Annotated in this window: 50 protein-coding genes (2 of these 50 running past the window's edge); 20 read left to right on the forward strand and 30 right to left on the reverse strand. The window is 61.0% G+C overall.

Annotation, left to right across the window (positions count from 1 at the left end):
* Window positions 1-262: the 5' portion of a type VI secretion system baseplate subunit TssE gene (tssE, locus tag FLP30_RS00745; RefSeq protein ID WP_149277905.1), read on the reverse strand. Its footprint begins 146 nt before the window's first position; 262 of the gene's 408 nt are visible here — the first part of the coding sequence; its start codon is at window positions 260-262; its stop codon lies beyond the left edge, outside the window.
* On the opposite strand from tssE, the gene FLP30_RS14210 reads away from it, so the two are divergent.
* Complete coding sequence (locus tag FLP30_RS14210; RefSeq protein ID WP_168200022.1) at window positions 261-1,022, forward strand: lytic transglycosylase domain-containing protein; 762 nt, start codon at window positions 261-263, stop codon at window positions 1,020-1,022. The genes tssE and FLP30_RS14210 overlap by 2 nt on opposite strands.
* 102 nt (window positions 1,023-1,124) lie before the next feature.
* Here the strand turns inward: FLP30_RS14210 and tssC are convergent, their stop codons facing one another.
* The 9 genes from tssC to tssH all read right to left on the reverse strand — a co-directional run bounded on the left by tssC (window position 1,125) and on the right by tssH (window position 16,011).
* A complete protein-coding gene (gene tssC, locus FLP30_RS00755; RefSeq protein ID WP_149277907.1) occupies window positions 1,125-2,606 on the reverse strand; it encodes a type VI secretion system contractile sheath large subunit in 1,482 nt (493 codons plus the stop codon).
* A gap of 61 nt (window positions 2,607-2,667) precedes the next feature.
* Entirely contained in the window at window positions 2,668-3,174 is a 507-nt protein-coding gene (tssB, locus tag FLP30_RS00760) for a type VI secretion system contractile sheath small subunit (RefSeq protein WP_149277908.1), read from the reverse strand.
* A 96-nt stretch (window positions 3,175-3,270) separates the two neighbouring features.
* Window positions 3,271-4,944 (reverse strand): type VI secretion system protein TssA, encoded by a 1,674-nt coding sequence (gene tssA / locus FLP30_RS00765; RefSeq protein WP_168200023.1) that lies wholly within the window; start codon window positions 4,942-4,944, stop codon window positions 3,271-3,273.
* Between the two features lie 2 nt (window positions 4,945-4,946).
* Window positions 4,947-5,741, reverse strand: coding sequence for a protein kinase domain-containing protein (locus tag FLP30_RS00770; RefSeq protein WP_168200024.1), 795 nt, complete (start codon window positions 5,739-5,741; stop codon window positions 4,947-4,949).
* The gene (gene tssM / locus FLP30_RS00775) at window positions 5,725-9,327 is read right to left on the reverse strand and encodes a type VI secretion system membrane subunit TssM (protein ID WP_149277911.1); all 3,603 of its coding nucleotides are present in this window, start codon (window positions 9,325-9,327) and stop codon (window positions 5,725-5,727) included. The genes FLP30_RS00770 and tssM overlap by 17 nt, the downstream gene beginning before the upstream one ends.
* The gene (icmH, locus tag FLP30_RS00780) at window positions 9,324-10,154 is read right to left on the reverse strand and encodes a type IVB secretion system protein IcmH/DotU (protein WP_149277912.1); all 831 of its coding nucleotides are present in this window, start codon (window positions 10,152-10,154) and stop codon (window positions 9,324-9,326) included. Before icmH ends, tssM begins: the two co-directional genes overlap by 4 nt.
* Window positions 10,155-10,158: 4 nt before the next feature.
* A complete protein-coding gene (gene tssK / locus FLP30_RS00785; protein ID WP_149277913.1) occupies window positions 10,159-11,481 on the reverse strand; it encodes a type VI secretion system baseplate subunit TssK in 1,323 nt (440 codons plus the stop codon).
* A gap of 22 nt (window positions 11,482-11,503) precedes the next feature.
* Window positions 11,504-13,330 (reverse strand): type VI secretion system lipoprotein TssJ, encoded by a 1,827-nt coding sequence (tssJ, locus tag FLP30_RS00790; protein ID WP_149277914.1) that lies wholly within the window; start codon window positions 13,328-13,330, stop codon window positions 11,504-11,506.
* A gap of 50 nt (window positions 13,331-13,380) precedes the next feature.
* Window positions 13,381-16,011 (reverse strand): type VI secretion system ATPase TssH, encoded by a 2,631-nt coding sequence (gene tssH / locus FLP30_RS00795; RefSeq protein ID WP_149277915.1) that lies wholly within the window; start codon window positions 16,009-16,011, stop codon window positions 13,381-13,383.
* 552 nt (window positions 16,012-16,563) lie between these two features.
* Between tssH and FLP30_RS00800 the strand changes: the two genes are divergently transcribed.
* From FLP30_RS00800 to FLP30_RS00810, 3 genes are all read left to right on the forward strand, one after another.
* On the forward strand, window positions 16,564-18,177 hold the full coding sequence (locus FLP30_RS00800) for an inorganic phosphate transporter (RefSeq protein WP_149277916.1): 1,614 nt from the start codon (window positions 16,564-16,566) through the stop codon (window positions 18,175-18,177).
* Window positions 18,178-18,215: 38 nt separating this feature from the next.
* Window positions 18,216-19,673: a carbohydrate porin gene (locus tag FLP30_RS00805; RefSeq protein ID WP_246856544.1), complete on the forward strand. Its 1,458-nt coding sequence runs from the start codon at window positions 18,216-18,218 to the stop codon at window positions 19,671-19,673.
* Between the two features lie 119 nt (window positions 19,674-19,792).
* On the forward strand, window positions 19,793-20,191 hold the full coding sequence (locus FLP30_RS00810) for a hypothetical protein (RefSeq protein WP_149277917.1): 399 nt from the start codon (window positions 19,793-19,795) through the stop codon (window positions 20,189-20,191).
* Between the two features lie 68 nt (window positions 20,192-20,259).
* On the opposite strand, the gene bcp is transcribed toward FLP30_RS00810, so the two are convergent.
* Window positions 20,260-20,745 (reverse strand): thioredoxin-dependent thiol peroxidase, encoded by a 486-nt coding sequence (bcp, locus tag FLP30_RS00815; RefSeq protein WP_408834549.1) that lies wholly within the window; start codon window positions 20,743-20,745, stop codon window positions 20,260-20,262.
* A 5-nt stretch (window positions 20,746-20,750) separates the two neighbouring features.
* The gene (locus FLP30_RS00820) at window positions 20,751-23,852 is read right to left on the reverse strand and encodes a bifunctional [glutamine synthetase] adenylyltransferase/[glutamine synthetase]-adenylyl-L-tyrosine phosphorylase (RefSeq protein ID WP_149277919.1); all 3,102 of its coding nucleotides are present in this window, start codon (window positions 23,850-23,852) and stop codon (window positions 20,751-20,753) included.
* Between the two features lie 38 nt (window positions 23,853-23,890).
* On the opposite strand from FLP30_RS00820, the gene FLP30_RS00825 reads away from it, so the two are divergent.
* Both FLP30_RS00825 and FLP30_RS00830 read left to right on the forward strand, forming a co-directional pair.
* Window positions 23,891-27,121: a DUF3971 domain-containing protein gene (locus tag FLP30_RS00825; protein WP_149277920.1), complete on the forward strand. Its 3,231-nt coding sequence runs from the start codon at window positions 23,891-23,893 to the stop codon at window positions 27,119-27,121.
* A 272-nt stretch (window positions 27,122-27,393) separates the two neighbouring features.
* A complete protein-coding gene (locus FLP30_RS00830) occupies window positions 27,394-27,927 on the forward strand; it encodes a DUF2501 domain-containing protein (RefSeq protein ID WP_149277921.1) in 534 nt (177 codons plus the stop codon).
* Window positions 27,928-27,957: 30 nt separating this feature from the next.
* Here FLP30_RS00830 and FLP30_RS00835 read toward each other — a convergent pair whose 3' ends face one another.
* The 4 genes from FLP30_RS00835 to aat form a co-directional block, all read right to left on the reverse strand.
* Window positions 27,958-28,560: a hypothetical protein gene (locus FLP30_RS00835; protein WP_149277922.1), complete on the reverse strand. Its 603-nt coding sequence runs from the start codon at window positions 28,558-28,560 to the stop codon at window positions 27,958-27,960.
* A gap of 45 nt (window positions 28,561-28,605) precedes the next feature.
* On the reverse strand, window positions 28,606-29,232 hold the full coding sequence (locus FLP30_RS00840) for a hypothetical protein (RefSeq protein ID WP_246856545.1): 627 nt from the start codon (window positions 29,230-29,232) through the stop codon (window positions 28,606-28,608).
* The gene (locus FLP30_RS00845) at window positions 29,229-29,933 is read right to left on the reverse strand and encodes a hypothetical protein (RefSeq protein WP_246856546.1); all 705 of its coding nucleotides are present in this window, start codon (window positions 29,931-29,933) and stop codon (window positions 29,229-29,231) included. The genes FLP30_RS00840 and FLP30_RS00845 overlap by 4 nt, the downstream gene beginning before the upstream one ends.
* A gap of 96 nt (window positions 29,934-30,029) precedes the next feature.
* On the reverse strand, window positions 30,030-30,671 hold the full coding sequence (gene aat / locus FLP30_RS00850; RefSeq protein ID WP_149277923.1) for a leucyl/phenylalanyl-tRNA--protein transferase: 642 nt from the start codon (window positions 30,669-30,671) through the stop codon (window positions 30,030-30,032).
* A 153-nt stretch (window positions 30,672-30,824) separates the two neighbouring features.
* Between aat and FLP30_RS00855 the strand changes: the two genes are divergently transcribed.
* On the forward strand, window positions 30,825-31,802 hold the full coding sequence (locus tag FLP30_RS00855) for a 2-hydroxyacid dehydrogenase (protein WP_149277924.1): 978 nt from the start codon (window positions 30,825-30,827) through the stop codon (window positions 31,800-31,802).
* Between the two features lie 12 nt (window positions 31,803-31,814).
* Window positions 31,815-32,009: a hypothetical protein gene (locus tag FLP30_RS00860; RefSeq protein WP_149277925.1), complete on the forward strand. Its 195-nt coding sequence runs from the start codon at window positions 31,815-31,817 to the stop codon at window positions 32,007-32,009.
* Window positions 32,010-32,098: 89 nt separating this feature from the next.
* Here the strand turns inward: FLP30_RS00860 and FLP30_RS00865 are convergent, their stop codons facing one another.
* Window positions 32,099-32,944, reverse strand: a complete 846-nt coding sequence (locus FLP30_RS00865) for an EcsC family protein (RefSeq protein WP_149277926.1) — start codon at window positions 32,942-32,944, stop codon at window positions 32,099-32,101.
* Window positions 32,945-33,193: 249 nt separating this feature from the next.
* Between FLP30_RS00865 and FLP30_RS00870 the strand changes: the two genes are divergently transcribed.
* Both FLP30_RS00870 and FLP30_RS00875 read left to right on the forward strand, forming a co-directional pair.
* A complete protein-coding gene (locus FLP30_RS00870; protein WP_149277927.1) occupies window positions 33,194-33,895 on the forward strand; it encodes a hypothetical protein in 702 nt (233 codons plus the stop codon).
* A gap of 99 nt (window positions 33,896-33,994) precedes the next feature.
* Window positions 33,995-34,330 carry a TIGR01244 family sulfur transferase gene (locus FLP30_RS00875; protein WP_149277928.1) on the forward strand — a complete coding sequence of 112 codons (336 nt, stop codon included), beginning with the start codon at window positions 33,995-33,997 and terminating at the stop codon, window positions 34,328-34,330.
* Between the two features lie 112 nt (window positions 34,331-34,442).
* Here FLP30_RS00875 and FLP30_RS00880 read toward each other — a convergent pair whose 3' ends face one another.
* Together FLP30_RS00880 and FLP30_RS00885 are read right to left on the reverse strand one after the other, a co-directional pair.
* The gene (locus FLP30_RS00880; RefSeq protein ID WP_149277929.1) at window positions 34,443-34,862 is read right to left on the reverse strand and encodes an EVE domain-containing protein; all 420 of its coding nucleotides are present in this window, start codon (window positions 34,860-34,862) and stop codon (window positions 34,443-34,445) included.
* A 2-nt stretch (window positions 34,863-34,864) separates the two neighbouring features.
* The gene (locus FLP30_RS00885) at window positions 34,865-35,158 is read right to left on the reverse strand and encodes a YciI family protein (RefSeq protein WP_149280136.1); all 294 of its coding nucleotides are present in this window, start codon (window positions 35,156-35,158) and stop codon (window positions 34,865-34,867) included.
* Between the two features lie 172 nt (window positions 35,159-35,330).
* Here FLP30_RS00885 and FLP30_RS00890 point away from each other — a divergent pair, with 172 nt between their 5' ends.
* From FLP30_RS00890 to ccmI, 7 genes are read left to right on the forward strand one after another with little or no spacing between them, the layout of a single operon-like run.
* Complete coding sequence (locus FLP30_RS00890) at window positions 35,331-36,104, forward strand: heme ABC transporter permease (RefSeq protein WP_149277930.1); 774 nt, start codon at window positions 35,331-35,333, stop codon at window positions 36,102-36,104.
* Window positions 36,101-36,265, forward strand: a complete 165-nt coding sequence (locus tag FLP30_RS00895; RefSeq protein ID WP_149277931.1) for a heme exporter protein CcmD — start codon at window positions 36,101-36,103, stop codon at window positions 36,263-36,265. The genes FLP30_RS00890 and FLP30_RS00895 overlap by 4 nt, the downstream gene beginning before the upstream one ends.
* A complete protein-coding gene (ccmE, locus tag FLP30_RS00900; protein WP_149277932.1) occupies window positions 36,262-36,792 on the forward strand; it encodes a cytochrome c maturation protein CcmE in 531 nt (176 codons plus the stop codon). The genes FLP30_RS00895 and ccmE overlap by 4 nt, the downstream gene beginning before the upstream one ends.
* A gap of 52 nt (window positions 36,793-36,844) precedes the next feature.
* Complete coding sequence (locus FLP30_RS00905; RefSeq protein ID WP_149277933.1) at window positions 36,845-38,830, forward strand: heme lyase CcmF/NrfE family subunit; 1,986 nt, start codon at window positions 36,845-36,847, stop codon at window positions 38,828-38,830.
* Window positions 38,827-39,402: a DsbE family thiol:disulfide interchange protein gene (locus FLP30_RS00910; protein ID WP_149277934.1), complete on the forward strand. Its 576-nt coding sequence runs from the start codon at window positions 38,827-38,829 to the stop codon at window positions 39,400-39,402. The genes FLP30_RS00905 and FLP30_RS00910 overlap by 4 nt, the downstream gene beginning before the upstream one ends.
* Entirely contained in the window at window positions 39,399-39,881 is a 483-nt protein-coding gene (locus FLP30_RS00915) for a cytochrome c-type biogenesis protein (RefSeq protein ID WP_149277935.1), read from the forward strand. Before FLP30_RS00910 ends, FLP30_RS00915 begins: the two co-directional genes overlap by 4 nt.
* A complete protein-coding gene (gene ccmI, locus FLP30_RS00920) occupies window positions 39,878-40,609 on the forward strand; it encodes a c-type cytochrome biogenesis protein CcmI (RefSeq protein WP_149277936.1) in 732 nt (243 codons plus the stop codon). Before FLP30_RS00915 ends, ccmI begins: the two co-directional genes overlap by 4 nt.
* A gap of 265 nt (window positions 40,610-40,874) precedes the next feature.
* On the opposite strand, the gene FLP30_RS00925 is transcribed toward ccmI, so the two are convergent.
* Both FLP30_RS00925 and FLP30_RS00930 read right to left on the reverse strand, forming a co-directional pair.
* Entirely contained in the window at window positions 40,875-41,402 is a 528-nt protein-coding gene (locus FLP30_RS00925) for a hypothetical protein (protein WP_149277937.1), read from the reverse strand.
* Window positions 41,403-41,501: 99 nt separating this feature from the next.
* Window positions 41,502-41,870 carry a YidB family protein gene (locus FLP30_RS00930; protein ID WP_149277938.1) on the reverse strand — a complete coding sequence of 123 codons (369 nt, stop codon included), beginning with the start codon at window positions 41,868-41,870 and terminating at the stop codon, window positions 41,502-41,504.
* A gap of 227 nt (window positions 41,871-42,097) precedes the next feature.
* Between FLP30_RS00930 and FLP30_RS00935 the strand changes: the two genes are divergently transcribed.
* Complete coding sequence (locus tag FLP30_RS00935) at window positions 42,098-44,281, forward strand: FUSC family protein (RefSeq protein WP_149277939.1); 2,184 nt, start codon at window positions 42,098-42,100, stop codon at window positions 44,279-44,281.
* A gap of 85 nt (window positions 44,282-44,366) precedes the next feature.
* Here FLP30_RS00935 and FLP30_RS00940 read toward each other — a convergent pair whose 3' ends face one another.
* The 9 genes from FLP30_RS00940 to FLP30_RS00980 form a co-directional block, all read right to left on the reverse strand.
* On the reverse strand, window positions 44,367-45,377 hold the full coding sequence (locus tag FLP30_RS00940; protein WP_246856547.1) for an ion channel: 1,011 nt from the start codon (window positions 45,375-45,377) through the stop codon (window positions 44,367-44,369).
* A gap of 74 nt (window positions 45,378-45,451) precedes the next feature.
* Window positions 45,452-46,390, reverse strand: coding sequence for a hypothetical protein (locus FLP30_RS00945; RefSeq protein ID WP_149277940.1), 939 nt, complete (start codon window positions 46,388-46,390; stop codon window positions 45,452-45,454).
* On the reverse strand, window positions 46,387-47,337 hold the full coding sequence (locus FLP30_RS00950; RefSeq protein ID WP_149277941.1) for an MlaD family protein: 951 nt from the start codon (window positions 47,335-47,337) through the stop codon (window positions 46,387-46,389). Before FLP30_RS00950 ends, FLP30_RS00945 begins: the two co-directional genes overlap by 4 nt.
* Window positions 47,337-48,038 (reverse strand): P-loop NTPase family protein, encoded by a 702-nt coding sequence (locus FLP30_RS00955; RefSeq protein ID WP_149277942.1) that lies wholly within the window; start codon window positions 48,036-48,038, stop codon window positions 47,337-47,339. Before FLP30_RS00955 ends, FLP30_RS00950 begins: the two co-directional genes overlap by 1 nt.
* A gap of 2 nt (window positions 48,039-48,040) precedes the next feature.
* On the reverse strand, window positions 48,041-48,937 hold the full coding sequence (locus FLP30_RS00960; RefSeq protein ID WP_149277943.1) for an MlaE family ABC transporter permease: 897 nt from the start codon (window positions 48,935-48,937) through the stop codon (window positions 48,041-48,043).
* A complete protein-coding gene (locus FLP30_RS00965) occupies window positions 48,934-51,246 on the reverse strand; it encodes an adenylate/guanylate cyclase domain-containing protein (RefSeq protein ID WP_149277944.1) in 2,313 nt (770 codons plus the stop codon). Before FLP30_RS00965 ends, FLP30_RS00960 begins: the two co-directional genes overlap by 4 nt.
* 162 nt (window positions 51,247-51,408) lie before the next feature.
* Entirely contained in the window at window positions 51,409-52,887 is a 1,479-nt protein-coding gene (locus FLP30_RS00970) for a Ppx/GppA family phosphatase (RefSeq protein ID WP_149277945.1), read from the reverse strand.
* A gap of 105 nt (window positions 52,888-52,992) precedes the next feature.
* Complete coding sequence (locus FLP30_RS00975; RefSeq protein WP_149277946.1) at window positions 52,993-55,269, reverse strand: RNA degradosome polyphosphate kinase; 2,277 nt, start codon at window positions 55,267-55,269, stop codon at window positions 52,993-52,995.
* Between the two features lie 134 nt (window positions 55,270-55,403).
* Complete coding sequence (locus tag FLP30_RS00980) at window positions 55,404-56,126, reverse strand: P-loop NTPase family protein (RefSeq protein ID WP_149277947.1); 723 nt, start codon at window positions 56,124-56,126, stop codon at window positions 55,404-55,406.
* Between the two features lie 176 nt (window positions 56,127-56,302).
* On the opposite strand from FLP30_RS00980, the gene purM reads away from it, so the two are divergent.
* Window positions 56,303-57,385 carry a phosphoribosylformylglycinamidine cyclo-ligase gene (gene purM / locus FLP30_RS00985; RefSeq protein ID WP_149277948.1) on the forward strand — a complete coding sequence of 361 codons (1,083 nt, stop codon included), beginning with the start codon at window positions 56,303-56,305 and terminating at the stop codon, window positions 57,383-57,385.
* On the forward strand, window positions 57,382-57,671 hold the start of the coding sequence (purN, locus tag FLP30_RS00990; protein ID WP_149277949.1) for a phosphoribosylglycinamide formyltransferase. 334 nt of this gene lie beyond the right edge of the window; 290 of the gene's 624 nt are visible here — the first part of the coding sequence; it begins with the start codon at window positions 57,382-57,384; its stop codon lies off the right edge, out of view. The genes purM and purN overlap by 4 nt, the downstream gene beginning before the upstream one ends.

Below are 57,671 nucleotides of genomic sequence, written 5' to 3' on the forward strand. Positions count from 1 at the left end.
CATGGCTCAGCCGGGGTTCGAATTTGGTGATCTGTGAGGCAATTTCTGCTTCCAGCAGCGGGATTGCATCCGTAAAACTGCCCAGCGCGCTGTTCAGATCGACCATGCCATAATCAGAGCGGATGGAAACACTACCCTTGCGGATGTTAAAAAGTTCACGAAGATGGCTGAGGACATCCGCCAGAATATCGTTCAGGTCCGGCTGGCGCTGCCGGGCCTCTTCACTATCGCTGATACGCGACAGCAACCGACGCTCAAACATGACACTGCCCCTTCGCTACTACGTTACCCTGCTGCTGGCCCTGTTTGTGACGTATCATGCTCCGGCCCATGCGCTGGCCCCACCGCAGGCGGGTGCGCGCCTTTACCAGGCGGCCATAACGCTGGAAATGCACGCCACCACACCAGACGATGCCACCCACGTCATGCGCCTGCTGTGCGATGCTGCGGGGGAAGGAGACGGACGGGCAACCCGGCTGATAGTCTCCTGGTTGCTGGACCCCAACGGCCCGGAATACCAGCCCGGCCTGGCGGCACAGTGGTTGCGGCGTAGTCAGGGCGCACATATTGGCCTGCCTGCCTGCCCGCTGGACCACGATACCGCGCTGATGAAAGACATGGCCACCCTGCCCCGGCTGATCAGCCTGACCGCACAGCAGGAAGGCGTGGACAGCAGGCTGGTGCGGGCTGTCATTCAGGTAGAAAGTGCATTCCGGCCCAAGGCCGTCTCGCAACGCGGGGCTGTGGGGCTGATGCAGCTGATGCCCGGCACCGCGCAGGATGTTGGCACGCAGGACCGTTTTGACATTGCCGACAATATCCGTGGTGGCACCCGTTACCTGGCCAGCCTGCTGCGCCGCTATAACAATGTTACGGGGCTGGCGCTGGCGGCCTATAATGCAGGCCCGGCCCCTGTGGACAAATGCCTGTGCATACCGCCTATTCTTGAAACCCGGCATTACGTGCAACAGGTTCTCTCCGCCTATGCCACCATGCCCCTGCACCCGCCAAGCTGGCAGTAGGCAACACCACCCAGGCAGTCAGACAGCCCGGCAACAGCCGTCACTATCCCAAGATGCCCCCTTGCAGACCACAACAGCCTGCAAGAGGGAAACACCAACGCGTTACGACTTGTCGAGCTTGCCGACCAGAGAGAGCGTGAAATCCGACCCCATGTATTTGAAGTGCGGCTGCACGGCCATGGACACCCTGTACCAGCCGGGTTCACCCTCAACATCCGACACCGTGATTTCTGCACGGCGCAGCGGACGCCTGCTCCGCACTTCGGATGACGGATTTTCCTGGTCCGACACATACTGACGCAGCCAGTTGCCCAGTTCGGTCTGGAGTTCGGCCGCACTCTTCCAGCTACCAATATTCTCACGCTGTAGAACTTTGATGTAGTGCGCCAGACGGTTGATGATGAACATATACGGAAGCTGCGTGCCCAGCTTATAGTTCAGCTCTGCTTCCTTGCCCTCCGACGTCGTGCCAAAAAATTTCGGCTTCTGGGCGGAATTGGCCGAGAAGAAGGCGGCATTATCGCTGCCCTTGCGCATGGTCAGCGCAATAAAGCCCTGCTCAGCAAATTCAAATTCCCGCCGGTCGGATACCAGTACTTCTGTCGGTATCTTGGTTTCTGACTGGCCCATCACCTCATAGGTGTGCAGGGGCAGGTCTTCCACCGCGCCACCGCTTTGCGGTCCAATGATGTTGGGGGCCCAACGATAATTGGCAAAGCTGTCGTTCAGGCGGGTTGCAAACGCAAACGCGGCGTTACACCAGACGTAATTTTCTGTTTTGCCATCTGTCTTTTCTTCAAAATTGAAGTTTTCGACAGGCACGGTCGCCGCGCCATAGGGCAGGCGCGCAAGAAAACGCGGCAGTGTCAGGCCAAAATAGCGGCTGTCCTCACTGGCGCGGAAGCTGTTCCATTTGGCGTATTTCGGACCTTCGAAGATTGCTTCAAGATCTTTCAGACGGGACACTTCCTCAAAGTTGGAAACGCCAAAGAACTCGGGCGCGGGCGATGCAATAACCGGCGCGTGCGCCATGGCCCCGACAGCCGAGCTATACTGCATCAGTTTGACGTCCTGACCGCCGGGCGTAAACTGATAGTTGGCAATGATTGCCGCAAATGGCTTACCACCAAACTGGCCAAATTCATCAACATAAACATGTTTGTACAGGCCGGACTGCACCACTTCCGGCGCATCTTCGAAATCCTGCAACAGATCGTTTTTCGAGACGTTGAGTACCTCGATCTTGATGTTCTGGCGGAAGTCTGTCCGATCCACCACAAACTTCAGCCCGCGCCATGCAGACTCAAGGGACTGAAAGTCCGGGTGGTGCATAATGGCGTTAACCTGATCCGACAGCTTGGCGTCGATCATGGCAATCATCTGATCAACCACAGCACCCTGCACGCGCTGGTCGGCATGGGAGGGTTTGACAATTTCAGCCAGGAACGCGGCAACGCCCTTGCGGGCCTCTTCATACCCATCCTCTGTCGGGGACAGGCGGGTTTCAGCCAGCACCTGCTCCAGCAGGGACAGTTCCTGCGTTTCTTCTGTGGCGGCGGCCCCTGACGAGACTGATTCAGACATAATGGTCTTCCCTTTTTAACTGGCCCTGCTGTGTTGCTTCAGCCCTGTTGGGCATCATCTCTCAGGCTTTGTCCTGCCCACCGATTTCATCAATCAGGCGTGCGCGCAGTGTTTCATCTGCCAGGATGGACTCAATGGCCTTGCGAAAAGCGGGCATGTTACCCAGCGGCCCCTTCAGGGCTGTCAGCGCCCGACGCAGGTCCAGCAACTGGCGCAGCTCTGGCACTTTTTCCACAATGGCTGCGGGTTCCATGTCCTTGAGCGTTGCAATATCCAGGCTGACAGTCATCTCCCCCGCAGGTTCGCCCTGCTCCTGGGCATCATCCAGACGGTTGGGCACTTTCAGGTCCAGGTGCAGCTTCTGGCTGCTCATGACATCCTTGAAATTGTCCTTGTTGACTTCCATCCGGTCCCGCTCTTCCAGCGGGGTTTCATCGGCACGCTGGGTATAGTCCCCGATCATCAGCAGCTTGTGGGGCAGTTCCACCTCTTCTGCGGCCGCACCTGTCGCAGGGCTGTATTTGATATTAACGCGTTCTTTGGGAGCGATGGACGATGACTGAGCCATGATGAAATCTCCACAGAATTTAAGCAAAAACAGGCAAAAAGGAAAACAGGGCAATCCGGCACACGCCCAGACAAGGACCGTGACGGTTCCGGATGATCATGCCCCATTCCTTCCCTGCAACAGACCCAGGGCTGCTGCCGGATCGGTCAAAACCAGCTCCGCCAATGCCTGGCGGGCGTTCTCGCCGGGCATGGTGGCAGGTTCTGCCGACATCGCGCAACGGTGCCGCAACAGTTGCAGGTCACTACTCAATGCGGGCTCCCATTCCACAAGCCCCAGCCCCCGGGCGTTGTCAACCAGATGATCCAGCAAAGCCTCGGCCAGAATACCCGCCTTGGCATCCAGCAAAAGCCCCGCAAGCCGGAGCCGTAAACGAAACCTGTCCCGCGCACTACCTGCCTGACCGATACTGCGCCCCAGGCTGGCCACGGCGGCTGCCACATCGCCCGACTGAAGGCACTCTGCCGCCGCAGCCCAGGCCGTACTCACCGGATCATCGCCCTGTACGGCCCCCGCTGGTGCGGATGTTACTGCCGGGCGCAGCCACTGGCGTGTTGCAGGGCTGGCAAACACCATGCCATTCTGAAAGCTCAACTGCTCCAGCCCACTCAGCCGCGCAACGCCAGCCTGCGCCGCCCCCTGCACACTCTGGGCACACGTGCGCCCTCGTTCTCCCCCCTGATCCAACCGGGTGAGAGCCTGAGCCATTCTGTAATGACCATCAAGCCAGAAAAGACCGGAGGCAGAACAGAAAGACGCCAGTTGCTGGATCAGTTCCGACCATTGCCCCGCCTGTTCCAGAGCCTGAAACTCATCAAGCCGGGTCGTGGCAGGTGGCATAATCTGGGTAACACCCGCAGCATCTGCAGGCGGCACAAATGTCAACGACGCCCACCCGCCCCCCAGCAACACAGTCCATGCCTGCCAGTTCAACGGGTCACGCTCCAGCAGGGACAGGGCAAAACTACGGTTTTGCGTCAGAAACACATGCAGTGCTGCCTCTGCATTCTCATCCAACACCACGGGCTCAGGGGCATGGACAGGAGCAAGCGGGGCTGCCGGGGTGGGCACCTGTGGTGCCACACTCACAGGCGGAGGCACCGCAACCGGTTCTGAATGAGGTGGCGGCGGCGGTGCCTCTACCGGCACATTGTCTTCCACCGCAGGAAGGGCGTCGGGGGCCGGTTCGCTCACAGCACTTGCGGCTGCGGCCTCCCGATCAGCGCGAATATCGCGGGCCAGAATTTTGAGTGGGCCCAGCACATCACGCAGGGAGGGCGCATCCGGCAGCACCTGATCAAGCTGCCGGTCCAAAGCGTTAAGCGCGTCATATGCACGCAGGACGGCCTCTTCATCACCCGGAGGGATCGGGGCTTCTGGCACCACGCGGGATAACTGAGTAACCAGCCAGCCAAGAATACCCCGGCGCTGGCGGATACGGGCAAGCGGAGGGTATGCGCTCTCCCACTCATGCTCGACCATATGCCCGACCGCCATGATCCCCAGAGCCAAACCAGCCGTGCCTTCGGCCCGCGCAAGGGCGCAGGCCAGCCAGCACGCCACCGTCATGTCGTGGGACTGGGTGGTCAGCAGCGTGAACGCATCGCGCACCACACCTGGCCAGTCCACGCTTTTTGGCCCCTCACGCTCTGCCTGTTTCAGCCTGTTATCAAGGCTATCAAACAGCTCGGACTCCCGCACATCCGCAGGGTCCGGGTGGCCGTCTGGCAGAGCGCAAACAAGAGCCTCAAACCGGGGATCTTCAGTCATACTCACGCAGCCCTTCGCAGCCAGAAGGTAAATCCAGAGGGTATGACCGCACGGACAAGGGCCATAACATCCCATGGTCTTTGTGTGCGGTCAGGAGAAAGCGCACGCCGCAGCACTGTCCAGCCCGTAGCCGACACGCCTGCCGGGCGTGGTGTAATGCACGCGGCCCCACTGCCCTCTGGCAGCTTGCCCACCAGCACATCATGCAACATGACCGCCATGCTGTACACATCATCACGAATATCCGCCCGTTCACGCGGGGGAGGTGCATAGGCTGGTGTTGTCCAGTACTGGCCGTCATTTACACAAAATGGCTCTGTCGCCTGGGCATCATCAAAACGGCGGCGAGCCGCGCCAAAGTCGATAATCCGCGCGCTCCCATCTGGCAGGCACAGGATATTGTCAGGCTTGAGGTCCCCATGGCACCACCCTGCGTCATGCAGCAGGGCTACCTCCTGCGCAGCATGGCGTAACCAGCCCAGCGCGCGCTTACGCCCTGCCCCCGTACGAGCCATGCCCCATGACTGGCCGGGAATGTAGTCCATAACCAGAGACCGTGGCCTGCTCTCGTACAGACGTGGCCCGCAGAGGCCGCCCAGCGCCGTCAGCACCTGCCCTTCGTGCCGCAGCGCATCCTGTGTGTCCGGGTCTGCTGCACAGACCTTGAGTGCCAGCCTATTTCCCACCCCGCCCCGTGTATCGCGCACCAGATAAACAGTGCCCTGCGCCCCCCCTCCCAAGCGTTGCAACACCGTATAGCGTGACGGAATAACCGCCGTGTCAGAGTTGGGGAACACAACGGAACTCCCTGAAGTCAGACCCCTTGAGAAAGGCGCTGAAGGAGTGATCCGCCAATATCCGCCAGCTTGCCTGCAAACCACCTGTGGTAAAGGCAAACACAGCCCCGCGCCCCTGCGGCAGAAGCTGCTGCTGGGCCATGTCAAACAGGCGGAATGCCGCCCACGGGCCACTGGCCGTCATGGTAGATGTCTGCCCGTCCAGCCCGACAACAGACAGACCGGCGGTGCCAATACCCCCCATGTCGCCCCCACCACCCGAGGACGGCCAGGAGAAAGACATGGTCTGCACAGGGTCATGCCGATACGTCAGTGAGCGGGAGTCAAACGTCAGCGTGGCTGACAGGGCTTTGGCATCCAGATAACTGGCCTGTACGGAAAACCGCAGTGTGGCAGGCCCGTTTGCCGAGAAGAACATGTTGCGGATGCTACGCGCACGGTTAACCTGCGCCAGAGCCGCAGGATACAGCCGCGGCTCCATAGCCGAAACACGCGGCACCAGAGTACCATCGGGTGAAACCTCTACAAACGGGGCCAGTGGACCGGTTTCAAAGCGGTCCATAACGCCACCCTGCCCGAAAAAGGAGGTAAAGTCGTCCAGCGTCATGTCTGGAGCCTGCTGGCCTTCACTCCCGCCCCGGACAAAGGGGTAATACTGCGCCACCGACTGCTCGCACTCCGCTTCCACCGACTGCGCCCACAGCACGCGCATACGCTGCAACGCCAGCGTCTGTACCACCTGGTACAGATCAGTGCGGAGCGACTGCAACACCCCATCCAGCGGTACCGGCAGGGAAACACTTTGCAGGCTGAGGGACTGGAACGGGTCAGCCATCTGCCCCGATGTAATCTGCCCCGCCAGACGCAGCGCCTCGGTCGAGGGGTCAGCCGCTGATACAATGCTAAAAACAGTGCCATACAGGCTGGTCAGCATGCTTTGCATCTGCGCCATCTGCCCGGCATTGGTACCGCCCGGTGCAAGCCCATGCAGCGGGGCAAATGCTGCCGATATGGTGTCACCCGGCCATGTCAGGCTGTCAAAAGGCGTCTGTTCCTTTTTCTGATGCGCTTTGACTGCAATCTTGACGGCCTTTTCAACGCCGGGTGGCAGAGCAGTCTTGTCCAGCCCCAGTGTTTCAAGATGCTCCTGCACGGTATCATGGTCAGCGGTATCAGGCGGGGGCAAGGTTGTCTGCGTATCAACCAGAGCCACCAGACGGGTCAGGGGAGAGTTTGCCCCTGCAAATATCTGCAACGCATCGGAGGCATTTTGCAGGTCTGGCAGCGCACGCAGGCTGATCTGTTCCAACACCATGCGCCACTGACGAATGTAATCGGCGCTGTAAAGCCCGATCAACTGCTCCAGCAACGCGCGGCTTTGAACAGAATCCGCCTGTGTCTGTTCGCCCATGACCCAGGAGTCCACACCAAGGTCGTTCACAAGCTGCGGGGCATAGTGCAGAAAGACCCGGTAAAACCCCTGCCGCGTGTAAAGAGCCGGGATCTGCATGGACAGATGCGCCTGTGCACGCAGCATCAGAAAACGCGCACCCTCCATGCCGATGTCGTTAATAACATCCAGGTCTGTCAGGCGGCTTTGCACCGCCAGCAGGCGGATCTGGTCATAAAGCTGCCCTGCCGTCAGATTGGCCCGCAACATGCTGCGGGCTTCCGCCACCAGCCCGTCATTCAGCGGCTGGGCAACAGGCAGGAGCGCCACCAGCGCGTTGACATGGCGCATGGCATCCTCATGCTGGACCGGCTGAAAACGGAACAGCCTGTCCACATGACCATGCATCCAACGCCGCACATCATCACGGTTAAAAAACTGCGGGTTGCCCAGTTCCAGATAGACCTTGAGGTCTGAGCGTACCCGATCAGGGTCCACCCCTTCCTGCACGGCATTGCGCAAATCGGCTTCCAGCCCCCGCATCAGCACAGGCATCAGCCGCGTCATCAAGGTGTTCTGGTAGTCGGTGCGGACTGCGGCCCCAATATGATACAGCCCCTGCACCATGCCAAAATAAGCCTCGCGCCAGATCACCGGTCTGTCTGGCCAGATTTCCCTCGCAGCCGCACCAAGGTTGAGGTCGGGCAGAAGGTCGGAAAAATCGGGGTTGGCAGGCAGGGCGGCCAGCAGGGTCAACTGCTGGTGGATATTGTCGCGCAGCCTGATGGCATTGCCATTGCGGTCGCTGACAAGAATGGACAGCCCTGCGGCCATGCCTGCCAGGCAGGCGGCATACCCGGCTGTGTGCCGCAGGACAAACTGGTATTCCGCCTTGCGGTTACGACCACTCAGCCCCGCTTCACCAAACACAAAATTTTCAAAAAAGCCGTTGCAGAAAAAGGAACCAGCCGGAACAGGCTGCACAACGGCAGTGGGTTTCATGCCTATCTCGTGGGCGAACCCATCCACCATGGCCTCTGCCCCCTGCTTGCTGTCCCCCCCGGCAGAGCAGAAGAAGACACCACGCAGCGCAATGACGTTGTCGCGCCTGCCCGAACGCATGATCTCGGCACAGACGAGGGAGACCCGCTCAGCCAGTTCCTGAAAGCGGAGTGTGAAGAGCTGCGCGGCAGCACGCTGCTGCACGTCACGCAGACCCACCATGCGCGCGGGCAGACCACGGGTAATGCGCCCGCAGAGCTGCATCAGCTCATGCTGCACGACCGCATCGGGCCGTTCAGGCAAGGGCCAGTTCAGGGTTATGCCCATGGCAGCCTGCCGTTCACGCTGGTCTGCCCGCGCAAAATAGGCGGCAAAGCCAGGAACAAGATCAAGCTTACTGACAAGCAGATAAACCTGAGGGCGGAAATTGAGCCTCTGCATGGCTTCACGCAGGCGCAGGCGTAGCTGCACAGCCTGTTCCAGCCCGCTGCGGGTCATCAACAGTTCTGCATCAAGTGTTAGCACAATGCCATCAAGTGGCCGCCGCAAACGCCGGTGGGCCAGATAGCGCAGCAGGTCCGACCACCCAGTATCCTGACTGGCCCCGCGTGACAGGGCCGCACCCGGCACGGTCAGCACCACACCATTGTCCGCAAGCAAAATACGCAACGCATTGGAGGACGCACCAAGCAGCCCTTCATCCTCCAGCGTTTCACTCAGGGACAGGGACAGCCCTGCCCGCTGCACCGTCTGGTTCTTGCCCACGCCAGGCGGTCCCATCACCAGCACCCAGGGCAATGTGTCGGTATAATCCCGCACAAGCTGGGTGCTGGAGCGCTTACGCAGGTTTGCAAACAGGCCATCAATCAGGCTGCCGACCTGCCCCGGCGCAAATGTAACCTCATCCTGCATGTCATCCTCAGCGGACTGACCACCAAGGCGGGTCATGCGGCGCAGGCGGAACAGCGTGAAGCGGCGCTTCAACCGGGGCCAGACAAGCACCAGCACACCCATCAGCAACCAGCCAAGAAACAGCGCCACAATAATGCCAACCCGCAACGGCACCGAAGCATGGGGCAACATGCTAAACCAGCCGGGAATACCCCGCAGCCCAACACAGCCGGACGCCACAATAACCAGCAGCAGAAGCAGCAGCATGAGCGGGCGCCGCAGCGCTATCAGAAACCAGATCATGGCTGCGCCTCGTTCAGAAGGACATGATTGAGGCTATCAAGGTCCCCGCGCATTTGCGCATCCCGCTGGGCCAGTTGCAGCCCCCGCCCGACCATGGCGACCAAAAGCAGCACGAGACAAATCAGACCAACGGTTTTGACCGCAGGCAGGCGCATCATGCGCTGCGGTTTACCCGCAGACAGGGCCTTAGGAGCAAAGCTTCTAGCCCCTTCGCCCCTGTCATCATAAAGGACATGAAACAGCTTTTCCGCCAACAGGTCTGCCTTTTCCGTACCGTCTTTCTCGGTCCTCAGGCGGCCCTGAAAGCCTAGAACCAGAATTTCAAACGCAATGGCCAACACATCCCGCAGCTTGTTGTCCTGCGCGTAGTCCACAATGCGGAAGCTGGCGTCCCCGCCCCATGTCTGATTATGGAAAAGGCTGAGCAGGCTGCGTTCGCTCCATACCCCACCCTGCCCCCATGCCGTCAGCACCACAGCCTCATCCAGCGCCGTGCACAGCAGGTAGCGGGCACAGGCAATACTTTCCGCCGGGCAGCCCGTGGCATCGGCCTGGCGTGAAAACTCCCGGATAATTTCCGTCAGCCGGTTCTTGAAAGCCGTAATATCATCTGGCACCCAGCCTGCCTTGATATGGGTCAGGATCAGCAGGGACGGCCAGGCCGCATGCATCAACGGCCCTTCCTGACGGGAAGGCAGAACATGCTCCCACGCATCGGAGGCATCGTCCCGCCCTGTCGTGCTGACCAGCACGGTGGCGTCGTCCTGCACTTCCCTGCGTCTTTTGGCGGTCTCGGTAAAACGGGGCAGGGAAGAGAAATCGCTCATGGTTTTACCGCTGCCTCAGGGCCCAGAACTCAAGTTTGAGATCCGGCACGATATTGCCGACATGAATGACAAATGCACTGGAATTGAGCAATTGCTGCCACAGGGACGACGTGCGATCGAGCTCAAAATACACCGTGCCGGAGCGATAAGGCAGTTCACGCGGGGCAACAGGCAGGGGCCGCAAAGGGATACCCGGCAACTGGAGGCTGACAATTTCCTGCACAGTCTCGGCCGCTGCCACTTTTGTGACGCCCGGCAGAATACGGCGCAACTGCTCGGACTCAAGCGAGGCCGAGGCCATAACCACAAAGCGTGCGTTTTCCAGCAGCACACGGTCACTGATCAACGACACCCACAGCCCGACGGCACGGTTTTCCAGCGGCAGGGCAATGGCGGTATCGACAGAAAGATCACTCAGGATAAACCGCAGCATGTCTGTCAGACGGACAAGGCTGCGGCCCGGATCAGCATGGTGCCAGGGCTCCACTGTCTCAGGCAGGCGGGTTTCCCGCCCGAAGGTGGAGACAGCCCCCAGCAGCCGCAGCAGTTCGGCATAATAGTCGCTGGGTCTGCGCTCCTCATCCGCGCCGAGCCAGGCAAAGATCAGCCCGGCAGAATTCAGCGTTTGTAGCAGCATGAAGTCGAGCATGCTGGCAAGGTCGGTGCCGCCCCGTGCGGGGTCAACACGGCGCGCCAGCATCATGGCACGCCCGGCAACAATGCCCTGCACCTCCCGCGCCATGACCTGAAACAGCGGATGCGCCCCAGACCGCAGGGATGGTGGTGCAAACTGCCGGTCGAGCTGCACCGCCCCGGTCGCATTCACCCGCAGGATGCGGCATAGCGGCACCCGCACAACGCCGCTGGCGTGTTCTGCGCTACAGGTCAGGGCTGTATTATAACCTGCCGTGACAACCTGCCGTTGGCCGCCCCCCTGCCCGGTGCTGTCGCGCAGGTCGGCGCTGGCGGCAAAAAGCCGCTGTTTTTCACCCACTTCCTGCCCGTCCCCATTCCGCAGGGGCAGGGTCAGCCAGACCAGCGCATCCGTTGTGTCGGGGTCTATCTGCAACGGGGCTGGTGTCTGGTCCCGGTCAGGAAAGTCAACAATCGTACCATCGGGGAAAATAATGCGCCCCTGCACAGGGGCCACCTTGCCAATAGCCAACTGGCTTTCATCAAACCGCAGGCTGTGCACCCCCCATGAACACTCGGCCACTGTGTTCTGGCGACGCATCAACTCGTCTTCCGTCCAGCGGTTAAGCTGCTGAAGATGCTGGGGAGAAACAAGCTGACCTTCGAACCAAAGCGGACGGGTGGTATAGGACATGATGGTCTGGGACACCTGGATATTAGGAAGGGGAGAACTGGCTGACAGAATTAGGCCCGATCAGAAGCTTGATCTTGTTTGTCCTGTGCTGGCGTATGGGCACGCTCAGCCTCCATGTTGCGCCAGGCAACACCCGAAAGGCCACTACTACACCCAGATATTGCGTTTCCGGCGGGGAGACACGTTCAGCCGACCACTGCCATGATGGGGGCAGTTCGTATTCATCCGACCCAAGGGATGACGCACCAAGAGTTTTGAGGCTGTCATGATACAGGCTGTCAAAACTGGAGGTCTGGAACGGCTCGCGCGTGCGCAGGTCAAAAACCCGCATGACAACGGGTGACGGCACACCTTCCGTATTCCGGTTGATCTGCGCTGTTGTTGTCACGGAGAGTTTGATCCGCGTGGGATCAGGCCCACCACACCCCGTCAGCGACACTGTCAGCCCAGCCAGCAGAATGGCAGAAAACAGCCGGGGATCCCGCCTGTTGCCCTTGGGTGGCACTGAGCCCGACGCTTGAGGCTCCGGCGGTACCAGGTCAACAGGCCGGTCCAACAAACGTTTATGAAAAACCACCTCTGCCTGCGCAAAGGTTTCCTCTTCCATTTTACTGTAAAGCGCCCAGAGCGAGGAATTGCGTGAGCGGAATAAAGACCGCCGTACATGTGACGCCCAGCGCTTGGCAAATGCCAGCGGGGATGTTGCCTCCAGCGCCGCGTGCAAAGCGCCTGTTACCGCTGCCTCATGCTCTGTCCGGACGTGGGATAGATATTCAAACGCGCTCCGCATGGCATCCGCCAGGACAATGCTGTCCACATCGTCCCCCCGCAGCACGGCGCGCAGGATACCAAGGCTGCGGTGCCCGCTGCCCGCCACCCCGAGTTCCCCAAACTGCGTGACCAGCCCCAGGCAGCTTTCCCGCACAGCGGCTCCGTAATCTCCACTGCCCGTTCCCTCACTGTCATGGTGGAAAGGGGCATCATCCTCTGGTCTGGACCGGACATGATCACTGTCCGTAGTTGTCAGGGCATCGCCAGCAACAGGCAGAAACACAAACGCATCCACCGGCGCGCGGCTTTCCTCCTGCGGGGGCAGCACATCCTCCACAGGAGGCTTTTCTGCCAGAAAGGGTGGCAAGCCTCCCTCAGCATCCTCCACCCCACCGCTCTCATGCGGTGGTGGAGCCGACGGGGCGTGAACAAACGGAGGGAGTGGGCCCTGCTGCGGCACAAAATCCTGAATATCAGGCATGGAGGGGGTCGAGGCAGGGGAGGCTTCAAACGCCGAAGGGGTTTGCCCTCTGGGGATAATCAGATCATCCAGCAGGGCTGCAAGATCAGTCCCGGCATCGGGGGCAGTTTCTGAGAAAACCGGGGGGCTGGATGTATTCAGGCTTGCTGGAGCAAAGCCGCGCCCGGCGCCCATGCTGGGCAAATCAAATTCCGCAGTCGGCGCGGGTATAGGCTGTGCCTGCGCGGGCTGCCCGTCCCTGCCCAGAACCAGACGATAGGACCCGATCTCAAACGCATCACCCGGCTTAAGGGTTCGCACCTGCCCTGAGCGCAGAATGGTACCATCATCAAACCGGGTACCATTGCGGCTGGTGTCAGCAAGCTGGACCCCGGCCTCCCCCCGGACAAGCGTGGCATGGCGCGCAGAAATGTAGCGCAAAGGGTCATCCAGCACGATCCCACAGTCCGGGTCACGCCCCAGCACAATGGGGCCGTCACCTTCCAGCGGGTAATCCCGCTCGACCCCAGCACCGGAACGCACACGCAGCAACAAAGGGGAAGCCTGTGGCACTTCGGCTTGCGGGACAGCACCCAAGGGGGTCTCTTCAGGCAACATCGTTACTGTCCCTCACGCGCTTGGAAGAAAGATTCAATACCTGAATACCCTCAGGAAATCGAATATTCAAACGCTCCAGCCTCATCCACACTCACACGCATCTCCTGCACGGTGCCACCTTCCATAACGCAGGCAAGCGCTTTGGCTGACAGTTCGGGCAGGACCGTGCGGGTCAGAATTGTTTCGACCACGCGCGCACCACTTTCGGTTTCGTGGCAGCGGGCGGCCAACGCCTCGGTCACCTCCGCCGAAGCCTCGAACACAGCCCCCCAGCTCTGGGCCACGCGCTGGGCCACGCGTTTGAGGTTAAGGTCCACAATGCGCCGGATCAGCGCATCCGACAGCGGATAGTAGGCGACAACATTGCACCGCCCCAGAAATGCCGGGCGGAACCAGTGCAGCAGTTCAGGCCGCAACAGCTCACCCAACTGCTCCTGCGAAGGCAGATTGTCAGGATCGGCACAGACACTGGCGATTGTGTCCGTACCGGCATTGGAAGTCATGATGATCACGGTATTGCGGAAGTCAATTTCCCGCCCTTCCCCGTCCTTCATCTGGCCTTTGTCAAAAACCTGATAAAACACATCCTGCACACCGGGATGGGCCTTTTCCATCTCGTCCAGAAGGACGACGGAATACGGCTTGCGGCGCACGGCCTCTGTCAGCACGCCGCCTTCTCCATACCCCACATAACCCGGAGGCGCGCCCATGAGCAGCGAGACTTTATGCTCCTCCTTGAACTCGCTCATGTTGATGACGGTCAGGCTGTCTTCCCCGCCGTACAACTGTTCAGCCAGCGCCAGAGCCGTTTCTGTCTTACCAACGCCGGATGTGCCGACCATAAGGAACACACCGGCTGGCTTGCGGGGGTCGGTCAGCCCTGCGCGCTGGGTAATCATGGCCTGGGCAATGGCCTTGAGCGCATGCGTCTGCCCCAGCACACGCTGGCCCAGTGTTTCCTCCAGCGACAGAAGGCGCTGGATTTCGCCCCCCACCATCCGCCCGACGGGAATACCCGTCCAGCTTTCCACCACAGCCGCAACGCTGGATGTATCCACCACCGCATGCACCAAAGGCTGATCGCCCTGCACGGCTGTCAGCTCCTGCCGGGCCTGCGCCAGTTCTGGCGCGACATCCTCGCCCTCACCCGCGCGGACACAGTCCTGCAAGGTCGTGATTTTTTCAACCAGAGCACATTCGTGCTGCCAACGTGCCTCCAGCGCCGCACACTCTGCCTGCAAGGCCGCCCGTTTCTGCTCCAGAGTCTCATAATCTGACGGCACAGCGAAGCCCAGCTTCTGGTCCGCCGCAACGTCCTTCAACTCCGTCTCAACCATCGCCAGCCGTTGCTGCACATCACTCAGCACACCGGGCTTTGCCGCCCGGCTCATGGCCACGCGTGAACATGCGGTATCCAACAGGCTGACGGCCTTGTCAGGCAACTGACGGCTGGGAATATAACGCACAGACAGGCTTACAGCCGCATGCACGGCATCTTCCGCAACATGCACGCCGTGGTGCTTTTCCAGCATTGGCAACAGCCCACGCAGCATACCGCGGGCGACATCCTCATCCGGCGGGTCAATTTGCACAGGTTGAAAACGCCGTGTCAGGGCTGGGTCTTTTTCAAAATACTTTTTATATTCCCCCCAGGTCGTGGCCGCCAGGCAGCGCAATTCCCCACGGGCCAGGGCGGGCTTGATCAGGTTGGCGGCATCATTCTGCCCCTGCTGACCACCTGCGCCTATGAGCATATGCGCTTCATCAATGAACAGAATAATGGGTGTGGCCGAGGCGTTGACTTCCTCAACCAACCCACGCAGGCGGTTTTCAAACTCACCCTTGACCCCGGCACCAGCCTGCAACAGACCAAGGTCGAGCGACCAGAGGGCCACGTGCTCCAGCATCTGCGGCACATCACCCGCAACAATGGCCTGGGCCAGCCCTTCGGCAATGGCTGTCTTGCCTACGCCGGGCTCCCCCACCAGCACCGGGTTGTTCTGCCGCCGACGGCACAAAATATCGACCACTTTACGAATATCGGGCGCCCGGCCGATAATGGGGTCCATTTTGCCATCTCTGGCCCGGGCGGTCAGATCGGTGCAGAAGCGGGCCAGCATGCTCCCCTGCCCACCTGCCGTTGCAGGCAGGACGCTGGCATCGGCCCCAGTACCCGGAGCATCAGCCTCTACCTGCCCTTCCTCACTCCCGCCTTCTGTCATGGCTTCAAAGCTGCGGCGCAGGACTTCAACCGACAGGGAGGACAAGGGCGCAAAAAGGTCCAGCATGCGGCGGCGCAGGGCATCATCCGCCAGGGCTGCCGCCAGCAGGTGGCCCGTACGCACCTGCCGCACCCCCTCCTGATCCAGCGAGGCGACAAGCCACGCCTGCTGCACCCAGGCCAGAATTTCGGGCGAGAGCCCCGGCGGGCGGGCACTGCCCGACTTCAACCGCCCCAGAGCACTATCGACTGCCACCTTCATGGCATCGGCATCAAGATTATGGGCCTTGAGGATCAGCACTATGTCGGAACGATCATCCCGCAGGGCCGCCCACAGAACGTGCTCAACCTCGACATTATACTGTGTCAGCATCAGCGCATGGGCTGCGGCGGCCTCGACCGTGCTGCGACACCCCGCTGCCAGCCGGGAAATGAGCACCTTCACATCAATGACCTGCATTCCACACCCCTTGTCTCGGCACCGTGATCCTAATGAAAAACGCAGGCAGCGCCTTTAATCACACCGGCACGATCATGCATTCAATAAAGACTGCTTGCGACACTCTGCATCTTGCAGGCCCCTCCCGCGCAGAGACAGAACCAGCAGCACAGCACGCGCGCTGCCTGATCCTGACGCGAAAAAACAGAACGGATTGAAAGCCCTGCAACAGTCCTGACTCCATCATGGGAGTCAGCGTTTAAACGAGAATCAAGTCTTAACTTCAGGACATGAAATGTCAATCATGGGCACTCACCCCAACGCAGGCAGAAACAATGCGCCCAGTGGCGAGGATGGCCAAGCATTCCCAAAGCAGTCAAACAGCTTCGAAACAGAAATGACACACTCTTATTATTTGAAATGAAAGCAATTTTGTTCAAGAAAACTCGATTTATACACGAAATGACAATAAAAAATGGGGAATGTTCATCAAAGTTTCACACTTAAAAAGAGATAACTAACTTTATAAGCCAGCCTGCAGTCCTCCCCTTGGCTATGCAGATAGGAATTTTCATGTCTGGCACGACATTAAACGCCAAAACCTATGCCCGACCGAACATGAACGGTGGCGAGCACCAGGCTTTTCGTATCTTCTTCCTTTCCATCATTCTCGGTGCGCTGGCGTTTGTCGGCTACAGCGTCGTGAAAGATCTGCATCAGGCAGGCGAAAGTACGCTGGCCATTGGTGCGTTTGTCCTGCTTGCCCTTGCGCTGCTGATCGCGCTGGGCTTTGAATTTGTTAACGGCTTCCACGACACCGCAAACGCTGTTGCCACGGTGATCTACACCAACAGCCTGCCGCCACTGGTTGCGGTTGTGTGGTCGGGCATGTGGAACCTGTTTGGGGTGCTGGTGTCCTCCGGCGCTGTGGCCTACAGCATCATCACCCTGCTACCGGTCGAACTGATCCTGCAGGTGGGCAGTGGCGCGGGCTATGCCATGATCTTCGCCCTGCTGATTTCCGCCATTGTGTGGAACCTGGCAACATGGGCGCTGGGTATTCCCAACAGTTCCTCCCACGCGCTGATCGGCTCCATCCTGGGCGTTGGTTTTGCCAACCAGATCCTCGCCCCCGCTGGTAACCCGCTGTACGGGGTTGAGTGGGGCCAGGTGACCAAGGTGTTCTCGTCCCTGCTGTTCAGCCCTATCTGCGGTTTTGTGCTGGCTGCCGGGCTGCTGATGGTCTTCAAGCTGCTGATCAAGAACCCCACGCTCTACAAAGCACCGGAAGGCGATGCCCCTCCCCCGCTGTGGATCCGCACCCTTTTGGTTGGCACCTGCACCGGCGTGTCCTTCTTCCACGGCAGCAACGACGGTCAGAAAGGCATGGGTCTGATCATGCTCATCCTGATCGGTGCCGCCCCCACAGCCTATGCGCTTAACCGCGCCATGCCCGAAAACGCTATGCCCGCCTTTATCCAGACCGCGGAAGAAGCGGCCTCTGTTTTCACACAGCATGGCTCAACAGACGGCAGCACCATCACCGCAGCGCAGGCCCGTAACACCGTAACCGACGCCCTGCGCCAGAAGGCGGTCAATACCCCCGCCGTTTACAGCGCTCTGGCTGTTCTGTCGCATGACATTGGTGGCGCAGTGCAGGACTATCACTCCCTGCATGCCATCCCTGCCACGGCAGTCCCCAACGTCCGTACGGACATGTATCTTGTTTCCGACGCCATCCGCACCCTGAGCTCGGTCAGCCACATTCCTGCGGCCGAAACCAAGACACTGACCACGTTCAAGAAGCAGCTTGATGCTGGCACCCGCTTTATTCCCACCTGGGTGAAAATTTCTGTCGCGCTGGCTCTTGGGCTTGGCACGATGGTAGGGTGGAAGCGTATCGTCGTCACCGTTGGTGAAAAGATTGGCAAAACCCATCTGACATACGCCCAGGGTGCTTCGGCTGAAATCGTGGCCATGGGCACCATCGGTCTGGCAGAAGGTTATGGCATGCCCGTTTCCACCACACACATCCTGTCCAGCGGCGTGGCTGGCACCATGGTTGCTGGTGGTGGTGGTCTGCAGTGGCGGACACTACGCGCCATGGCCATGGCCTGGATTGTCACCCTGCCTGCCGCCATGCTGATCAGCGGCGTGCTGTATGTGCTGTTCAGGCAGATTTTCTGACCCCTACCTGACCATAACGCTTGAGCAAACGGTTACTCATGGAAAAGCCTTCCATGCGCTGCACATACCGTGCTCTGGGTGCTGGCCTGATATCCTGCGTGGTATCAGGCCACAGCCTTGCCGCAACCTACCCGCTGGATACGGACGTACTGCCGTCGGGCGTGCCCCTCCAGTTTCCCTCCGCCACTGTTGAAACACCACCGCTGGACTGGAGCGACACCCTGTTGGGTGACGTCTGGGGTGTGCGTAAGTGGATGAACCATTATGGCCTGCGCCTGAACATTCAGGACGCGGAAGAACTCTGGGGCGTTGCCTCTGGCGGCCGCAAGCAGGGGGCCTCTTACGACGGGGCCACGGCCATAAGCCTGACATTTGACCCAACGCGGCTGACCGGCCTGAAATACGGCCTGTTCAATATCAGCGCCCTGCAACTGCGTGGCCGCTCTGCCACAACCGACAATATCGGGGCCATAAACCCTGTCAGCGGTTATGATTCCCCCCGCACAACCCGCCTGTTCGAGTTGTGGTACGGGCAGGGCTTTCTGGGCAACCGGCTGGATGTACGGGTCGGGGCGATGGACCTGGATACGGAATTTCTGGTCAGCCAGAATGCATCGCTCTTTCTTAACGGCAGCTTTGGGTGGCCGATTGCCCCCTCCAGCAACCTGTATTCCGGCGGGCCTTCCTGGCCTTATTCGACCCCTGGGGTGCGCTTTCGCTACAACCCGATCTACCCGCTTACCTTCATGGCGGCAGTCAGTGACGACAACCCCACAGGCGGCCCATTTTTCAAACCCGATGACAGCCCCCCCGGTGATCTGTCAGGGACACATTTCAACACCTCCAACGGGGCGTTGATCATTTTTGAAACACAGCTGCTTGTTGATGCAGGCATGCTGCTCAACCACTCGCACCACGCTCTACCCGGAACATGGAAAATCGGTGGATTTTATGACACAGCCTCATTCCCCGACCCGCGTTACGCCAGTAACCACCTGCCACTAACAGCGCCCGGTGCCTCGGCAAGCCCGCTGTACCATACCGGCAACTGGATGCTGTATGGGGTCTTTGATCAGACCTTCTGGCGTTTAGAGAAAGACTCTCCCAAGGCTGCCAGCTTTTTCATCCGCGTGACCGGTAATGACGATATCCGCAATACGCTGACCCTGGGCACTGAAGCTGGCCTGACATTCCACGGGCTTATTCCCGCCCGCCCGGATGACGTTCTGGGTCTGGCGTGGGGCACCGCTTTTTATGGCCACCGCGCCCGCATGGCGGAGCAGGATTCCCTACGCTACACCGGGCAGGCTGATAGCCGCACGCAGGCAGAGCAGCATCTGGAACTGACATGGCAGGCCCCTGTCACACCTTACATGATGGTGCAGCCTGATTTTCAGTATTTCTGGAACATCAATTCCGGCTCGCCCGACAGTGAAACAGGGCACCGTATTCCCAATGCCGCCATCCTTGGGCTGAATGTCACAACCACGTTCTAGACACTCCCAACCGTGACACAGACCCGCCTTCAATTTGCCATACGACCGGTGATACAAAGAACCCTGAGAGAGAACTGACAAAACGGCGACCCACTATTTATCAGGGAGACAAACGCCAGATGCGCCGTATGACACAGATTTTGATGGCCCTGCCGGTTATTGCCGGGCTGGGCCTGGCAACACTACCCAGTGCTCACGCCCAGCCCCGCTGGGGTGGGCCGGGTCCGGGCTGGGGTGGCCCCGGCGGCGGACCGGGCTGGGGTGGTCGCCCCGGTTGGGGTGGCCCCGGTTACGGGCACCGGCACCATGGTGATGGTGGTGCCATTGCTGGTGCCATTATTGGCGGTCTTGCCGTAGGCGCGCTGGCAGGTGCAGCCATGTCGGGCGGGGGTATAGCCGTACCTTACCGTCCGCCACCGCCGCCCCCTCCGCCGCCGCCTGCTTATGTGGTGCCTGCCGTACCTGTGGTCCCTGTACCGGGGTATTACCCTAACGGCTATTATTACGGCGGATACTGACAAACCAACCCGGCCGGGCCAACACCCGGCCGGTTTTGCTGACTGGCAATGCTACAGCGCAGCCCCGATCAGTCAGCAGTCGCCAGCTTTTCCACTTCGCCCAGCACTTCTTCAACATGACCTGGCACTTTAACCTTGCGCCAGATATGCGCGATTTTGCCTTGGGCATCGATGAGAAAAGTCGCGCGCTCGATACCCATATGAGTTTTGCCGTAAAGGGTCTTTTCCACCCATACGCCATAAGCCTCGGTCACACTGCCCTCTGCATCTGAGGCCAGAGGGAACGTCAGGTCGTATTTGCCCGCAAAAGCATCCAGCTTTTTGACCGGATCGCGGGAGACACCAATAACCCGCGCCCCGGCCTTTTCAAACGCGTTCAGCGCCTCACCAAAGCCGCAGGCCTCCTTGGTGCAGCCGGGTGTGTCGGCCTTTGGATAAAAATACAGCACAAACGGTGCGCCTTTCAGCTCCGCCAAGGCAACCGTACGGCCACCACTGGCCTCCATTGTAAAGTCCGGGGCCTGTGCGCCCACACTCAGTTCTGTTGCTGTCATTGTCATCACGCTCCCTGTTCTACACTACCGTCCGGTTCTGCCTGCCCGCTGCCATCATCGCTGTTCAGTGGGCCTACCAGACGTTCAAAACATGCCCTGACATCACGCCCCAGTCGTGCGGCCTGTTCAATCAGGGTTGGCAAATCCCGCACGCGCATGTTGCGGAGCAGCACACGCAGTGTTGTCGGCGCCATATCTTTTTCCAGCTCCACCGGCGGTACAGGACCGCACAGCAGCCGAAGCTGCGCCTGCAAACGCCGCCAGAATGTTTCAGCCTCCAGCAACACCGTCGCATCTGATTGGCTCAGAACACCGGCTGCCGCCAGCCGACGCAGGGCCTGGCGTGTCATTGTGCTGCGCGCGTCCACACTGGCGGCGCAAAGCTGGAAAATCTGGGCGATGAATTCAACTTCCATCAACCCACCGCTGCGCCGCTTGATATCCCATATCGATGTTGGCGGCAGGTCCCGCGCCAAGCGGGCCCGCATACGCCGGGCATCGTCCAGCAATGTGTCGCAGGACGGAGGGGTGGCCCGGATACGCCCTTCCAGAATACGCGCCAGATCCTGCTGCAAGGTTGTGCGTAGCGTGGCCGGGGCCACAACAACACGCGCTCTGGTGAGGGCCATGCACTCCCACGTCCAGGCGGAATCCGTATGGTAGCGCAGGAAAGCTGCGCGGGAGACAGCAACCGGCCCCGCCGCCCCCGAAGGCCGCAGCCGCATATCCACCGCATAGAGTGGCCCTTCCAACCCCGGCGCTGTCAGGGCCGCAATAAAGGCATGGGCCTGCCGGGTGTAATACGCCCCGACCGCCAGCGAACGTCCGGCCTCACCTGCACGGATAACGCTGGCCTGCTCTGCCTCGGGGTGGTCAAACACCATCAGCAAATCCAGATCGGAGCCGGGCATCATCTCCCGCGACCCGGCTTTACCCAGTGCAATCACCGCCATGCCACCACCGGGCACCCGGCCATAGCGGGCGATATGCTCACGCTCGACCGCTTTCCACAGCACTGTCATCACCGCTTCAGCCAAGGCCGTGCGCTCCCGCTCGGCCCGTTCCTCGCTGATGCGATTTTCCAGCATGGCTACGGAGAGTCTGAATTCCTCCCCCCTCAGCAGCGGGCGCAGGGTTGTAACAAGCCCTTCCACATCCTCAATGTCCTCCGCAACCTGATGCAGGCGGGTGACAACGGTGCGCACCTTGTCTGGCTCAGCCTCCAGCAACCCTTCCAGCGCCGAGGGCCGATCCGCCAGATGGTCAGCCAGAAAGGCTGAGGCATCGAATATACTCGCAATCCGGTCGATCAACTGCGGGTTTCGCTCAAACAGGGTCAAAAGCTGGACCCCGGCATGCTGGCGGGCCAGCAGGGCATCAAAACGCCTCAGGCAGGCCAGCGGGCTGTTACGCTGCCCAAAACTGGCCAGAAACAACGGTAACAAAGACCGCAACAGCGCATGCGCCCGCTCGGACCGCAGGGCGCGCAGGCCATTGCCCCGCCAGCGGGCCAGAACCTGCGCGGCCTCGGCCACCTGTTCGACTGGAAAACCATGCTTGAGCAGCAGATCGGCTGTCTGCCCTTCCTCCGGCCCCGGCACCAGCACGCTGCCTTCTGCCGTGGCACTCAGCGGCTGGATGACAAAATGCCGCTCAAAAATCCGCCGGGCCTCACGCATACGGGGCAGAATATCCAGCGCCAGCGCCTCTCCGTCAGCGTAATTCATGAACACGGCAAAGGCATCAAACGCAGCTTCACCATCAGGCAGGCTGTGGGTCTGGTGGTCAGCACGCATCTGCAACCGGTGCTCCGCATCGCGCAGCAGGCGGTAGGTACGGGCCAGCACCTCGGCCTCCTCACGCGGTAGATGGCCGGTGCTTGCCAGTTTTTTCAGCGCCCCACAGGTGGTTTTTTCGCGCAGGGCGGGCTCACGCCCACCCCAGACGAGTTGCTTGGCCTGCGCGATAAACTCGATCTCGCGGATACCGCCCTGCCCCAGTTTGAGATTATGCCCCAAAAGCCACGCACGGCTGGCCAGCGGGTCGGCCAGCACGGCATCGGGCAAATGGGCAAGGTCGGTACGACCAGCCTTACGATAGCGGTCGATCCGGGCCTTCATGTCGTGCAGGTCGTCAATCAGGGTGAAATCCAGGTGCCGACGCCAGACAAATGAGCGGATGGCTGTCAGAAACCGCCGCCCCGCTGTCAGGTCCCCCGCCACAGGCCGCGCCTTGATCATGGCGGCCCGCTCCCACGTCTGGCCCAGGCTTTCGTAGTACAATAACGCCGCCTGAACCGTTACCGCCGGAGGCGTGGAAGACGGGTCGGGCCGCAGCCGCAAGTCGGTACGGAAAACGTAGCCATTCGCATCGCGCGCTTCCATCAGGCTGACAAGGTCGCTAGTCATACGAACAAAGACGCGCCGCACCGCATCAGGCTGGTGGTACACGGAAGGGTCATACAGGATCACCAGGTCGATATCGGATGAGAAATTCAACTCCCGCGAACCCAGCTTGCCCATGGCCAGTACCGTCAGCCCGCACCCCTGTGCAGGCCGCTCCGGGCTGGGCAGATCAAGCTGACCGGCCTGAAAAGCACCCCACAGCAAATGCCTGATCGCCAGATCCAGCGCCGCCTCAGCCAGACGGCTGAGGGTGCCTGTTACCTCCTCCAGCGTCCAGAATCCGCCCAGATCCGCTACCGCACACAAAAAAGCGACCCGTTTTTTGATGTGGCGGAGAAATGCCGCGACATACTCTCGCCCAGATTTGGCATCAAATTCAGCACATGCCGCAAACGCATCCCGCGCGCAGTGCTCCGGCCCGGATTCCAGCAGGGCTGCAAAGCCCGCAATATCACCCCGCGCAAGATCGGACAGATAAGGGCTATTCCCCCCCAGGCAGGCCATCAGTGCCTCGGCTCCGGGCTGGCCCAGCACCTCTGGCGCAAGCCCGACCTCGTCCGCAAGTGCCTGCATATCCGCCCTGAAATGGGCCGCCGCGGCTGCATCCGCAGGCTGCGGCCAGTCAGCATCGGGCCATGCACGCAGGCCATGCTGGCGTGTCTGCCGGACATCACGGAAAAGAAAATGCTCAGCCTGTGTCATGAAAACGCCTATCCTGTAATCCATAAAGGCTTGCTGCGTTGACTTCCAACGGTCAAGACACGCCTGCCTCTACAGGCGCAAAAATCCGCCGCATCATGCTTGGCTGCGCCTGTGCGCTCGTGGGTGTACCCATGGTTGGCGCTGCATCGGTCATGGTGGGCATGGTGTTTGGGCCTGTGCCCATAACCCCGTTTGTGCGCCCCTTTCTACCCCTGACCGTCATCCCAGCCGAACCGGGCCGCCCGCCCCATGCCCGCCTGTGGCTAGGCCGTGCCACCTTGCGCTGGAATATCCTGCGTGATGGGCTGGACGCACCTGTTGCCCTGTCGCTCGGCAAGCTCAGGATTGCTGGCGCCACAGGCCAGACCAGCACCATTGGCCTGCTTGAGATCACGCTGGAGCCACATGCTCTCCTACAAGGTGTTTTTGCCCCCCGTGTGCTGAATATACACAACGCCCACCTGGCACTGCGCCGGGGACATGACGGCACCATAGGGCTGGATTTCGACCCCGCCCCCGACACGCTGCCACAGGGTGACAACACCCCTCTGACACTCAGCGCGCTTGAACACGCCTGTGTGGACGACACCACTGTGACCATGAACGACCAGTTGACCGGCACACACTGGACTGCGGCCCCCATGACCGCAGACCTGCACCTGCACACGGCTGGCGGGCACCAAGGGGTTGTTGGCACCGCCGCCATGGCCATTACCCCCGACAACCAGCCCGACCGCACCATGCGTCTTACGGCCTCGGGCACACCCACGGACAAGGGCATTGTCTGGCGGCTGACGACCAGCCCGCTGACACTGACAACATTTGCCAACATCCAGCCGGCCCTGGCCACCATGGATGTCCCCTTCAGCCTGTCGGCCGAAGCACAGCTTGTTGCCGCCCCTGCAACACCCTGGCTGTTACCGGGCAGCCTGACAGTGCGGGCAAAAATTGGTGCCGGGCACCTGGCCGCGGGCGGGAGCACCTACCAGACTGACCACGGCACACTGGGTATCCGCATGGTGCTGGACCACAGCGCGGCCAAAACCGTACCCATGCGGGCCCGGCTGCTGGATACGGAACTGGTGCTGCGCCACCCGCTGCACCCAACAGACCCCGACCATGAACTGACAGTGCGCCTTGGCGGATGGCTTGATGCCTCCGACCTGCTGCACCCAACCCATGTGACCGGCGCGCTGGATACCGACATCCCCCAGGTGGCCTTTACCGACCTGGACCAGTACTGGCCAAGCCACGCTGCCAAAGGTGGCAAGGCCTGGGTGAACGAAAATATTACCGCAGGCATGGCCTCAGGCCTGCATACGCAAGTTCGGCTTGCCAGTACCCATGGCTGGAACGCCCTGAAAATAGCGGGGCTGGATGGCAGCCTGGAGGGTAAAGGGCTGACAGTGTACTGGCTGCGCCCCATTACCCCACTACAGGGTATGAACGCCCGGCTGGAAATCCATGACCTGGATACGTTGACCATCGATTTTCAGGATGGTTACCAGCAGGTTGGCACCCATGGGCGTATTGCCGCAGGCCCAGGCCGCATGACCATTAGCGGCCTGAGCGAAAAAGACCAGACTGGCACAATTACCTCCGCGCTGGCGGGCAGGCTGGACACCATTCTGGCGTTGCTGGCCGAACCCCGGCTGCACCTGCTGTCGCGCCATCCGCTTGACGTTACCAACCCGCGTGGCAAGGCCGCCATTACCCTCAAGCTGACCCTGCCCCTGATCAGCCGGGTCAAAATTGATGATATGACCATCAACGCCCATGCCGACATTACCAATGCGGCACTCGGTAATGTTGTGGCTGGGCGGGGCATAACCAACGGCCGCTTTACACTGGACACCAGCACGGACGGGCTTTCCCTCTCCGGCACAGGGACAGTCAGCGGCCTGCCATCCACCCTGTCCTACAGCACGGATTTCCGCCATGTCGGCCCGCAGGAGACACTGGAGCAGGCGCATCTGACATCCCGGCTGACACCTGCAACGGTTGCTGCCGCAGGGTTTGACACCGGCGATCATTTTGATGGCAGCGCCAATCTGGATGTGGCCTACCTCCAGACCGGTGACCACCACGGCACGGTCAAGATTGGGCTCGATCTGGCACCGGCTCTTATCCGTATTCCACTCTGGCACAAGGCTGCGGGCAGGCCTGCAAAAGCCTCGGCCACACTGGGGCTGGACCATGGGCATATTGCTTCGGTCGAAAATATCAACGCCTCCGGCCCAGACCTGTCTATTCAGGGTCAGGCACAGATGCGGCCCAAGCAGCCACCTGAACTTATTATTTCGTCCTTTCGGGTCGCACGCTCCGTCGGGCGAGCACGCCTTGTGCTCCCTGCCCAGCCCCATGGCATGATCCATGTGGGTGTGCAGGCGGAAAGCCTTGACCTGTCCCCCTTTGTCAGCGGGGACCTGACAAACCCGAAGCCTGAAAAAAAGACCAAGCCTTCCCCCGGCTACCATGTGCCAGAAGCGGCAACAGGCAAGCTGCATGGGCCACCCGGACTGGCCTGGGCTATTGATGTCACAGCCAAAAACCTGTGGTACGCGCAGAACAAACCCCCGCTCCGCGGTATTAGCGCCTATTTTGAAGACAATGGCCTGCGTCTGGAAAGAATGCGTTTTTCCATGCGAGCGCCAACACCTGTCAGCATGACACTGGCCCCCAAGGGGCAAAAGCGGGCCCTCAACGCCACCATCCCCGACATGGGGGCTTTTCTGGCCGCTTTTAACATCCTGCCCGATGTGCGCGGTGGGCGGGCAAGTCTGGTCGGGACATTTGATGATTCACAGGCGTCTGCCCCTTTCAGCGGTCAGTTGAGCGTCTCACCCTTTGTGCTGACCAAAGCCCCCACGGCGCTGCGTGTGGCCCGCAATATCTCCTTTTATGGCTGGCTGGCATCGCAGGATACATCCACCTTTGAGATCACGCACCTGACCATGCCTGTCACGTTTGAAGATGGCACCTTGAACATTCACGATGCCAGAACAGGCAATACGGCTCTGGGGGCCACGCTGGAGGGTGCCGTCAACCTTGAGCGCAACAGCATTGACCTGCAGGGAACTGTTGTGCCGCTGTTTGCCATCAACAAACTACCTGGAAAACTGCCGGGCATTGGCCGTCTGTTCAGCCCTGAGACAGATGGTGGGCTTCTGGCCTTAACCTTTGGAATTAGTGGCAAACTGGAAGACCCGACCTTGCATATCAACCCCTACTCCATCCTGCTGCCGGGCATGTTGCGACGGATGTTTTGACGAAAGATTGGATTTTAATAATTCATTTCTAATTAAGGAGTTTTTATATATTTTCTCAAAATATAAATCAGAAAAATCCTACGAAAATTTAAAAGAAAAAAGAAACATCTAACATTTTATTGATGATTTTCAGAGCTAGATAAAAAACCCACAGGAAACCCCCAGCCTTTTCCGTGCGTTAACAATAGGCAGGGGCTGGAAATCATAGGCTGGCCCCATTGGCTACCGCCAGGACATGAATGAAAAACACCTGACCAGAAAGGATATTTTTCATGCGTTTCTTACAGCGTGTCACCACTACAGCTGCATGCCTGACAACAGCGCTGTATATTTCTACCGCCATGGCACAGGCGCAGACACAGACTGTGCAGGTTCCTGTAGGCACAACATTACCGAGCGCCCCATCAGGCGCAATCCCGGTGACCAACCCTGCCAATGCGGCATCGGCCCCCACCAAAGGGGCGCAGCTTGTGACAGGCGTAACAGGGGCAACCACAGCGGCCACACCCGGGGCGCTGGCAGAGGCTGGACTGCCCTCCATCGCCCAGGCCAGTCCGGGTAATGTCGCAGGGCTACTGTCCTACTGTGTCCGCAAGGATTATGTGTCGGGCACAACAGCCCGCAGCGTTGCCCGCACACTGGCCGAGCGGGCTGATGTGAAACATGATGAAAATTACTCGCTCGGTGGGCAGGGTCTTTTGCAGAATGCCACATCCAAGCCTTTTGACATCGCCAGTCTGGGCCAATCCGCGCGCGTCAAGCTCTGCAGCGATCTGGTCAAAAAAGGGCAATCCCTGAGCAACTAAAATCCGGGCGGCCCAGCTACAGGGCCGCCTTTACGGCCGGGAGGCATGGGGCAGATCGCTTGTCAGTTCACGTTCGATCTGACTTGTATTGCCCGTTGCCGTATCATCAGACTGCGGCAGGTCGGCATCGGTTTCCTGCAAGGCAATCACATCATCCAGCACACCACGCGGGCTGGCAGACAGCTTGCCTGCGCGCATCTGGGCGCGGAAATCATCGTCTTCATCACGCAAGGCTGTATCCAGCCCATTGCCACTCACGCGGCCTACGGCGTGGAAAATACTCCCCTGCACCGGCTTGACCGGCACGACCAGCCAATTCCGCGTATGCGACAGCACGCTTGAGGCATCGGCCTCCATACAGGGCTGGTCGGTTGTCAGTGTAACTGTCTCGGTCGTGACAAGTGCCTGCCCGGCCACAGCAGGGGCATGCCGCCCATGTCTGGGAGCAGGCAGCGCAAAGACCGTGCCGGAGGGCACGACCAGCAGGGTATGTGCCGCTTGCCCCGCCACAGACATACAAACCATAGCCCGCGCAGGGGTCTGCGCCCACCCGGTCACGGGGCAGGACAGCACCATACCCAGCACGGCACAGAGGGTTCCAATGTTCTGGCGTGTGGGCATCCGTCTCTTCATATCGGGTCAGTGTCCCTTCCGCCCCTGTCCGCCGCACAGCATAGGTTATGGGTGTGCCGGGTTTTCCTGCCGCAGACCTTCAGGCACGGCAAAAATACTATCCGGCTGCGGTGTGCGCTGGACTGACAGGGCACGCACCGTCACCTGTCCCTGCTGGGCAACCTGCAGCAGCAGGCCGTCATCGGTATAGCAGGCATCACTGGGTCTGCCTTCCGTATCGGAGGTGCGCCAGATGGTGCAAGCCTGCCCCGCTACAGTCGATGCGCCAAGCCGGGTATAGGACCCTGTGCCGGGGTGCTGGCCGGGCAGTGTCAGTTCCCGCCCACCGGGCACGGGCATGACACTTTCCCGATGGCGTGCCTCATCCACCACGGTCAGGGTTCTGTCTTTCCATGAGGTCAGCATAAATACGGGTGAATTTTCAGGGTCCAGCCTCTGCCGCAGCGTGGCCACCTGCCAGCGCATGCGCTGGTGGGCTGTGGCATCACCCGCAGGGGATGACAGTTCGTAATGGATATCCACATCGGTGGAAGGCGTGACGTAAGGGGCTGTCATCTGGGCGGTGTCCTCCGCCTGAGCCACCCCCTGCCCACCAAGCAGGCCCAGAACACCCAGCGCCACCCAGCGCCCCCGTGCAATTATCCGCAGCCCCAGCATTCCGTAATTCCTCATTGCGGTTTTTTCTCTTCCTGCCCTGCTGGCAGAGGCGCATGAGGCTTGACCTCCATGAACCCTTCTGGCGGCTGGAAGGCACTGGCAGGCACAGCCTCGTAAGATACCGAAACAGCCTTGAGTTGCCCGTTCAGCCCATCCACATCCACACCGTCCTGCTCAAGCACAAACCCATCCGCTGTGACACAGGCCTGAGCGGCCCCCAGAGCCGAATAGGCCTGCCATACCGTGCAGGGCTGACCGGCCACTGTATCCGTCCCCTTGCGGGTAAAATGCATCGACAGGTCCAGTAGGAAAGGATTACGCACACCGTCCTGCTGGACAAGGCGCGTGTAAACATGCCGGGTATTCAGCAACACCAGCACTTCCTGCGCGGCGCGGTTGATAATGACCGCCCCCCGGGTGGCACTACCTTGTGGGTCAGCCAGGTAATTCACCCGCAAAAGCCCGCCATCGCCCGAATATAACACCTGCACATACCGGGTCTGGACCGGCGTGTCGGGCTTTGCCCCTTCCTTCAGGTCACGTTCGGTCGGACGGGGCTGAAAGGTGTACACAATAACGGCATCACGCGCCGGGGCCAGCGGGGGGTGGTCCTCCTGCGAGGCTGCAAGGGCCGGGCCTGCAAACAGGCCCATGACCAGCACGCCACCACAAACAAACCGCGCCATACGGGCATTGAGAGGAAGAGAGAGTGTCACCTTGGGTATTTCTCCACTGTTCTGACCTGTCACAGGGTTAATGGCGTGCCGCAGCTTGTGCCACCAACCGCCCCAAGCTGGCCAGTATCAGACATTTTAAAGAGCGCGGATTTCAGCCTCCAGCAAGGCGGGGTCAAAACTGTCCCGCCAGCAGGGGCGCATGGCAACGGCCCGCGCCAGTTGGGCCTTGTAGTCCTGCACCGGAATTTCCACCCCGCCAAAACGGGCCAGATGCTCCGTGCCGAACTGGGTGTCCAGCAGGATAAAACCCCCAAGACGCAGGCGGGCGACCAGATGCACCAGAGCTACTTTGGAGGCATCTGTCACACGGCTGAACATGCTTTCACCAAAAAACACGCCGCCCATGGCCACACCATACAGCCCCCCGACGAGTTCACCCGCAACCCGACATTCCACACTGTGGCCGAAACCCATGTCATGCAGGGCGCAAAATAGCTCAAGAATGCGTGTGTTGATCCATGTTGTCTCCCGCCCTGGGGCTGACTCTGCACATGCCAGCATGACGGCACGAAAGTCCTGATCGGTGCTGACATCAAACTGCCCGGAAAGAACAGTCCGGCGCAGGCGGCGGGGTAAATGGAACCCGTCAAGCGGCAGAATACCGCGTGGATCGGGGTCGTACCACGACAGTTCCTGCCCCTGCGCGTCTTCCGCCATGGGGAAATACCCTGCCGCGTATGCGCCCAGCATCAATTCCGGTGTCAGCCCGTCCTGCATGGTGCTCCCTTTTTTCCGTGTGCCACCAGAGCCCTTGCAGGTACCCCTTTCGGCTATGGCGGCGCAAGCACACGCTTGCTAGGCTGCGCCCAGTCCTGACATGGGCAAGCACTCTGCCAGCCCCCGGCCACACCAACAGCCATGGAGCCCGCCATGACCGACGCTGCCCCCCGCCTGATCCGCTCCGTCCGCCTGCCGGACGCTGTGGAGGCCCGTATTCGCTCGGATTTTACCGCCCCACCCCCGCCAGAAAACCCGCTGAACACCCAAAGCCTGCTGGAATTAGCGCATAGCTACGCCCCGACCGCCATTATACTGACCCACACAGCCCCGCTGCGGCAGGCAGACATTGCCCGCCTGCCTGACAGCGTGCGACTGGTGGCCACCGTCAGTGTCGGGCTGGACCATCTGGATGTTCCCGCCCTGCTGGCGCGGGGGCTTGCCGTGTCCAATACGCCGGACGTGCTGACCGACTGCAATGCCGACATGGCCATGCTGCATATTCTGGCAGCCAGCCGCCGTGCTGCGGAATATTTCACACTGGTCAAAAGCGGCAACTGGACACGCCCGTTAGGCATGGATGAAATGCTGGGCCGCCGTGTTACAGGCAAGCGGCTGGGCATTGTTGGCATGGGCCGGATCGGACAGGCTGTGGCACACCGGGCCCGCGGGTTTGAGATGGAGGTGCTCTATCACAACCGCCGCCGCCTGACCCCGGAGGAGGAAGCCGGGGCCACCTATTACGACCGACTGGAAGATATGCTGCCCCAGTGTGACATTCTCTCCCTCCATATGCCCGGCTCGGCCGGGGCGGCCCCCATCATCAACGCCGACACGCTGGCCCTGCTGCCGCGCGGGAGCGTGCTGGTCAATGCCGCGCGCGGCTCCCTTGTGGATGAAAACGCCCTGATCGACGCCCTGCGCTCCGGCCACCTGGCAGGGGCCGGGCTGGATGTTTACAGCAAGGAACCCAACCCCAACCCGGAACTGACGGCTCTGCCCAACGTGTTCCTGACCCCTCATGCTGGCAGTGCTACGGTGGAAACCCGCACAGCCATGGGGATGCTGGCTCTGGATAATGTTGCCGCACTGGCTGCGGGCAAGCCCCTGCCCTCCGCCGTAACCGCGTAAGGAGCCACGACCGTGAACTTCCGCCTGTTCTGTCTGCTGGGTATTCTGGTCTGCCTGCTGGTGTCGTGGCTGGCCCCGCATTATCTGGGGGCCGCAAGGGTTGTCGGCTACAGCTTTCTGGGGTTTGCCACCCTTGCCACCTTGCTGGGCTACCGCACGCATGAGGCTGTTGCACCCGCACAGGCTACGACACTCAAGCAGGACTGACGTCAGGCTAAAAAGCCCAGCCACCTCCTGCACGCAAGCAGGGAAAGGCCGGGTGTGACAGGCGGGAATAGCCCCGCCTGTCACACCCGTTATTCGCGGAATGTGCTGTCCTCACCCCCCTGGGCGGACAGGTTGTCGCGCATGGCCAGAGCAGTATCGCGCACGACCGGGCCGTGCTCGCGCTCCAGCCGCCGGATGGTAAAGTGGGCTCGGGCCAAGGCGCGGTAATGGGCAAAAAACGCCGCATTCAGCGATGCCCCACACAGAGCCCCCGCTACGGGCATAAGTTGCAGGGACAGCTTCTGCCCCAGTGCCAAGCCGTAATGGGAGGCCACTTCGGCAATCAGCATCACCACCGGGCGACCACGCAACACCGCGCGGGCGGAGAAATAACCCAGTTCGCTTTCCTCCCCATTCCGGCGGTTGGGAAAGGCACGCAGGGCAAATACTTCCAGACAGGCCTGTCGGGCGTCCGGGGTGCTCAGGTCCTCGCCTTCCTCCCGCGCGATGCGGGCAATTTCACGCATGATGGTCAGGGTCGTAAAGCCGACATCCGGCCCCAGCCCGGCCAGACCACCAAACCCGCCCACAGCGCCAGACACCGCCACGGCGGCATGGGTAGCGCGCGAGCGCCAGCGGGCTTCGGGCACAGTGGTGGCAGGGCCATTCATGCCCAGCACTGCTACGTCAAACGCGCGGGTAATGGCGGTTTCGGCCAGGTTGCGCAGTTTTTCCTCAATCCCCGGCGCCATGCCAAGGCCACGCATGCCAATGCGTGCGGCGTGGCCTACAGCACCCCCCATAAGGTCGGCCAGGCGGACCAGAACACCACGCCCGGACTCCACTGCGGCCAAGGCGTTTTCCAGTTCGCCAAGGTCGTGAATGCTGAGTGCGAGCGGTTTCAGCGCGCTGCCTGCTGTTTCCTTCGTGGTCATCCGTCTTCTTTCCTGCCTGCTATCACCCCGCCGCGCACAGGTGCCACAGGGTGGGAACGCCGCCGCAGCAACGTTGCATGTCCTTTTGTCTGGCCGCAACCATAACAGGCACGCCCCACGAAAAACAGCGCAGCCAGTACCTCAGCCCCCCACCAGGAAGCAAACAGCGTTGTCTCACCTGCATGAAGCCCTTACACAACAGGGATGAGAATCTGGCGCACGCGCCCTGCCTTGCAAGGAGTTGCCACCATGGCTGGTCTTCCAAACCCTTCCTTCTCCAGCACGTTGGGGGCCGTTGCCCGCCGCCGTGTGGCGGCCGGTCTGACCCTGCTGGGCGGGCTGATGCTGAGCGCTTGCGCCATAACACCCCAGCAGGAAGCCTATGAGGCAGCTTTGGCCAAAGCGCGCACGGCGCCCAGCCTGTGTGTGCCGGACATCTATGCCCCGCTGGTGGCGGAAGCTTACCTGAAAGCTCATGAAAACGGGTCTGCCGATGTGCGCGACACCTCCAGCCTGCCCGATGCCCCCGCACCCAAGCTGGAAATTTCTAACGTTTCCACCCTACCGGACGTCAACTTCCCGCCCTATTCCCAGCGGGAATGCCGCATGACGGTCAAAGACGGTACCAACCCGCCCGAAACCGGGTTCCTGACCGTTGCCTACTTCATGCATGGGGGGCAGGTGGATTCCTCCCTCGCACGTTGGGATTCAGACGCCACAATTTCGCACTATTATGACGCGCTGAAGGAAAAGATCAGCAAAGGCGTGGACATGAACAACCCCACCCTTAAAGCCTGCATGGAACACTACCCAGCCCTGCACCCCGACAGCACGGACCCCATTGTGCAGCAGGCCGCAGTCAGCCTGCGCGCCCTGCTTGTGCGCCGCTGCCTGGCCGACCATGCCGCGTTGCAGAACCTCTATTCCGACATGTATTTCATCCACCGCTGACCCACCGCCCGGCAGAATGCCCTGGCACCCCCTTTGCGGGGCCGGGCCAGAAGCGCATGCTGCCCACCCCGGCCACACCGCACAGGATTAAACGCCACCATGCATTGCCATCATCTCAGCCCGGATTTTGCTGTTTCCCCGCAGATTTCTGTCAGTGACATTCCCACCATCCGCGCAGCAGGGTTCAAGACCGTGATCTGCAACCGCCCCGATGGTGAGGAAAAGAACCAGCCCGACACCGCCACGATCGCCAAGGCCGCGCAGGATGTCGGGCTTGTCTTTCTGGCGCTGCCCATCCAGGCCGGGCACCCGCCGTCATCCGATGTCGTGATTGAAACGCAGGAAGCCATCAACACCCTGCCCGGCCCCATCTTTGCCTATTGCCGCACGGGCAATCGCTCGTCCCAGGCATGGACTCTGGCGACCCAGAAATAACATCAGCCCCCACACATCCTGTCCGCAGGGGTATGGGGGGTGAGTTCACGTTTTTTTGATAATCCTGTCAGACGGAAATAATCCCGCCTGACAGGCGTGGACTGCGGTAGTTTCAGGCAGGTTCCTGCCACCCGCCCATGTCACACAATCGTGCCCAGTGCTCGTCCGAAACCGGACAGACAGAAAGCCGGGACTGCCTGACAAGCGCCAGCTCCGCCAATGCGGGCTCTTCCTTGATCCGGGCCAGGGTCACCGGGTAGGGCATGGGGCCGACAGCCCGGACATCCACACACACCCAGTTCCCGCTCTCGGCCGTTGGGTCGGGATAGGCATCACGCACAATGTCCACCACACCGACAATCGCCCGCTGGACGTTGGAGTGATAAAAAAATGCGCGGTCACCTACCTTCATGGCGGCAAGGTTTTTCTTGGCCTGATGGTTGCGCACCCCTGTCCATGGCTCCACGCCATTGGCCACCTGTTCCGCCCAGCTAAAGGCGTCAGGCTCACTTTTAACAAGCCAGTAGGCCATGGCTACGCCACCATCTGCCCGTCGCGGAAGACCGCACGCAGGGGGCGCACCACAACGCTTTCAAACAGGTTGACCCCGGCGTAGGGGTCAGCCGCGGCAAACCCTTCAGCACTTTCGCGGTCTGGAACATCCAGCACAATCAGGCTGCCGGACGGGTTGCCCTGAGCATCCAGCTGCGGGCCCGCGAACTGAATGGACGCCTTGTGGCTTTCCAGAAACGCCAGATGTTGCGCGCGGGTGGCTTTACGCAGTTCCAGCGCACCAGGGCGATCTGTGCAGATAATGGCAAACAGCACCGTATTTTTCCTTCCGCTTGTGTCGTCATGGCAGAACGCCCATGAAGAACTACGCCGTGTCAAGAGCCAGTTCGTCTTGTAAGGAAGGCGCGGGCAATCCCCTTCCATCGCGCGCATGAATATGGAAAGGAGAACTGCCGAACATGACCAACCAGATGGAGCGGACCCCCTTTTGAGCGCCTCACCGTCCCTTGTCGCGCGGACTGGCGGTTTTTTTCACCGCTACGCCAATCCCGGCCGGTTTCTGAAACTGGGCGCACATCTTCAACCATGGCTGACCTGGCCAGCACTGCTGCTGACACTGGGGGGGCTTGGCTGGGGGCTGTTTTTCTCCCCCGCGGACTGGCAGCAGGGCGATTCCGTGCGCATCATGTATGTGCATGTGCCTGCCGCCATGCTGGCCTCGGCCGGATATGCCGGGCTGGCGCTATGCGGCCTGCTGTCCCTGGTGTGGCGCCACCCGCTGGCTGACCTTGCTGCGGTCGAGATCGGGCCGGTCGGAGCCTGCATAACCGCGCTGTGCCTGGCCACCGGGTCGCTCTGGGGCAAACCGATGTGGGGCACGTGGTGGGTCTGGGACGCCCGGCTGACATCCGTGCTGGTACTGTTCTTCCTCTATCTGGGCCATATCGCCCTGATCCGCGCGTTTGATGACCCGCAACGCGGCTACCGGGCTGCTGCCATTCTGGCCCTGGCGGGCGCAGTGGACCTGCCGATCATCAAATTCAGCGTGCAGTGGTGGAACACCCTGCATCAGCCCGACAGCATTACCCTGACCGGGGCCCCCACCATGTCCAGCTCCATGCTGTGGCCGCTGGCTCTGTCCACACTTGGGTTCTCACTCGGTTTTGCAGCCATTGTCGTGGCCCGCACGCGCGCCGCCGTCATGGAAAGCCGTATTCGGGCGCTGCTGTCCTCCCCCCGCCGCAAGGGACAGGCCCAATGACCCATCTTCCCTATATTCTGGCCAGCTACGGGCTGGCTGCTGCCATGGCTATTGTGCTCTCCCTTGGGGCGGCTCTCCGCCTGCGCCGCGCCCGCGCCCGGCTGGCAGCCCTTGAGCAGACAGCAACCCCACGCCCCGTACAGGCTACCCCCGCATCATGACCCGCAAGACCCGTCGCCTCTGGCTTGTTATCGCCTGTGTCGCCTGCCTTGGTACTGCGGCAGGGCTTATCCTGCGGGCTTTTTCCTCCGATATCGTGTTTTTTGTCACGCCATCGCAGGTTGCCGCTGCCCCGCCGCCAGCTGACCGTGCTGTCAAGCTGGGGGGTATGGTTGTCGCAGGCTCTGTCCACCGCGAGCGTAAAGGTGAAACCCCAGTCGCCACCTTTGATGTCACAGACGGACAGGCTGCCGTAACCGTGCATTACGAAGGGATCCTGCCCGACCTGTTCCGCGAAGGGCAGAGTGTTGTTGCCATTGGCACGGCCACGTCGGGGCATGACTTCACGGCCTCCGAAGTACTTGCCAAGCATGACGAGACCTACATGCCCAAGGAAGTGGCAGAAGCCCTGAAAAAAGCAGGCAAATGGGACCCCCGCTTTGGCGCCCCCCCCAGTGCCGAAAGCTGGAACACCATGACCGTGCAGGACGCGCGCAAAAACATTGCCGCCCCCCCGGCTACCCCCTGATACAGACCAGAACCGCGAGAATTTTGTTTTCTGACATGCCAAGCGCCACACAATGCTGAGCCCTGAACTCGGACACTACGCCCTTGCCCTGGCCTGCGTGCTGGCTGCCGTGCAGGGTATCCTCCCCCTTATTGGTGCGCACCGGCGCGATGTGCGGCTGATGGGGCTGGCCCCTGGCCTGGCCTGTGGGCAGTTTATTGCCCTTGTGGCCTCCTTTGCCTGCCTGATCCATGCGGCTGTCACGGACGATTTTTCGGTCCAGAACGTGGCGGCCAACAGTGCTGTCTCCAAGCCGCTGCTGTATAAAATTACCGGCGTGTGGGGCAACCACGAAGGCTCCATTCTGCTCTGGGCGCTTATTCTTGGCCTGTGCGGTGCGGCTGTGGCGGCTTTTGGGCGGTCCCTGCCATCTGCCCTGCGGGCGCGGGTGATTGCCGTACTAGGGCTGGTGGCCACGGGGTTTGAGCTGTTCTGCCTGACAACATCAGACCCCTTTGCCCGCGTCTGGCCCGCCCCGCTGGATGGCCAGGGCATGAACCCCCTGTTGCAAGACCCCGGTCTGGCCTTCCACCCGCCTATTCTCTACACCGGCTATGTCGGCTTTGCCGTGCCGTTTGCCTTTGCCATCGCAGCCCTGATGGAAGGGCGTGTGGATGCCGCCTGGGGCCGCTGGGTACGCCCCTGGGCCGTGGCTGCCTGGTGCTTTCTGACATGCGGTATCGCCATGGGATCATGGTGGTCTTACTACGTGCTGGGCTGGGGCGGTTACTGGTTCTGGGACCCGGTGGAAAATGCCTCCCTCATCCCATGGCTGACAGGCACGGCACTGATCCATTCCGCCATTGTTGTGGAAAAACGCGAGGCACTGAAAATCTGGACCGTGCTGCTGGCCATTGGCACATTCTCCTTTTCGCTCTCTGGTACGTTTCTGGTCCGCTCAGGCATCCTCAACTCCGTGCATGCCTTTGCCAATGACCCCGCGCGGGGTGTGTTCATTCTGGGCCTGCTGGGACTGGTTATCGGTGGGTCGTTCCTGCTGTTTGCCTACCGCGCACCGTCGCTGACGGCGGGTGGTCTGTTTGCCCCCGTCTCGCGCGAGGGGGCTCTGGTGCTCAACAACATCCTGCTCTGCTCTCTCTGCGCTGTGGTGCTGACTGGCACGATGTACCCGCCGTTCATGGCGCTGCTGGCGGGACGCACGCTGTCCGTGGGCAAACCTTTCTTTGACGCCACGACCATCCCGCTGGCGCTGCCGCTATTCATTTTCATGGGGTTTGGCCCGATGCTGCCGTGGAAGCGGGCGCACCTGTGGCCGGTGCTGAACAAGCTCTGGCTGGCCACCGGGCTGACAGGTGTTGCCGCCCTGATTGCCGCACGGAACCTGTCTGGCGCGCTGCCGGTACTGTGTGCAGCAGCGGCTGTGTGGATTATCGCAGCAAGTGTGTCCGATATTGCAGGGCGGATTGCCCTGTTGCGTGCCCCCCTGCTGACAAGCCTTGCCCGCGCCCGCGCCCTGCCCCGCTCCATTATTGGCGCAGCCATAGCCCATGCCGGAGTTGGCATTACAGTGCTGGGGCTTGCCGCCATGTCGCAGGCACAGCACCTGATTGTCGAAGTGCCGGTTGGCACCACCGAACATCTGGCCGGGTATGACTGGACCCTGACAGATGTGCGGGAAGAACCCGGCCCCAACTACACTGCCCTGACTGCCACGCTGGAAGTCCGCCGTGGGGGGGCTGTCATCGCGCTGCTCCGCCCCTCCAAACGCAGCTTCAACAGCCAGAACCAGACCACCACCGACGTTGCTATCCACACCAATCTGCTGGCTGACCTTTATGGTGTGCTGGGTGACAAGCACGGAACAGATGCCAACCCAACCTACGTACTGCGGCTGCATTACAACCCGCTGGCCCCATGGATGTGGCTGGGGGCGTTGGTGATGGCATTTGGGGGCGCACTCTCCCTTTCCGACAGGCGTGTCCGTATAGGTGCTCCGCAACGGGCTCGGCTTTCCTCCACAAAGACAGGTGCGGCATGACAACACCCCCCAGCCCCCCGACACGCCGCCGCCTGCTCATGGCCCTGCCTCTGGTCGGGGTGGGAGCCGTAGGCGTTGGGTTTTGGAAAATGCTCTCGGGCATGCAAAACGGTGCCTTTAACCCGCACGACATTAACGCCCCCGTGCTGGACCGCCCTGTGCCCGACTGTACCCTGCCCGGCCTGCCCCCGCAGGACGGCTTTGGCACGGCAGAGCTGCGGGCTCTAACTGCGCCCGTGCTGGTCAATTTTTTTGCATCTTGGTGCATCCCCTGCCTTGCGGAAATGCCCACGCTGATGACCCTTAAAGACAGGCTCCCCCTGTGGGGCATTGCCTATAAGGACAAGCCGGATAACGCGGCTGGCTTCCTGCGACATTCGGGCAACCCCTTTACCCGGCTCGGACAGGATAGTGCAGGCCGCGTGGGCATAGACTGGGGTATTTCTGGCGTGCCAGAGTCCTTTCTGGTCGGCCCCGGTGGCATTATCCGCTGGCATAGTGCCGCCCCCCTGACGGAAGACACCATAACCAGCACCATCCTGCCTCTGGCCCAGAAGCTGCGGACACCATGACACCACGCCGCACACTAACAGCCCTGCTGGCAGCCATGGTCCTGGTCCTGACCCCAAGCTTTGGTCTGGCGGTGGATGACCCGGCGGAAATGCTACCCGACCCACAGGCGGAAAGCCGGGCCGAGGCCATAGGCGCACAGCTACGCTGTCTGGTCTGCCAGAACGAATCCATTGAGGACAGCAGTGCAGGACTAGCGCGTGACCTGCGCCGCGTTGTGCGCGAGCATGTCGCCAAAGGTGAAAGCAACCAGCAGATCATGGACTGGATGGTCAGCCGGTATGGTGCCTTCATCCGGCTACGCCCTGCTTTTTCCCTAGGCACGCTGCTGTTGTGGAGCATGCCCGCTCTGGCCTTGTTGATCGGGTGTGCTGCGGCCTTTGTGTTTTATCGCCGCCGGGCCACAGCCCCACCACCCCCGCCACTGACCGAGGATGAAAAAGCCCGCCTGGCCTCGCTGACAAAGGACGGACCCGCATGATCTGGCTTTCCATCGCCGCACTCAGCCTTCTGGCGCTGGCACCAGCCATATGGGCGCTCCTTCGTCGCCAGCATGTCCTGCATGACGAACGCACAGCCGCGCTGACCCTGCACGAAGCCCAGTTGGGCGAGGTCGAGCGTGACCTGACAATCGGCCTGATTGCCCCCGAGGAACACGCCGTGGCCCGGCTGGAAATCCAGCGCCGTATTCTGGCCGCCGACATGGCCCCCACAGGCGGCAGCACGGCCAGTTCAACCCGTCTGGCGTGGCTGGGTCTGACCCTGACACCCATTGCAGCAACCCTGCTGTACCTGACCAATGGCTACCCCACCCTGCCTGCCCAGCCCCTTGCCCCGCGCCTTGCCGCACAACAGGCGCAGGCTGGCCGGGAAGATGCCATTGTCGCACAGCTCAGACAGGCTCTAACCACCCTACCAGACACCGACCCCAACCGCAGGCAGGGGTATCTGCTTTTAGGGCAGGCAGAAGCCGCGCGTGATCATTACGAGGAAGCCGCACAGGCCTGGGGCCATGCGCTGGCTCTTGGGTTTGAACCGGAACTGGCTGCCCGCACGGCAGAAGCCATGACACGGGCCAGCCACCGCGTAACGCCCGAAGCTCTGGCCCTGTTCCGTAAGGCGCTGGATACCGCCCCAAAGACCGTACCATGGCGCGATGCGGCACAGGCCCGCATTGCTCAGGGCGAGCACGATCAGGATAACCCCTGATCCCTTTGCTTGCGTCTGAACCGTGCCTGCCCCTTCAGGCAGGCACGGTTTGGCGCTTGTATTTCTTGCAAATGACTAAACTCTAAAGGGCTTATTCCGTAGCGGTTTCACCGGGAGCGATAACGCTTGCCGGAACCCCGGCCGTGCATCCGGGATGCATCCGTAAGACCGGACACGCTATCCCCAACAGCAGCCCCATACAGCTGTGGGACTTTTGCGGGGCCTTGCCTTAGCAGTCCGCAAGCAGCACAGCCTCAAGCCTCGCTTAAAAGCCGCTTCCCTGCCGGGCTGTTGTACGGCTCCAGACATCGTCCTGCGCGCGCCTGTACGGTGGCCGGGGATGGCAAGAAATAAGATACAGACCCACAGCAAAAACAACGTTGGAAAACGCATTAAACCAGATGGCCATGCCAAAACTGGGGGGCGATGTCAGGGCCTGATAGAGCACATACAGCGTAAACGGAATGGACAGCACCCGCACGCTAAATAGCATGAGCCGCAGCGGGTTGGGCTTACCCGGCTTGACCAGCACCCGCAGCCGCCCCAGCCCGATAAAAAACGTCACGCACAGGCACCACACCAGCACGTTAAAAATCATATCGCCAAAGTCGCGCATGCCGGTCATGACAAAGACGGCAATGATCGACACTGCCGACAGCAGGACAGATCCAAGCTGACAGCTCATCCCTGCCTCAAACGCAGAAAACCGCTCAGGCAGCCTGTCAGCCAAGGGCTGGCAGAGTTCATCCAGCAGCCAGTTATCGGCCCGTGTAATGTATTGTCCCACTGTCATGCTGTAACTTGTAGCGGATTATCCCCTGACGTGCACGTCACCGCGCTGCAAGGCTGGATGAAAAAAAACGTGTTCCTGCACCCAGCCTGCACTGGGGGATCAGCCCGTATGGGCCTCGTCCGTGGGGACAACGCCCTGCGGGGTTTTGTCGTTGACGGCTTCGGGCAGGAAATGGGCCAGCGCAGTCAGCACGCTGTCGGCGGGCAGGCCGGTGCGGGACACCAGATCATGCACGACATCGCTGCCCAGTATGGAGCGGATTTCATCAGGTGTGGCGGGCAGGTTGTCGCTGTGGCCAACCCAGGACCGCACCTTGTCGCCCAGCCCGGCCTGATCGGCTTTTTCCAGCATGGACTGAATATTCTGCGGCTGAAGCAGGGTCTGTGCCTGCTGTTGCAGCAGGGCCTGCACATCCACACCCAGCAGGCTGCCTACCTTGCCCATCAGACCGTTCAAAAATTCCGACATATCAGCCTTCTCTTGCTTGCACATATCCGTGCATCGGGGTGACCATTGCGGGCTACAGGCGCGGTGCATGGGGGTTTATAAATTTTCCCTCCGCCTGCATGGCCTGCATTCTCCTGCAACAGGATAGCTGATATGCAGTGGAACCCATAAGGAAAAACCACACGATCACGCTACGGTGGGGATGAATTTTCCCCTTCTCCCGTCAGCCGCAACCTGAAGTAGCCGCCGTGTCTGCCCTCCCGTTTTCATTGCTTGCCCGGATCGGCTTATTCCGTAATTTCCGGCCGCTGGACCGACCCGGTAGCCAGCGGGTGCTGCCGCTCGCCTGGCTGCTGTCGCCCTCGCCTTCCGCCCTGCGCTTTGCCGTGTGCAGCACCATTGCCGCACTGCTCTCGCTCGTTATCGCCATGTGGATGGAACTGGACGACCCGCAATGGGCCCCCATGACTGTCTGGATCGTGGCCCAGGGCTCCCGCGGGGAGAGCCTGTCCAAAGCGCGCTGGCGTCTGGTGGGCACCATGGGCGGGGTGGTCATGTCCATTACCGTCATTTCAGCCTTTAACCAACAACCCTGGCTTTTCTTTCCGGCTCTGGCGCTGTGGATGGGCGGCTGCTGCATGCTGGCCACGCTGGTGCGTAACTTCCGCTCCTATTCGCTGGTTCTGGCTGGCTATACGACTGCCATTATCGCGACCGCAGCCATCCCCCACCCTGAAAACATCTTCATGATCGCCATGTCCCGCGCGACCTATATTGTGCTGGGCATTGTGTGCGAAAGCACCGTGGCAGGGCTGTTTGCCCCCAATCTGGCGGCAACGGCCCGCCGTAACATGCGCGACAAGCTGCGGACGGCACTTAGCGGGGTGTCCGAAAGTGTAGCCAGCCTGCTGTCGGGCGATAATGAAGCCCTTGTGCGCTCCCGCGCGATGTTTGCGCCGCTGTTGTCCATTAACGACCAGATCGAATTTTCTGAAGTGGAAATGGGCCCCCATGGGCACGAAGGCGACCATGCCCGTGCCGCACTGGCGGCCGTGTCGGTGCTGCTGTCACGTGGGTTGGGCATGGCGGTGCGGCTGCATTATGTCCAGACTGACCAGCCGGTCTTTCGCGAGACTGCGGCCAAGGTCAGTGAATTCCTCACCTCCCTGCCCAAGAGCCTGAACTCCGACATCCATGTGCATGAGCTGTTACGCGGCCTGCAACTGCTACGCGCTGAATGCCACCAGAAGATTGTGGATGCGCTGACGCAGGAAATCGGCAACGCTTTTGACATTACCGCCGACCACGACCAGATCCCCGCCATGCTGGACGGTCGTATCCTGCACAATGCGCTGGATGAACTGCTGGGTGAGCTGGAACAGGCCATCCGGGAATATGATGCCAGCCAGCATTTTATCCGGGGTGACCACTTCCGCTTCCGCCTGCAATCCCACACCGACCAGCGCGAAGCCTGCTACAATGGCGTGCGGGCCATGGTGGCCATTACTGCCAGCGGGTTGATATGGGAGTGCACGGCCTGGTCCGACGGCCTGCCGTTCATTACCTTTGTGGCCATGGTGTGCGGGCTGTTTGCCACGCGTGAAAACCCGGTTGTGGCCACGACACAGTTCATGGTCGGCGGGTTGTGGGCGGCTGTCGTTGCCTTCGTGCTGGTCTTCCTGATCCTGCCAACACAGGCGGATTACGAAATCCTTGTCGCCACCCTTGCCCTGCCCATGATTGCAGGAGGGCTTGCCGCGCGGAACGCAGGCACGGCCCTGCATTCCGCTGCCTATACGCTGCTGCTGCCCAACTTTGTACATCCGCTCAATCAGGGGCGCGTGAACGAGGTGGCATGGTTCAATTCAACCATTGCCATCCTGCTGGGTGTCTTTTTTGCTGTTCTGATCTTCCGCGCCGTGCTGCCCTTTAGCAGTGGGGCAGAGCGCTGGCGCATGCGCCGGGCTATCCTGCGTGACCTGCGCACGCTGGCCTCGGCCGACCCCGTGCCGCTGACACAGGACTGGATTGCCCGCAATATCGACCGCTTCTCGCGCCTGATCCGCCATGCTGGCCCCACGCCCTCACCCACGATCGAAGGCTGCCTGCAGGGCACGTTGGCCGCCATGACCATTGGCCTGAACGTTATCCGGCTCCGCACGCTGTTACAGCGCAACCAGATCCCGCCCGGCTCACGCAGAGCGCTGGAAATTGTCATGACACGCATGAGCCACTTTACCGGCCGCTATGGCCACACCGCCCATGCCGCACGGGTCGCCACGTCAATCCTGCGCCGTCAGGAAGCCAGCGAGCCCAACATAGCCACGCGTATTGAGCTCACCCGTGCCATTACCTACCTGATTGTGGTGTCTCACGAACTGGATGCCAATGCGGTGTTCCTTGACGCCTCCAAACCCTTCAAGGCGACCTGACACCACAATAAAAACCCGTATTCCTGATCGGGAATACGGGCTGCCTTGCTACTCTCCTACTCACTGCGGAACTGGCCCATGCAGGCTATGATGCGACATTCTCCACATCATGCAGGCGGCTATAATCGACCGTAATGCGGCCATCCGGGCGAGAGGACATCATATCCACAAACCGGCAGTTACGCCGCACCTGGTCAAACCTGTAGGTCTCACTGGCAAAGACTGTCTGCCCCAGCGCCTTGTCCACCCCGGTGACAGTCACAATCAGTTCCGCATCCTTGCGTTCCAGCTCCGACAGGGCAACATCGTGCAAGAGGCTGTCGGGCTTGATGATGTGTTCGAGAATAAACCCAAAACGCAGTTCCGGCACATGCGACTGCACAAGACCAAGCTGGTCAAACCGCCGGACAAGGTGGCCGTCCTCGCTGACAACCAGCCGGGAGAGCGCGACCTCAACATCCATCGCCAGAATGACATTAAGCCGCATATTGACAACACGCACACAGAGGGAAGACACAGCCCCCTCCGTTGTCACCAGTACATTCCTGCTGAACTCGAGCTGCGCGCGCGGACGGGCAAAACGGGCAAACACAACCCCCGTCACCAAGGCTGTCAGCATCATGCCAAAAAACACTTCCAGCGAGACAATGCTGTTGGCGTAAACGCCAGATGGCATCATGCCGCCATACCCGACGGTGGACAGGGTCTGCACGCTGAAGAAGAAAAGGGACAGCAGCCGGTTAGACCCCAGCCCCGTAAAATGGGCAGGCCCGGCAGCATAAAGCAGCGCAAAAACCACATTGATGGTCAGGTACGTCAGAATAACTGACAGAGCAAAAACCGACCAGCGAGCAGTCACCGCATGGTGGTACAGGTCGCCCCAGACCTTGTCTTTCAGGCCGATACGGACAAAGTCACCCGCATCCCGCCGCTCCATCATGGCGCGGGCATGAAAGCGGCGGGTAATTTCCCCCGCACTCAGGTCCAGTCGTGCCCAGGCATCATCCGAGTCAGAGGTGTCGGGGGGACCTGCCTTGCCTTGCACCGCAGGCTTGCTGGTCTGCCGGTCCTTTTCCATCTGGTCAGACAGTTTCACGTCAGCCCCTTTTCATCCCACAGGGACTGAAAACATCTTGTCTTGAGCCTCACGCCGCAACGGAAGCGTGTTGCTTATGGTACGCTCTCTTTAGGCTCTGCAAAGGGGAAGAGCGTGATAGACCCGGCCTTTGCTGCCCAGACTGCGGCATCATCCGCCGGGGGCACGGCATCCCCTTTGACAATATCACCATGGGCCAACGTGGCCGCATCCATGGTGTTCAACTTGCCAGACTGGGCGGCCGCACTCTGCGCAGCCTGCGCCCACAAGGCCCGGGCCTTTTCCGACTGGCCCAGACTTTGGGCAATTTCAGCCTCCAGCACCAAAGCCCGCACCATGTCATGGTAGGCACCAGTCCGTTGGCGCAACCGAGCCGCTTGGGCTGCAAGCGGGGCGGCCTGGGCCGGATCAGCCCTGCGGATCAGCCGGGCATGCAGCTCGTCCCAGTCGGCCTGATGCAGGGGCGACAATGGTTTTTTCAACCCGTCCAACACTGCTGTTGCAGTTTGCAGCCCGGCCCGATCACCCCGTTGGTCCGCCGCAATGCCCACGACCAATGCAGCGCGGGCTGTCATCTCTGTGTCCGGCCCGTTCAACAGTCCGGCGCCCAGGGTCTGGGCCTTGTCATACTGCCCTAGCCGGTACAGAGCTGCGGCCTCAACCAATGTCAGATACGGCAATGGGGTGCTGCCCCGCAGTTGCACTGCCTTGCGGGTTGCCTGTGCCGTGTCCAGCGCCTGCTGGGGCAGATTGCCTGCCAACTGGGAGACTGCCAGATCATACCCGGCTTCCGCCAGGTCAGCGCTACTGTCATGCAACAGCGCAAGGTTGGCGGCCTTGCGGTATTGGGTCTGGGCAACGGTGTAACGCCCCAGTTCGAAGGAATCCCGGCCCGCTGTCATCAACTGGTCCCACTGGGAATCTTCAAACGCAGCGGGTTCTTCCTTTGCGCCACCGCAGCCCGCAAGTGCGAACAGCACGGCCAGAGGGGCCAGACGTACAAGGCGGGTCATGGCCGCACCTCGGACGGGGCCAGGCGATGGTGCCGTGTGACCTTCTGCCCACCCAGCAGCCACATGCCCCGCAACTGGTCGGTCAGTTTTTCCAGCCCATAGAGTGTTGTCTGCGCCTGCGCGAGCAGGGCTGGCAGGTCTGCCGTGCTGGCCTCCACATTGCTGGCAATAGCAGGCAGATGGGGCGTGCTGCCTTTAAGATCACCCGAGACAGACTTGAGATTGCCCATCGTGGCATCAGTTTTCTTGAGAATACCCGCAACCTGCCCTTCGATGGGTTTGAGGCGCGTAATCACGGCGTCGAGGGAGGCCATGACCGTCTCCGCCTGCTTGATCAACTGGTCGTTGGTCATAAGCTGGCCCACACTGCCCTTGCCTGCATGCATGTCGGTAATGGTGCTGTCCAGCTCGGCCATCATATGCCGTGCACTAGCCAGTGCAGGCATGATCTCGGCCTGAATACTATTCAGCGTTGCGGTAATCTGGTCCGCAGGGTTGGGGGCCGGTGTTGCGGGAATAACCGCATAGCTCCAGTCCATAGCCTCCCCATGCCCACGGCTGAGGTCAAGATACGCAGCACCGGTCACAATCAACTGCCGCCGGATCAGGGCTGTGCTGTCACGCCGGATAAAGGGCTTGGCCTGTGGGTCCAGGTCCACCATGGCGTACATCTTGCCAGAGGGGTTGAGCTTGATGGAGCTAATGCTGCCCGCATGCGCCCCCATCAACTGCACATCCCCCCCCACTGTCAGCCCGCCAACGCCAGAGGGTGGCAGCACAACGCGCAGGCGGGCGGGGGGTGTCAGCCAGTCGCGCAGGACACCGGCCTCCACAACCGAACCTACGAAAATGCCTATGCTGAGAAGGACCAGAAAACCCACCCATTCATCTGCATAGCGCAGGGAAATGAGGGGTTTAACCTTCTGTTTCAAGCGGAGCTGGAACATCAACCCATCCGTACTGCTACAAGTCCGTTATCGGTAAGCCGCAAGGTTGAGGTGATACCCTGCCGATAATACCGCCCTATGGTATTGCCACGCGCCAGCCAGATGACACCAGCCCCATGGTCGCGCGCCTGTGTGACTGCCCCCAGAAAAGCGTTGAGCAATTCCTGCGGTGCCCCTTCCAGCGGGTCTTCCAGCAACAGCAGTTGCGGCTTACCCAGAAAAGCCCGTACACAGCCCGCGCGGCACAGATCCGCCTCGGACATCAGGCTGGGGCTGAGCATGGGCAGGCCAGGCAGACCAAAACGCTCGGCAAGGTTTGCGGCCTCCAGCAGCACTTCGTCCTGCGGGCGGGTGGTATGGTGCAACTGCTGCAACATGATCGCAATGTGCATGGGCACAAATTCAGGCCAGCTCCGCCGCTTTGTAATGCGGCCAATACGCCCACGCAGGGCGTTAAGCTCCCGGTCCTTCAGGCTCGTCCAGTCCAGCCCCATAAACTGCACACTGCCGGATTCCAGCGGCACCAGCCCGCTACAGACATCGGCAAACATGGTGGCGCGTTCCAGGTCATGCACATCCACAAACACGCAGTCCCCCGGCATAAGCCGCATGCTGAACGGGACTGGCGGCAGGCCGCTTTCCTCAAACGACGGGACAGCCTTGTTCAGCTCAAGCAGTGGCCCTGCAACATAAGCGCTCATGCCTACAGCTCCAGACTGAACAGAACGCTGACCACCATCACAATCAGCATCCCGCGGGAGAAGCCGCGCGGCAGCAGGGAACGCAATGTGTCGCTATTTGTGGCAGTCAGCCCCGTCAGGCAGCCCCCAAGCCCTACAACAAACCCAACGGTAATGAACTTGAGGGGGATAATCACATAATCCGCCCGCGACATAGCTGCTGCCACGTTGCTGAAGAATGTCCACACAGGGTCGGTAATCACCCCGGAAAGGCGGCTCATAATATACCCGGTCACGAGCGACGCGCAGGAGAACAGAATACCCAGCGTAAACCCGCCCACGGTAAAGGCCAGCGTCCGGGGCATGACCAGCAGCAGGAAGGGGTCCACCCCCACGGCCTGCATGGAGCGGATTTCCCCCCCCAGTGTCAGCAGCCCCAGCTCTGTCGTGGACAGCATGCCGTTACGACCCAGCAGCAGAATACCGACCAGAATGGGGGCAATTTCACGCACCACCACGTTAATAAGGATAGAGCCGGTCATGGTGGCCAGGCCCGTCAGACCCAGCCAGTAAATGACCTGCGACACAGCCGCCACACCCGTCAGAATACCCGCGAACATGGTGGCAAACAGGCCGCCACGGATAATGCTGTTCATGGTGCTGACAAATTCGTACCGGACTGTCCTGCGCCACGAATACACGCGCAGGCTTTCAAACAGCACACCCCAGCATGCGCCAAGCATGATCAGCAGAAAGCGCGCCTGCCTGCGGGCCAGGTGCCCCATCCATGCCAGCCTGCGCCGTGCCCAGCGCAGCACCCTCTGGACAGACCATGGCTCACGCTCATGCAGGCCATGCACATGGGTTTCGGCCTCGTCAGGCAGGTCGTCATGGTCCTGCGGGGCGGGGGCTCCTGTCATCGGCGGGCCGCCAGTGTATAGGCGCGGCCCACACCCAGATGGGGGGCAAAAAATGTACCACGGCTGCGGAACAGGTAGCGGTCCCGCAGGGTTGCGTACACACGCTCCGTCACCTGAATAATGCCGGGGTCAGACGCGCCTTCGGCCATCAGTTCCGCCAGCGAGACTGTCTGCCCCCAGAGGTTGAAGACATGGCCTTCAGTCCCCAAAGCCCCGCCAAACGCAGGGCCGTAATCGATCCCCATGGTAAACACCGGCTCCAGATCAGCCGCAGCCAGTGCCCCGATAAAGGCTTCACGCATTTTCAGGGCCGCATCGGCCAGACGGGTCAGGGCTTCCGGGTCAGGCTTGGCGGTGCAGCCCGCCATGCAGATCATTCTATGGCCTGCCAGTTCCACAGCAAAAAGCTGTTTTTCCTCGGCAATGGTTTTGACCTCAATGGCCATCTGGTTGATCAGCGCCAGCAGGTCTGTCACATCCTGCGCGCTGTCCACCACCGGGTCGGAGAAGGTGATCACCAGCACCGCGACCGAAGGATAAACCCCTGCCCCCCGCAAGGCATCCAGCTCTGGTGCCTGCATCAGCAGATTGTCGGACAGCAGTGGAGCCACCGCACCGTCAGTGGCTCCACTGGCAGCCTCCTGCGGTTCAAACTGGGCTTCCACCTTTGCCTGTGCAGAAAACCGTATGCCCGCAACCGCTGCCATCAGGGACATGAAATACTGCTGATAGGGTTGTGTTCTGGCATCTTCCAACGCCAGCATGCCCTCGACCCCACGGGCACTGGTTATGGGGTAAACCGCCAGCATGCGGGTGCCGATTTCACGCATGACCAGGCGTTCAAAGCGGGTCGTACGCTCATCCACCGCCGCATTGGGCACTTCCAGCACGCTGCCTTCTTCCACCACAGCAAAGAACTGCTCCAGCTCGGTCCGGCCAACCTCAAACCCACCCGTATGGGCATTCTGGGTGCTGTCATAGGAATCCTCACAGATCATGCCCGCGCCATCATGGAGGAAGCGCCACAGGCTTGCCCTGCGCGCCTGCGTCACACGGGCCAGTTGCTCAGTCAGCACCAGCGGTTCCACCGTGGGTTCAAACAGGCTGGGGGCGACGGCCACCTGCTGCACGGCAGCACTCTCATGTATGATCTGCAATTTCTGTGCGGCCAACGCCCGTGTGCCACGGTCCGTACGCCGGACCTGACGGATGAACAGCCCGCCCAGAAACCCGGAAAATACAATAATAATCCCGGCAAACTTCAGGCTCTGCCAACTGCTCTGACGGGCAAAACTGGCAAAATCCTTTTCCGGCACGGCAATAAGCAAGATCCAACCCGCCGAATAATGCGGCAGTTCGGAGGCCATGGTGATGTAGGGTTTGCCGTCCCACTCCACATGTTTGGCACCAAACCCGCGCACGCGGTAATGGTCGTACCCTAGCGAGAAAACGGGGTAATTGCTGGGGCTGAGCACCCGGCTCTGCGGGGTCCAGGGCTGCCCCTGCGAAATTGTGGCCATATCGCGCGCGGCGATAATTTTGCCGTCGCTATCGACAATAATGGCGCTGCCGTTACGCCCGATCTGGATACTTTTGAGGTAGCTGCTGAGTTCATTCAGCGAAATATTGGTTGCAAAAACCAGCGTATGCCCATCGCCCGCCTGAAAACGGAGTGAGCTGGTCATGACCAGTTGCCCATCCGTGGGGAAGAAATACGGCTCCGTCCACTTTATGTCGCTGGTGCCCTGGGTGTTTTTATACCATGGCCGGGTGCGTGGGTCGTAAACGCCTGCATCCTTGTCGTATGTCCCGACCTTAACGCCCTGGGCATTATACTGCGTGTGCTCAAAAAACTCGTGCCCGCCCTTGGTAACAAGGCGGATACAGTCCAGCACATCCTTCTGCTTGGTGCGGGCCACCAGCATGAAGTTGCCCTCGTCATCAGCCAGATAAAAGGACTGCAACTGCGGTATTTTACGCAGCATGGTGGTGCTGTAGGAATAGAAGACCTTGTCCCGCAGTTGCGGTGGCGCTTGCTCGATCATGCCGCTGGCCACCAGGTCTCCGGCGGAGGCAGGCATGATATAATCGGCCACTTCCTGCCCGATATAATGCTGCACGGCCTCCATCAGCTCATGCGTCAGCTTCAGCACGCCATCACTGGTGGTACGGTAGGAACTGATACCCACCCACGCAATGGCTCCCACAGTCAGCACTGTCAGAATCAGGGGCACGACAAGGTGCAGCAGCGTACGCTTGCTGACAGTCTCGGTCATGGCGGTGGGGTCGATGATCTCTTCAGAAGACACGTAACATGTTCCATCGTCTGCCGGTCATGCCCCGGACACAGGCGCCTGCGCCATAAGAAGCGGGAGCAACAGGTCAGCCCGCCAGACCGGACATGCATAGGTGACAGCCTGCCCGCAGGCAATGCTCTTTGTCTACCTGTCTGGCGCGCGTTCTGTGCTTTTTCAGTCCACCAGTTCTGCGGCAAAGCGCGTTGCCACACCCAGCGCCTGCCCAAGCCGCTCCAGCCCGCGCCGCACGCTCTCGCCCTTAACGGCCACCCGGCCAGAGGTCAGGGTCAGCACCAGTTCCTCCCCTTCCCACAGCAGGGATGTCCCCTCCAGCAGCAGGCCGGACCCACCGGACAGCGAATAGGCCAGCCGCAGCGTAAGCCCTAGTGCCACGGCACTGCGCCACTGATCGTCCGTCAGCAGCAGGCGCGAGGTTGTCAGGAAAGGTGCATCCAGTTCCACCGCGTAACGCACCGCCAGCACCAGTGCCAGCCAGCTACGGGCCTGATGGTCAAACCCCGCCCCCTGCAGGCGCAGCACACGCCAGTATGTCTGCTCGGCGCGATACTCAGGGTGTTCGTGACTGCCAATATCGGACAGGGTGCAGGCCAGATGGCGCAGATGGGTCTGTGCGGCACTTTCCTGCCGGACCAGCAGGCTGGTCCATTCTGACAGAATGGCGGGCAATGTCGGGCTACGGCCCAGCCGGATGCACATATCCTGCGCCACGGCTTCCATCGGGTCCTGCGCCAGACAGTCAGGGGCGACATTGAGCATATACCAGCCCTCGCGCAGACCATCGACGCAGAACACTATCCGCTCCGGCTGCACCTTGCGCATCAACCGCCACAGCACCGTCGCCGCAAACGGAATATCCTCCACCCGCTTGCGGGGCACACCGGGCAGGCGCTCCATGCCCCTGCGTGATGTGCTGCGTACCCAGTCTGTCATCTCCCGCGCTTCCTGCAAGGACAGCGTGTAGTAATGGACAATGTTCAGCGGGTAATTGGTGCGGGCAATCTGTAGGCGTGCCAGCGCGCGGAAGGCACCACCGACCAGATACAGCGTGTTGCCGCGCACGCGGGGCAGCCAGTCCACACCATCAATATCCTGATCAGCAAGCTGGCGGGCTTTTTCAATATCCCCTTCGGCCCGATCAGACAGGCGGATCATCCCCAGTGGCAGGGTCGTGGCGTCATGCCGCCCCTGCTCGGTGAGGTGGATGAGTTCCAGCGACCCCCCGCCAACATCAGCCACAAGCCCGTTTGCGTTGGGGATACCGCACATGACCCCGATGGCGGAGTGGTCAGCCTCCTCCTTGCCGGACAGAATGCGAATGACAACACCCGGCATGGTCTGTTGCAGCATTTCCACAAATGCCGGGCCGTTTGTTGCGTCCCGCACGGCGGCGGTCGCCAGGATTTCAAACGGTTCGGCATTCATGGCCCTGGCAATGGCGTGAAAGCGCTCAAGCACCTCCACCGCCATGGCAACACCTTCCTCGTTCAGGCGGCCGGTGCTTGTCAGGCCGCGCCCAAGGCGCAGCACTGCCTTTTCGTTGAAAATGGGTACAGGGTTGCGAGAAACCCCTTCAAACACCACAAGACGAACCGAGTTGGACCCAAGATCCACCACCGCTGACCGACGCTGCATGTCTTTCCTCCTTCTCAGCACGACCGCCATGACAGAAAAAGAGACTGCCCGGCAAGATGCACCCTGGCCGAAAATCGTTACCTGGCCGGGTGCTGTGCCCTGATTTCAAACATCAAGCAGCAGGTTCTGCCCCGACGGTAAGGCCCCCGACGGCCGCAGGTTGGTCTCATGCGCGGCAGAGCCACGCCCCGACAGGGAAGGATGGGTCATAAACCAGTCATGGCTGGAAAACGGCTTGTTACCCGCAGGCAACCGCCGCCAGACCCCTGTCTGCTCCAGTATCCACGACTGAAGGTTGTCACGGATGCTGGACACCATGATCTGGTCGAGCACCTGGGCATGAACGGTCGGGTTGGTAATGGGCACCATGCTTTCCACCCGCCAGTCCATGTTGCGGGTCATCCAGTCCGCCGAGGAAATGAAAACACGGGCATGGCGTGATGGCAGGCGGTAGCCATTGCCAAATACGAAAATACGCGAATGTTCCAAAAACCGGCCAACAACCGACTTGATGCGGATGTTCTCGGACAGTCCCGGCACGCCGGGCCGCAGGCAGCAGATACCGCGCACAACGCCCACAATCTTAACCCCCGCGCAGGACGCACGGTACAGGTGGTCGATCAGGGTCGGGTCCACCAGAGCATTCATTTTCAGCCAGATGGTGCCCGGCTTGCCCCGTTTGACCTGCTCCATTTCATCTTCAATCAACTGCACCAGAGTGCGGCGGATGGTAATGGGGGAAAAGGCCAGCTCCTCCATTTTGGAGGGCATGGCGTAGCCTGTCACGTAATTGAACAGGCGGGCAGAATCCCGCGCCAGCGCCGGATTGCAGGTAAAAAATGATAGGTCGGTGTAAATACGGGCAGTAATGGGGTGGTAATTGCCCGTGCCAAAATGGGCGTAGGAGCGCACCTGTGCGCCCTCACGCCGCACAACAAGGCTGAGCTTGGCATGGGTCTTAAGGTCGGAAAACCCAAAGACAACCTGCACGCCCGCTGCCTCCAGCGCGCGGGACAGGCGGATATTGGCTTCCTCATCAAAGCGGGCGCGTAGTTCCACCATGGCGGTGACCGACTTTCCGGCCTCCGCCGCCTCAATCAGCGCCTTCACGATCGGAGAATCCCGCGACGTGCGATAGAGCGTCTGCTTGATCGCAATCACGTTGGGGTCCTGCGCGGCCTGACGCAGGAACTGGACCACCACATCAAAACTCTCAAACGGGTGGTGCACCAGCAGGTCTTTGGCACGGATTGCGGCAAAGCAATCACCGTGGAAATCCATAATCCGCTCAGGAAAGCGCGGCGTGTATGGGGCAAACAGCAGGTCGGGCCTGTCGTCCACAATAATCTGTTTAAGGTCCACCACCCCGATCATGCCGGAATGGACGGCAATTTCATCCTCCGGCAGGTCCAGGTCGGAGGCAATGGCGTTGGCCAGTTCCGCTGGTACACGCTTTTCCATGTCCAGATGGATGACAACACCACGGCGGCGGCGCTTGAGTGCGGTCTCGTAAGACCGCACCAGGTCTTCGGCCTCATCCTCAAACTCAACATCGGTATCACGGATGACCCGCAGGACGCCGCTTTCACCCACCGTCAACCCGGCGAATAGCCGGTCTATGAACAGGGTTATCAGGTCTTCCAGCCGGATAAAGCGGATCTGCGCCGGGGTGGCTGCGTCCTTGGGGGCTGGAGACGGCAGGCGGATAAAGCGCTCGATCTGCCCCGGCAGCAGGATCAGGGCATTCATGGCAAACAGCCCTGTATCCTCATCAAGCAAGCGCAGCCCAAGGGCCAGCCCCATGTTGGGAATGAAAGGCAGCGGGTGGGCAGGGTCAACCGCCAGCGGTGTCAGGACAGGGAAAATCCGGTCGGTAAAACATTTTTCCAGCCAGTCCCGGTCTGCATCATCCAGATCTGCTGTTTCGCAGACTGTCACATCCGCCTTGGCCAGCAGGCCGCGCAGTTCGGTCCATATCCGCTGCTGCTCCCGCAGCAGGCGGCCACTGCGTTCGCGCACGGCGTCAAGCTGCTGGGTAGGGGTGCGCCCGTCGGGGGAAAGAGTTGCCAGTCCCTCCCGCTGCTGCCCCACCAGACCCGCCACCCGGACTGAATAAAACTCGTCCAGATTACTGGCGCTGATGGACAGAAAGCGCAGCCGTTCGAGCAACGGGTTGCGGGGGTTGTCGGCCTCGTCCACCACGCGCTGGTTAAAGTCCAGCCAGGACAGTTCCCGGTTTATAAAGCGTTCGGGAGAGGTTGCTGTAATGGGGTGGGCGACTGCCTTGCGGCTTCGGCTACCCGACGCGGGGCGGGTCCGCGTTTTTCCGGCAGATGGCCGAACGCCCGCACCACGCGTATTCTTCCCATCCTTGTCCGTCATTCGCTTCCTCTCCATGCCACAACCTCAATACCGCGGCATGGTAATCAAGACTTTGCCAGAAGCAAGCCAGATCAACGGCTCAACAGCACACCCCCGAGCCTACCCCGCGGGGCATGCGCCTGATCACGCTGTATTTACAGACTATCACCCTCACGCGCGGCCAGAATATCCAGCACACGGGCAGCCAGAGCGCGTGTGACAGGCCCGCCTTCGGCCAGGGCCGCCTGATCCAGCATGGCCACGCAGTCACGCACGGCGCTGGCACGCCGTGGCAGGCGGGGCAGCAGCCAGCGCGTGACCTGCGGGGCAACCACGACCTGCCGCTCGGCCAGCAGGCGCAACAGCAACCTGTGCAGCAGATATTCCTCCGCCGGGCCAACGGGCACGCTGGTGGTCGCCCGCAGGCGGCTGAGCAGGTCCGGCAGGCCAACCGGCCAGCGGGCCGGGGCAAGCCGCGCAGCCATCAGCAGCGACACCCGCCGCTCACGCACAAGGTTGATGAGGTGCAGCAGGTCCTGCTCCGAAGGTACACGATCGGCATTGTCCAAAGCCACGGCGCGAAAGCCCCCGGCATCAAACAGGGCAGCCACATCCCGCTCGTTCAGGAGGCTCCCCTCCATGACCGGCGCGCCATGCCGCCCCGCCCAGATGGACAGAAGATGGGTCTTGCCCGTCCCGCTCTCCCCCCACAGTGCCATGCGCCCTTCGGGCCAGCGGCTTGGGGCTTCGGCGTCCAGCACCCAGGTGCGCGCCGCTGCGTTGGAAGGGGCCGCGACGAAGTCAGACCGCCCGAATCGGGGCCTGTAGACAAAAGGCAGAGTGAACTGCCCTGCCCCTCCCGTATCATTCCCACGCACCGCGCCACCCCCGTTTTGGAGCCCCTGCCAGAGGCAGGCAGATATGCTTTGTTTCACCAATCCGTGTCATACCGCTTTGCGTGCCGCTTCTCCTGCCCTAAAGACTGTTCCGGGAATCCTAACTCACGCCGTTCCCCGCATCGACCTTTATTCTCATTCAGATCAAGAGCGCCCGTATGACGTCTTCTCCTCGCACCCCTTCCTCCGGCCTCACCTACCGTGATTCCGGCGTGGACATTGAAGCAGGCGAAGCCCTTGTTGACGCCATCCGCCCTGCTGCCAAAGCCACAGACCGGCCCGGCACCATGGGGGGGCTGGGGGGTTTTGGCGCTCTCTTCGATCTGAAGGCCGCAGGCTTTACAGACCCGGTCCTTGTGTCCTGCACCGACGGCGTGGGCACCAAGCTGAACCTTGCCATCGATACCGACCTGCATGAAACGGTGGGAATCGACCTTGTCGCCATGTGCGTGAACGATCTGATCGTGCAGGGGGCCGAGCCGCTTTTCTTCCTCGACTATTTTGCGACTGGCCGCCTGTCCGTTGCCAGTGCTGCCAAAGTAGTGCGCGGCATTGCCGCAGGCTGCGAGCAGTCCGGCTGTGCGCTGGTCGGGGGCGAAACAGCCGAAATGCCGGGCATGTACGCCAATGGCCATTATGATCTGGCTGGTTTTTCCGTTGGCGCAGCCGAACGCGGCGCGCTGCTGCCCGCAGGCATTGCCGCAGGGGACACGCTGATTGCCCTGCCGTCCTCCGGTGTGCATTCCAACGGCTTCTCCCTCGTGCGCCGTATCGTGGCAGACGCTCACCTGACCTGGACCGACCCGGCAGCCTTTGCCCCCGGCCAGAACCTGGGTGAGGCCTTTCTGACACCGACCCGCCTGTATGTCCGCTCCGTTCTGGCGCTGCACAAGGCCGGGCTGCTGCATGGTGCGGCCCATATTACGGGCGGTGGCCTGCCCGGCAACCTGCCCCGCGTGCTGCCTGACGGGCTGGATGCCGTTATTGATGGTGCATGGCCCGTGCCGCCTGTTTTTGGCTGGCTGGCCCGCACCGGCAATGTGGAAAACGAAGAAATGCTGCGCGTGTTCAACTGCGGCATTGGCATGGTGCTGATTACGCCGGAGCCTGAGAAGGTGATGGAGATGCTGGCCAGCATGGGCGAAGCCGCAACCGTGATCGGCCATGTTGCCCGCGCAGCAGATGCCAGCGCCAAGCCGGGGCTGACCATGCAGGCCACACCGGATTTCCGCGCAGTATGACCACGGACAAGACACCCGTCGCCTTGATGATAAGCGGGCGGGGCAGCAACGCGACTGCCCTTGTCCGCGCGGCGGCGGACCCGGCTTTTCCCGCCCGGATCTGCCTTGTGCTCAGCAATAATCCGCAGGCTCCCGGTCTGGAGATGGCGCGGGCGGCAGGTCTGCCCACGCTGGCCATCGACCACCGCCCCTTTGGCAAGGACAGGGCCGCGCATGAACAGGCGTTGCATGCTGCCCTGACCGAAGCCGGGGCGCAGGCCGTCTGCCTGGCAGGCTATATGCGCCT

Origin of the sequence: Acetobacter vaccinii, from assembly GCF_008365315.1 — a bacterium.
Classification (GTDB): Bacteria; Pseudomonadota; Alphaproteobacteria; order Acetobacterales; family Acetobacteraceae; genus Acetobacter; species Acetobacter vaccinii.

What these genes read in the sequence shown, in the direction of transcription:
- FLP30_RS00875 (WP_149277928.1), top strand. Translation starts at nt 33,995, where the DNA reads ATGCATTGCCATCATCTCAGCCCGGATTTTGCTGTTTCCCCGCAGATT.
- FLP30_RS00955 (WP_149277942.1), bottom strand. Translation starts at nt 48,038, where the DNA reads ATGAGCGCTTATGTTGCAGGGCCACTGCTTGAGCTGAACAAGGCTGTC.
- FLP30_RS00830 (WP_149277921.1), top strand. Translation starts at nt 27,394, where the DNA reads ATGCGTTTCTTACAGCGTGTCACCACTACAGCTGCATGCCTGACAACA.
- FLP30_RS00975 (WP_149277946.1), bottom strand. Translation starts at nt 55,269, where the DNA reads ATGACGGACAAGGATGGGAAGAATACGCGTGGTGCGGGCGTTCGGCCA.
- tssM (WP_149277911.1), bottom strand. Translation starts at nt 9,327, where the DNA reads ATGATCTGGTTTCTGATAGCGCTGCGGCGCCCGCTCATGCTGCTGCTT.
- tssK (WP_149277913.1), bottom strand. Translation starts at nt 11,481, where the DNA reads ATGTCCTATACCACCCGTCCGCTTTGGTTCGAAGGTCAGCTTGTTTCT.
- FLP30_RS00925 (WP_149277937.1), bottom strand. Translation starts at nt 41,402, where the DNA reads ATGACAGTGGGACAATACATTACACGGGCCGATAACTGGCTGCTGGAT.
- ccmE (WP_149277932.1), top strand. Translation starts at nt 36,262, where the DNA reads ATGACCCGCAAGACCCGTCGCCTCTGGCTTGTTATCGCCTGTGTCGCC.
- FLP30_RS00800 (WP_149277916.1), top strand. Translation starts at nt 16,564, where the DNA reads ATGTCTGGCACGACATTAAACGCCAAAACCTATGCCCGACCGAACATG.
- tssH (WP_149277915.1), bottom strand. Translation starts at nt 16,011, where the DNA reads ATGCAGGTCATTGATGTGAAGGTGCTCATTTCCCGGCTGGCAGCGGGG.
- icmH (WP_149277912.1), bottom strand. Translation starts at nt 10,154, where the DNA reads ATGAGCGATTTCTCTTCCCTGCCCCGTTTTACCGAGACCGCCAAAAGA.
- ccmI (WP_149277936.1), top strand. Translation starts at nt 39,878, where the DNA reads ATGATCTGGCTTTCCATCGCCGCACTCAGCCTTCTGGCGCTGGCACCA.
- FLP30_RS00950 (WP_149277941.1), bottom strand. Translation starts at nt 47,337, where the DNA reads ATGTTCCAGCTCCGCTTGAAACAGAAGGTTAAACCCCTCATTTCCCTG.
- FLP30_RS00960 (WP_149277943.1), bottom strand. Translation starts at nt 48,937, where the DNA reads ATGACAGGAGCCCCCGCCCCGCAGGACCATGACGACCTGCCTGACGAG.
- FLP30_RS00810 (WP_149277917.1), top strand. Translation starts at nt 19,793, where the DNA reads ATGCGCCGTATGACACAGATTTTGATGGCCCTGCCGGTTATTGCCGGG.
- FLP30_RS00930 (WP_149277938.1), bottom strand. Translation starts at nt 41,870, where the DNA reads ATGTCGGAATTTTTGAACGGTCTGATGGGCAAGGTAGGCAGCCTGCTG.
- FLP30_RS14210 (WP_168200022.1), top strand. Translation starts at nt 261, where the DNA reads ATGACACTGCCCCTTCGCTACTACGTTACCCTGCTGCTGGCCCTGTTT.
- FLP30_RS00805 (WP_246856544.1), top strand. Translation starts at nt 18,216, where the DNA reads ATGGAAAAGCCTTCCATGCGCTGCACATACCGTGCTCTGGGTGCTGGC.
- FLP30_RS00840 (WP_246856545.1), bottom strand. Translation starts at nt 29,232, where the DNA reads ATGAGGAATTACGGAATGCTGGGGCTGCGGATAATTGCACGGGGGCGC.
- FLP30_RS00915 (WP_149277935.1), top strand. Translation starts at nt 39,399, where the DNA reads ATGACACCACGCCGCACACTAACAGCCCTGCTGGCAGCCATGGTCCTG.
- bcp (WP_408834549.1), bottom strand. Translation starts at nt 20,745, where the DNA reads ATGACAGCAACAGAACTGAGTGTGGGCGCACAGGCCCCGGACTTTACA.
- tssJ (WP_149277914.1), bottom strand. Translation starts at nt 13,330, where the DNA reads ATGTTGCCTGAAGAGACCCCCTTGGGTGCTGTCCCGCAAGCCGAAGTG.
- FLP30_RS00910 (WP_149277934.1), top strand. Translation starts at nt 38,827, where the DNA reads ATGACAACACCCCCCAGCCCCCCGACACGCCGCCGCCTGCTCATGGCC.
- FLP30_RS00880 (WP_149277929.1), bottom strand. Translation starts at nt 34,862, where the DNA reads ATGGCCTACTGGCTTGTTAAAAGTGAGCCTGACGCCTTTAGCTGGGCG.
- FLP30_RS00855 (WP_149277924.1), top strand. Translation starts at nt 30,825, where the DNA reads ATGACCGACGCTGCCCCCCGCCTGATCCGCTCCGTCCGCCTGCCGGAC.
- FLP30_RS00820 (WP_149277919.1), bottom strand. Translation starts at nt 23,852, where the DNA reads ATGACACAGGCTGAGCATTTTCTTTTCCGTGATGTCCGGCAGACACGC.
- FLP30_RS00895 (WP_149277931.1), top strand. Translation starts at nt 36,101, where the DNA reads ATGACCCATCTTCCCTATATTCTGGCCAGCTACGGGCTGGCTGCTGCC.
- FLP30_RS00945 (WP_149277940.1), bottom strand. Translation starts at nt 46,390, where the DNA reads ATGACCCGCCTTGTACGTCTGGCCCCTCTGGCCGTGCTGTTCGCACTT.
- FLP30_RS00865 (WP_149277926.1), bottom strand. Translation starts at nt 32,944, where the DNA reads ATGACCACGAAGGAAACAGCAGGCAGCGCGCTGAAACCGCTCGCACTC.
- tssB (WP_149277908.1), bottom strand. Translation starts at nt 3,174, where the DNA reads ATGGCTCAGTCATCGTCCATCGCTCCCAAAGAACGCGTTAATATCAAA.
- aat (WP_149277923.1), bottom strand. Translation starts at nt 30,671, where the DNA reads ATGCAGGACGGGCTGACACCGGAATTGATGCTGGGCGCATACGCGGCA.
- tssC (WP_149277907.1), bottom strand. Translation starts at nt 2,606, where the DNA reads ATGTCTGAATCAGTCTCGTCAGGGGCCGCCGCCACAGAAGAAACGCAG.
- tssA (WP_168200023.1), bottom strand. Translation starts at nt 4,944, where the DNA reads ATGACTGAAGATCCCCGGTTTGAGGCTCTTGTTTGCGCTCTGCCAGAC.
- FLP30_RS00870 (WP_149277927.1), top strand. Translation starts at nt 33,194, where the DNA reads ATGGCTGGTCTTCCAAACCCTTCCTTCTCCAGCACGTTGGGGGCCGTT.
- purM (WP_149277948.1), top strand. Translation starts at nt 56,303, where the DNA reads ATGACGTCTTCTCCTCGCACCCCTTCCTCCGGCCTCACCTACCGTGAT.
- FLP30_RS00835 (WP_149277922.1), bottom strand. Translation starts at nt 28,560, where the DNA reads ATGAAGAGACGGATGCCCACACGCCAGAACATTGGAACCCTCTGTGCC.
- FLP30_RS00970 (WP_149277945.1), bottom strand. Translation starts at nt 52,887, where the DNA reads ATGCAGCGTCGGTCAGCGGTGGTGGATCTTGGGTCCAACTCGGTTCGT.
- FLP30_RS00905 (WP_149277933.1), top strand. Translation starts at nt 36,845, where the DNA reads ATGCTGAGCCCTGAACTCGGACACTACGCCCTTGCCCTGGCCTGCGTG.